Raw genomic sequence first — 56368 nt, forward strand, 5'->3', positions numbered from 1 at the left:
GGTGTTGGGTGTTTTTCTCGGCCCCAGTGGTTTCCCCCCCAGCACTCGTTTTTGCCGCCCCTGGGGGGGGGGGGGGGGGGACGCCCTCTCCCCCCCCCCCCCCCCCCCCCCCCCCCGCTCCCGCCGCCCCGCCGGCGACCGCCGCGACGAGCGCGGCGACCACCAGCAGGCGTCCTCTCCGCACCGCCGCCCGCGCGGGCCGCGAACCCTGCGCGGGCGGCGATGGCGCGGGGGACGGCGGTCCCGGTACGGGCGGCGGCTGCGCCGGAGGTGGGAGGGCGAGCATGGGCGGCGGCACCGCCCCGGGCACGGGAGGCGGCCCCTGGGCGGGGTCGCGGCGGGCACCGGGCGGCACCGTACGGAAATCCGGCCCGCTCGGCCGGCCCATGCCTCTCACGGCAGCCTCGAGAACCACATCATCGACGTCACCGCCGCGATCAGCCCGCAGATCAGTCCCGCCGCCACGAACCACTGCCATACCTCCTGCTGCTCGGTGCGGTAGCCGACCGACGTGCCGATGTCCTCGTAGACCGCCTGCAGTTCGCTGCCGCTGGCCGCCTCGTAGAACCCGCCTCCCGCCGCCTCGGCCAGCCCGCGCAGCGCGGGACCGTCCACCGGCACCGGGACCTCCTGGCCGGAGAGGCTGATGGTGCCGCCCGCGGTGCCGTAGGCGATGGTGGTGACCGGGACGCCCTTCGAGGACGCCTCGGCCGCCGCGTCGTTCAGCGTGCGGCCGGTCGTGTTGGAGCCGTCCGACAGCAGCACGATGTGCGCGGGCGGCGCTTCCTCCTCCGAGTCGAGCGAGGCGATGGCCTCCAGCGAGGAGTAGACAGCCTCGCCGATGGCGGTGCCCGACGCCGTGCTCAGCCGGCCGAGCGCGTTCAGCACCGCCTGCCGGTCCGTGGTCGGCGGCACCGCCACGGAAGCCGACGACGAGAACGACACCAGGCCCAGGTTGAACCGCTCGGGCAGCCCTTCCACGAACTGCCTGGCCGCCTGCCGGGCCGCGGAGAACCGGTCGGGGCTGACGTCGGTGGCGCTCATGGACGCCGACACGTCGAACGCCACCATGATCGTGGCCCGTTCCCTCGGCACCCGCACCTCGGCCGTCGGCCTGGCGAAGCCCACGACCACCAGCGCGAACATGAGCAGCAGCGCCGCCGCCGGCAGGTGCCTGCGCCACCCGGGGCTCCTCGGAGCCACCTTGTCGAGCAGGTCGAGGTTGGTGAACCGGACGGCGTACGCGCTGCGGCGCAGCGACACGAGCACGTAGGCGACGGCGAGCAGCGCCACGGGGACGAGCAGCAGCAACCAGACGGGCGAGATCAGGCTCACGCCACATCACCTCCTGTGCCAGGCGTGCCGCCACCCCGGACGGCTCCCCGGACGGGCAACATCGGGCTCGGGGCCAGGGCCGCCAGGCGGCGCTGCCGTACGACGTGCTGGACCAGGTCCCGCACCCAGTCCCGGTCCGTACGCAGCCGCAGGTGGGTCGCGCCGGCCCGGCGCAGCGCCCGCGTGATGGCGTCGCGCTGCCCGGCAGCCGCCTCCGCGTACCGGCGGCGCAGCCGGGCGTTGCCGGTGGCGACCTCCCGCCGCCGCCCCGTCTCCGGGTCGATCAGCGTGAGGAGCCCCACGTCCGGCAGCGTCAGCTCGCGCGGGTCGACCACCTCCACGGCCAGCACCTGGTGCCGGGCGGCCAGCCTGCGCAGCGGCGGCTCCCAGGTCTGCGGCTCGTCCAGGTAGTCGGACACGACCACGACGAGACCGCGCCGCCGTACGGCCCGGCTGAGCTGTTCGGCCGCCACGCCGAGCAACGGCTCGGCCACGCCGGGCGGGGTCCGCGGCAGCGCGAACGCCGCCTGCAGCAGCGCCATCAGGTGCGGCCTGCCCGTCCTGGCGGGCAGCGTCCTGACGCCGCCGCCGTGCAGCAGGTGGGCGCCGATCCGGTTGCCGGTCCGCTGCGTGAGGAAGCCGACCGCCGCCAGCGCGGCCAGGGCGAGCTCCCGCTTCTCCAGCGCGGCGGTCCCGAAGTCCATGCTCGCGGTGGCGTCGAGCAGGGCCCAGATCTCCAGCTCGCGGTCGGCGACCAGATCCCGCACGTGGGGCTCGTTCGTGCGGGCGGTGACGTTCCAGTCCATCCGCCGCACGTCGTCCCCCGGCTGGTACGGCCGCGACTCCGCGGGCTCGCTCCCGGGACCTGGCACCAGCCCGAGGTGTTCGCCCTGGAGCAGTCCATCCAGCCTCCTGGTGATCGTCAGCTCGAGCCTGCGCAGCGCGGGCTCCGCGATCAGGTACGGCTTCATGCCACCGCGTCCTGTCGCACCGTTTCCTGCTGCATCGCCTCCTGTTGGGGCGCGATGAGGGGCAGCGGCACGGCGGCCAGCACCCGGTCCACGATCTGCCGGGGCGCGACCCCGTCGGCCAGCGCGTCGAAGGAGAGCACCAGCCGGTGCGCCATCACGTCGTGCGCCAGGTCGCGTACGTCCTCCGGCAGCACGTAGTCGCGCCCGCGCAGGAGCGCCAGCGCCCGGGCGGCCGACAGCAGGCCGAGCGTGGCCCTGGGGCTGGCCCCGAACGCCAGCAGCCGCCGCACGTCCTGCACCCCGTACCGGTCGGGGTCGCGGGTGGCGTAGACGAGGCGGACGGCGTACTCGGCGACGGCGTGGTGCACGAAGACCTCCTCGGCCCGCCGCTGGAGCGCGAGGACCTGGGCCGGGTCGAGGACGGCGTGCGGCGCGGGCGGGTCCACGCTCATGCGGTAGGCGATCGCCAGCTCCTCCGATTCGCTGGGATAGCCCACGTCGATCTTCATGAGGAAGCGGTCGCGCTGCGCCTCGGGCAGGTGGTAGACGCCTTCGGACTCGATGGGGTTCTGGGTGGCCAGCACCAGGAACGGCCTGGGCACCTCGTGGGTGACGCCGCCGATGCTGACCTGCCGCTCGGCCATGATCTCCAGCAGGGCCGACTGCACCTTGGCGGGCGCCCGGTTGATCTCGTCGGCGAGCAGCAGGTTGACCATGACGGGACCGAGCTCGATGTCGAACGACTCGGTCGACGGCCGGTAGATCCGCGTGCCGATGATGTCGGACGGCACCAGGTCCGGCGTGAACTGGATGCGGGCGAACGTCCCCCCGACCACGCTCGCCGTGGTCTCGGCGGCCAGCGTCTTGGCGATGCCCGGCACGCCTTCGAGCAGGCAGTGCCCCTTGGCGACGACCGCCACGATCAACCGCTCGACCATGTGGTCCTGGCCGACGATCACCCGCTTGACCTCGAACAGCGCCCGTTCGAGCAGCGCCGGGTCGGTCATGGCTGCACGACCTTGTCGGGGCAGTCGTCCACGACCAGCCGCAGCTCCAGCGCGGTCGGCTCAGGTTCGGCGAACGCGGCGCTCCCCGTCATGAGCGCCGCGCCCGCGGCGAGCAGCACAAGAGCGAAACGTGATGTACGCATGATGACCCTCGTCCCTCGTATGGCCTTTATCGGCTTAGAGGGCATGTCATCAGGCAATCGCGAAAGCCCGCGTAACTCCCATCTTTATACGATTTTTCGGTCTCCAGTGTCTCCGCCCCGCCTCCTCGACGCGACACAGACACCGCGATCCAACCGAAGCCTCCAGGGACACTGCTGACACGGTTCAGGGATTTCGCGGACATGGTGATCGACCGGGACGTGCTGGAGATGCTGGAGTCGGTTTTCCTGGCACATCGGCTCGACTCCTACGGTCGCACCCTGAGCAGCAAAGCAGGCAGATCACCAAAGATTCACCTGGTTGACAGCGGGCTGGCCGCACATCTGCTCGGCATCAGCCAGCGCAAGTTGAACAGACGCGACCCGGCCACGCTGACCGGGTTCGGCAAGGTGGTGGAGACCTTCGTGGTCAACGAGTTGCTCAAGCAAGCGGGCTGGGCCGAGTCGGTGGTGGAGTTCAACCACTTCCGCACCCGTGACCAGCGAGAGGTGGACCTGGTCATCGAGTCAGGTGAAGGCGAGGTCATCGGTGTCGAAGTCAAGGCGAAATCTTCGGTCGAAGAAGCCGACTTCCGCGGTCTCCGCCTGCTCAGAGACCGGCTTGGCGCCACCTTCGTAGGAGGGGTCCTGATCAATCCCGGCCGGCAGTCCTTCAGACACGACGACAGGCTCTTCGTGATGCCCGCCGATCGGCTGTGGACCCCGTTGCCGACCTCGTGGTAGGCGCCCATCCAAAGATCAGCAAATGCCGCGCCCACCAACCGTTGGACCACTCGTGCGGGAACGCCGAGGGCCGCCCACCGGACGGCGGCGGGCGGCCCTGACGGAAGCGGCGAGATCAGTCGTTGAGGTGCTGGCGCAGGTAGGCGTCGACGCCGTCGATGGAGATGCGCTCCTGGGCCATGGAGTCACGCTCGCGGATCGTCACCGCGTTGTCCTCGAGGGTGTCGAAGTCGACGGTGATGCAGAACGGCGTGCCGATCTCGTCCTGGCGGCGGTAGCGGCGGCCGATCGCGCCCGCGTCGTCGAACTCGACGTTCCACCGGCGGCGCAGCTGCGCGGCCAGGTCGCGCGCCTTCGGCGACAGGTCGGCGTTGCGCGAGAGCGGCAGCACCGCGGCCTTGACCGGGGCGAGCCGGTGGTCGAGCCGCATGACCGTGCGCTTCTCCATGACGCCCTTGGCGTTGGGCGCTTCGTCCTCGGTGTAGGCGTCGATCAGGAACGTCAGCGTGGCGCGGTCGACACCGGCGGCCGGCTCGATGACGTAGGGGACGTAGCGCTCCCCGCTGTCCTGCTCGAAGAAGCTGAGGTCGGCGCCGGACGCCTTGCCGTGGGCGGTGAGGTCGAAGTCGGTGCGGTTGGCGATGCCCTCGAGCTCACCCCACTCGGAGCCGACGAAGTTGAAGCGGTATTCGACGTCGACGGTGCGCTTGGCGTAGTGGGACAACTTCTCCTGCGGGTGCTCGTAGAGGCGCAGGTTGTCCTTGTTGATGCCGAGGTCGGAATACCACCGGAAGCGCTCGTCGATCCAGTATTGGTGCCACTCCTCGTCGGTGCCGGGCTTGACGAAGAACTCCATCTCCATCTGCTCGAACTCGCGGGTGCGGAAGATGAAGTTGCCCGGCGTGATCTCGTTGCGGAACGACTTGCCGATCTGGCCGATGCCGAACGGGATCTTCTTGCGCGCCGACTGCTGCACGTTGAGGTAGTTGATGAAGATGCCCTGCGCGGTCTCGGGGCGCAGCCAGGCCAGGCCCGACTCGTCCTCGACCGGACCGAGGTAGGTCTTGAGCAGGCCGCTGAACTGCCGGGGCTCGGTGAAGGTGCCCTTGTTGCCGCAGTTGGGGCAGGTGATGTCGGCCAGACCGCCCTCGGGCGCCTTGCCGTTCTTCTCCTCATATGCCTCGACGAGGTGGTCGGCCCTGAAACGCTTGTGGCAGGACAGGCACTCCGTCAGCGGGTCGGTGAAGGTGTCGACGTGGCCGCTGGCCCGCCACACCTCGGGCGCCAGGATGACGCAGGAGTCGAGGCCCACCACGTCGTCGCGCGACTGGACCATCGACAGCCACCACTGCCGCTTGACGTTGTTCTTCAGCTCGACGCCCAGTGGACCGTAGTCCCACGACGCGCGCAGTCCGCCGTAGATCTCGCTCGACGGGTAGACGAGCCCGCGGCGCTTGGCGAGGCTGACGATGGTGTCCATGACGTCGGTGCGTCGTGCCATGTCGATGAATCTCTTTCCGGCTGGAGGTCGGCGAGTGAAATTGGTGAGATCCCAGCTTAGGGGACTCTCGAACGCTCTCGCGCGCGAGTATTGTTACGCACCGTCCCGGACGTGGACGTCCTCATATGCGCTGGGTTCGTTGACCATGAGAATCATCAGTGGATACATCGCCATCCGGGCGGCGGAGAGCGCTCTGCGGTAGAAACCGGCGCCCTCCCACTCGCTGACCAGGGCCCACAGGTTGGGCTCGTCGACCGAGCGGGCCAGCCGGCCGCGCTGATAGCCCGGCTGGGTGGCGAGCAGGTCGAGGATGGCGTGGCCCTGTTTGACGAAGTCTTGTGACTGGGACTCTGGAACGGAGTATCGGATCACGGCGAGCACGCGACCAGCCTAGAGGCCCCTTCAGGAACACCGCGCCCGCGCGACACGCGTAGGCTCTTCCCGTGGCCCCTGACAGCAAGCCCGGCGGCAGGCACGACAGCAAGCCCGGCAGCAAGCGCGGCGACCGGCGCAACGACCGGCCCGGCGACCGGCCCCGGGACCGGCGCAGCGGCAAGCGCCCGCTCCCGCAGGGCGAGCAGTTCTTCACGCCGGGCGCGACCGGCCTGCGCAAGTCCGTCGAGCAGCGCAGCGCCGTGCCGATGACGTTCCTGTTCACGCAGGTGCCCCGGTGGGTGGCGCCGGTGGTGCTGGTGGTCCTGCTGCTGGCCGGGTTCGCCGTGGCCAATCCGCTGGGCGGCGTCGCCGTCCTGCCCGTGATCGCGTTCATCGGGTGGCTGGCCTATCTGTCGTGGCCTTCTCTGGGGGCCGGCGGGAAGCTGCTGCGGGTCGCCATGCTGACGTTTCTCGTCCTGCTCGCGGCGACCCGCTTCGGCGCCTTCTGAGTGACCCGCTGAGGCGCCTGCTGGGTGGCCTTCGTGAGGGATCGCCTCAGGGCAGCAGCGTGTAGTGCGGGAAGTTGCCCGGCAGGCGTTCGTTGTCGGGGCCGCTCGTGGCGGCGCGCACCAGCAGGTCGCCGCCGACGAACGCGCCGCGCCACGACGCGCCGAGCCCGCCGAACAGCTCCTCGCGGTCGCCGCGCGAGCGCGGTTTGTTGTGGCCCACCTTGAACGCCCGCACCTCGGGGGCGAGGCGGTGGAAGGTCTCCTCGTCGTCGCAGGAAAGGGTGGCGACGAGCGCGCCGTTGCTGGCGTTCATGGCGGCCAGCAGCTCGGCCTCCGTGTCCACCAGGACGATCGTGTCGACGGGGCCGAACGGCTCGGCGTGGTGCAGGGGTGAGGAGGGGGGCGGGTTGAGGACCGCGGTCGGAGCAAAGTAGGCGGAAATATCCTGCCCCGGGAGGAAGTGTCCGGACTCGATGGCCGCACGATGGATCGGCACGCCGCCCCGCGCCACGGCCTCGTCCACCTGGTCGGCCAGCTCCTTGGCCTTCGAGGCGTTGATCAGCGGGCCGAAGGCCAGCTCCGGCAGCGGGTCGTCCGGCTCGGCGACCGCGAGCGGGTGGCCGAAGCGCAGCGACCCCACAGCGGACACGTAAGCGCCCAGGAACTCGTGGAACGCCGACCGCTGCACCACGAACCGCGGATAGGCCGTGCACCGCTGCTTGCCGTAGTCGAACGACGCCCGGATCTGCCTCGTGAGCAGGTCCCAGTCGCCGTACTCCCACACGCCCCAGCAGTTCAGCCCTTCTTGCTCCAGCACGTGCCGGCGCCCGAGGTCGGCCAGCGAGGTCGCCACCTTGGCGCCCGCGTCCCTGCCGCCCACGAACGACACGCAGCCCAGCGCGCGCCCCGCCACCAGCACGGGCGACAGCTCGGCCCCTCCCCCGCTGACCAGCGTGAACGGCAGCCCTTCCCGCACGGCCAGCGCGCAGGCCAGCGTGAGGCAGCACAGCCCGCCGTCCGTGGGCGTCTTGGCGATCACCGCGTTGCCGGCCAGCGCCTGCACGAGCATGGCGTGCATGAGCACGCTCAACGGATAGTTCCAGCTCGCGATGTTGCTGACCGGTCCCGGCAGCGGCGTGCGTCCCGCCACCATGCGGTCGATCTCGTCGAGATACCAGCGCACGCCGTCCAGACAGCGGTCCACGTCGGCGCAGGCCGTCTTCCACGGCTTGCCGATCTCCCAGACCAGCAGCAGGGCCAGCAGGTCGCGGTGGGCGGCCATGGACTCCACGGCCGCCGCGACCATCGCCTTGCGCTCGGCCATCGGCAGGTACCGCCACCGGTTGTGCTCCTCGACGGCGCCGGCCACCGCCCGCGCGGCCCCGGCCCGGTCGAGCCGGGGCAGCCCGGCGATGGCCGTGCCGTCCAGCGGCGAGAACCCCGGCACGGGGCGCCCGTCGCGGCGCCACATGCCACCCCAGTGGTTCAGCACGCGGTCGTCGTGGAAGGCCTCGGGAGCCGCCGTGTGGCATCGGTCGTAGGCGTCCCGCCAGGCCGTACCCGGTTTGAGCTGCATGAGCGCTCCTCTCAGTCGGACCAGTCGGCGGTGATGAGCTCGGGCAGCGGCTCGAACTCCTTGACCGCGTCGAGCGAGGGACCCATGGCGGCGTTGGCCTCGCGTTCGACCATCACCTCCACCAGCACCGGCAGCCGCTCGCGCGCCGACTCGGCCGACGCCCACGCCAGCGCGCCGGGCAGGTCACCCGGCAGCTCCACGCGGCGCGCCGGGCAGCCGAACGCCTCCATGGCCTTGACATGGTCGATACCGCCTTCCCCGTAGTGCAGGTCCACGGCGAAGTTCATGTCGTACGGGATCTCCGCCTGCCGGATGAGCCCGAGGTACTCGTTGTTGATCATCACGATGACGAACGGGATGCGGTACTGGGCGGCGACCGCGACCTCCTCCATCAGGAACTGGAAGGAGTAGTCGCCGACCACGGCCACCACCTGCCGCTCGGGATGCGCGCACTTGACGCCCATGGCCGCGGGCACCTCCCAGCCCAGCGGCCCCGCCTGCCCGCAGACCAGGTAGCGCCGCGGCAGGTAGGTCGTCTGGAACTGGCCCGACCAGATCTGGTAGAGCCCGATGGCGGTGACGAACGTGGTGTCCCTGCCGAAATACTCGTTGATCTCCTTGAACACCCTGGGCGGCTTGATCGGCACGTCGTCGAAGTCGTCGCGGCGGGTCATCGTACGGCGCAGGTCGGACACCTTGCGCACCCACTTGCCCGGCTCCTTCGGCCCGCTCCGCCCGCGCGCCTCTGCCAGCAGGTCGGCGAGCACCGGCTTGGCGTGGCCGACGATCCCCAGGTCGGGCTCGAAGACCCGGCCGATCTGCATGGGCTCGATGTCGACGTGCACGAACTTGCGTCCCCGGCGGTAGACGTCGAGGTCGCCGGTGTGCCGGTCGCCGAAGCGGGCGCCGACGGCCAGCACCAGGTCGCTGTCCAGGAACGCGGCGTTGCCCCACCGCGTCTGCGTCTGGATGCCCGGCATCCCGGCGAACAGCGGGTGGTCCTCGGGGAAGGCGCCCTTGCCCATGAGCGTCACCTGCACCGGCACCTGGAGGTGCTCGGCCAGCGCGCGCAGCTCGCCGCAGGCGTCGGCGATGATCACGCCGCCGCCGGCCAGGATGACGGGTCGCCTGGCCTCCGCCAGGAGGTCCATGGCCTTGCGCACGGCCTTCGGCAGCGGGCGCGGGGCCTCGACGGGCAGCGGCGCGTCCACGTCGCGGTCGTACAGGCAGGTGCCGCGCTGGACGTCGATCGGCAGGTCGATGAGCACCGGCCCCGGCCGGCCCGACCTGGCGATCCTGAACGCCTCGCGGAACACCCACGGCGCCTGTGCGGGCTCCTTGAGCTGCACCGCCCACTTGGTCACCGGACGGGCGATCTCCACGATGTCGACCGCCTGGAACGCCTCCTGGTGCAGCTTCGACGTGGCGGCCTGGCCGGTGACGCAGATCATCGGGATCGAGTCGGCCATCGCCGTGTAGAGACCGGTGATCATGTTGGTGCCGGCGGGGCCGGACGTGCCGATGCAGACGCCGGCGTTCCCCGTCACCCTGGCCCAGCCGTCGGCCGCGTGGGTGCCGCCCTCCTCGTGGCGTACCGTGATGTGCCGGATCGAGCTGTTCTGGAGCGCCGCGTAGAGCGGCAGGATGGCCGCGCCGGGGATGCCGAAGACGGTGTCCACGCCCTCCGACTCCAGCACCGCGACCACGGCCTCCATGCACGGAATTCGATTCATCCGTTCAGCCTTTCGATCACTTTGAGCAGGGCGGAGTGGTCGAGCGAGCCGTGGCCCTGCGCCCTGGCCGCCGCCATGAGCTGGGCGACCTGCCCGGTGAGCGGCAGGCTGACCCCGGCCTCGCGGGCCGCGGCGACGGCGATGCCCATGTCCTTGTGGTGCAGGTCGATGCGGAACCCCGGGGCGAACTCCCGCCTGACCATGGTGTGGCGCTTGAGCTCGAGGATCCTGGAGCCCGCCAGGCCGGCCGCGAGCACGTCCAGGCCGGCGGCCGGGTCGACGCCCGAGGCCTCCAGCAGCACGATGGCCTCCGACACGAGCCCGTACACGCCGCCGACGACGAGCTGGTTGGCCGCCTTGACGGTCTGGCCCGCGCCCGCGGGGCCGACGTGCACCACGGTCGTGCCGAGGCTGCCCAGCACCGGCCCGGCCGCCGCGACGTCCTCGGCGTCGCCGCCCACCATGATCGACAGGGTGCCGTCGATCGCGCCGCGCTCGCCGCCGCTGACCGGGGCGTCCAGCGCCCGTACCCCGGCGGCCGCCGCCTGGCGCGCCACCCGGCGGGAGGTCTCCGGCTTGATGGTGCTCATGTCGACGTAGAGCAGGTTCGGCTTGCCGTACTCGACGACCAGCGGCGCGACCTCCTCCACCTGCGGCGAGTCGGGCAGCATGGTGATCACGACGTCCGCGCCGGCGACCGCGTCGACCACGCCGGTGGCGCCCTTGCCGCCCAGCCCGGCGAGCTGCTCGACCCGCTCGGCGCTGATGTCGTACCCGCTCACGGCGTGCCCGGCCTTGACGAGGTTGGCGGCCATGGGGCTGCCCATGATCCCCAAGCCGATGAAGCCGATGTTCATGTGCGCCTCCAGTCGAATGCGCCCGGCCCTTCGTGCCGGTACTCCAGGCCGACGTGGCCGCGGTAGCCGGCGGCCTCCAGCCGCGCGAAGATCTCCCGGTACGGCATGCGCCCGCTGCCCGGACGTCCCCTTCCTGGGTCGTCGGCGATCTGCACGTGGCCGAAGCGTTCCGCGTGCCCGTCGATGAGCGCGAGCACGTCCTCGCCCATCCGGTGCAGGTGGTAGAGGTCGGCCAGGAAGGCCACGTTGTCCCTGCCGACCTCGTCGATCAGCTCGAACGCCGCCTGCGACGACGTGATCGGATAGTTCGGGTTCTCGTGGGAGTTGAGGGCTTCGACGACCACGGTCGCGCCGATGTCCGCCGCCGCGTCCGCGGCCCCCCTCAGGTTCGCCACGGCCAGGTCCCTGTCGGTGCCGGGGCCGTTGCCGTACAGGGCGTTGAGCACCCCGCAGCCCAGCTCGCCCGCCAGCCGGACCGTGACGTCGACGTTCGCCTGGAACCTCGCCGAGTCGCCGGGCCTGGCCAGCAGGCCGCGATCGCCCGCCGCCATGTTCCCGGCGTCGAAGTTGAGCCCCGTGAGGCGCACCCCCGCGTCCTCGACGGCCTGCCGCAGCGCCGCCAGTTCCGCGCCCGCGGGGTCGGGGCCGTCGAACGGCCACCACATCTCCACGGCGTCGAACCCCGCCTTGGCCGCCGCGGCCGGACGCTCCAGCAGCGGCAGGTCCGTGAACAGGATGGACAGGTTGACGGTGAATCTCACGAAGACCCTCCCTCGCGCGTGGCGCGGAAGAGGCGGGCCGTCTCCGAGGGGGTGCGGCCGACGCGGACGCCGACGGCCTCCAGGGCCTCCTTCTTGGCCTGGGCCGTGCCGGACGAGCCGGACACGATCGCGCCCGCGTGCCCCATGGTCTTGCCCTCCGGCGCGGTGAAGCCGGCGACGTAGGCGACCACGGGTTTGGTGACGTTCGCGGCGATGTAGGCGGCGGCCCGCTCCTCGGCGTCGCCGCCGATCTCGCCGATCATGACGATGGCGTCGGTGCCCGGGTCCTCCTCGAACGCCTGGAGGCAGTCGATGTGGGTGGTGCCGATGACCGGGTCGCCGCCGATGCCGACAGCGGTGGAGAAGCCGAGGTCGCGCAGCTCGTACATCAGCTGGTACGTCAGCGTGCCCGACTTGGAGACCAGCCCGATGCGCCCGGCGGAGGTGATGTCGGCGGGGATGATGCCGGCGGAGGACTGGCCGGGGCTGATCAGGCCGGGGCAGTTGGGCCCGATGATCCTGGTGCGGCCGCTCGCCAGCGCGCGGAAGCGTACGGCGTCGTGCACGGGGACGCCCTCGGTGATGACCACGCAGAGCGGGATGCCCGCCTCGACGGCCTCCTCCACGGCCGAGCGGGTGAACCGGGGCGGCACGAAGACGACGGAGACGTCGGCCCCCGTCTCGGCCATCGCCTCGCCCACGGAGCCGAACACGGGCACCGTCCGCTCGCCGAAGTCCACCGAGCGCCCGCCCTTGCCGGGTGTCACCCCGGCCACGATGTCGGTGCCCGCGGCGAGCATGCGGGCCGTGTGCCTGCTGCCCTCGGCGCCCGTCATGCCCTGCACGAGCACCCGGCTGTCCTTGGTCAGAAAGATCGCCATCATGCACCTGCCGCGAGTCTGGCCGCCGTCTCGGCGGCGCCGTCCATGGTCGAGACCTGGCGGACGGCCGGGTGCCTGGCGTCGCTCAGGATGCGCCGGCCCACCTCGGCGTTGTTGCCGTCCAGCCGTACGACGATGGGCCTGCCGTGGCCGCGTTCGCCGAGAAGTTCGAGTGCGGTGACGATGCCGTTCGCCACCGCGTCGCAGGCGGTGATGCCGCCGAAGACGTTGACCAGCACCGAGCGCACGCCGGGGTCGTCGAGGATGATCTCCAGCCCGTCGGCCATGACCTTGGCGGACGCGCCGCCGCCGATGTCCAGGAAGTTGGCGGGGGCGGCTCCCGCTCCGGCGACCACGTCGAGCGTGCTCATGACCAGGCCGGCGCCGTTGCCGATCACGCCGACCTCGCCGTCGAGCTTGACGTAGTTCAGTCCCTTGGCCCGGGCGCGGGCCTCCAGGCCGTCCGCGTGTTCCTCCTGCTCCCAGGAGTGCCGGAAGGCGGAGTTGTCGTCCAGGGTCACCTTGCCGTCGAGCGCCACGATCCGCTGGTCGGTGGTGCAGATCAGCGGGTTCACCTCGACCAGCAGGGCGTCCTCCGCGACCAGCACCCGCCACAGCTTCTCCAGCGTCTCGGCCGCCTGCTCGGGCAGGCCCGCCTTGGCGGCGAGCGCCCGCGCGGTCTCGGCGTCCACTCCGGACACCGGGTCGACGGGGAGCTTCACCAGCGCGTCGGGGTCGGTGGCGGCGAGCTCTTCGATTTCCATGCCGCCCTGGCTCGACACCATGGCCAGGAACCCGCCCTCGGCCCGGTCGACCAGGAAGGCCGCGTAGTACTCCTCGAACGGCACGGTCGCGGTCTCGACCAGCACGCTTCGCGCGACGTGCCCCTTGATGTCCATGCCGAGGACGCGGTCGGCCTCCACTTCCGCGGTGACCGGCCCCGCCGCGGTCCTGATGCCGCCCGCCTTGCCGCGTCCGCCGGTCTTGACCTGGGCCTTGATGACAACGGGCGCGTTCAGCTCGGCCGCGATCGCGCCGGCCTGCGCGGGGGTGGTGGCGACCCTGCCGGCGGGGACCGGGATCCCGTGACGCCCGAAGAGCTCCTTCGCCTGGTATTCGTACAGGTCCATTCGAGCCTCCTTTGTAGACGGTATACCGTATGGAATATCCCTCGTCTAGGGTCTCGACAGGGCTCCGTCGACTGGATATTCCATACAGTATGGAGAATGCAGTTCGAGACTGGCGTGGCCGCTCGTACCTTCCCGGGCCCGTCCCCGCCGACCGCAAGCGCATGTTCTGGCTGTCCTGGGCCGCCATGGCCGCGATCAGCCCGCTGCAGTACGGCTACGCCGCGCTGCTCGCCCAGAAGGAGCTGACCCTGCTGGCCGTCTGGATCGCCTGCCAGGCGGCGGGCGCGCTGCCCGCCCTTCACCTGGTGCGGCGCGGGCGCCTCAGCGTACGCGCGAGCCTGGCGCTCGGAGCCGCGCTGAGCGGGCTCGGCCTCGTCGCGGCGGCCCTCACGGTCGCGGCGCCGCCGGCCGAAGGCGCCGCCGCCGCGCTCGCGGGCGGCGCCCCGGGCTCCGTGACCCTGGCCGCTCTCACCGGCTACGGACTGCTCGGCGGGCTGGGCGCGGGCCTGGTCTACGGCGTCTGCGGCGAGGTCGTCTCCTCCTGGTTCCCGGAACGGCCCGCCGCCCGCGTCGGCCTGATCACCGGCGCCTTCGGGTACGGGGCCGTGCCCCTGCTGCTCTGGGCCGGCATCGCTCCCGGCGCCACGCAGGCCGCCTTCATCACCGCCGCGGCCGTCGCGGTGGCGGTCATCGGGGCGGCCGCCCGCCACCTGCGGCTCCCCCCGGCCCTGTGGTGGCCCGACGACGTCGACCCGCGCACGCACGCCCTCGACGCGGCACGGTTGCGCGTCACCCCGGAGGCGGCCAGGCAGTTCCTGCTCGCCCAGGCGCTGCGCACGCGGACGCTGCCCGCGCTCGCGCTGATCCTGACCTGCGCGGGCGCCGTGTCGGTCTTCGACGTGATCGTGGTCGCGGGCACGGGGACGTGGGGCGCCGTGGCCCTCATGGTGGCGCTGAACGGGGCCAGCAGGTCGGTGGCCATGCGCTGCTCGGAGCTGTTCGGCCGCAGGCGGGTGCTGGCCGCCGTGCTGGGCGCGCTCGCGGTCGGCCAGGTGCTGCTGGCCGCCGGCGGCGCGCACGTCGGCGGCTCGCCGGCGCAGGCGACCGTCAGCGCCAGCCTGCTCTGGCTCGGCGCGATCGCGGCCGGGCTGGGCGGTGGCGCCTTCTACCCGCTGCTCGCCAGCCTGGTGCGCGAGTTCTTCGGCACCGAGCGCGCCGGCGAGATCCACGCCGTCATCTACAGCGCCAAGGCGCTGGCGGGCGTCGGCGCCGTGGCCCTGGCCATGGCGGCACTGACCGCTCCGGGCGCCGCGCTCCTGACCGCCGCCACCCTGGCCGCGCTGCCCGCGCTGGCCGCGCCCCGCCTGCGCATCCCCGGCCTGCCCGCGACGATACCGCTGTGATGAGACTCACGACCATGGACAATCGTTGGCCGGTATGCTGTAGGCAGTCGACCAAAAACTTTTAGTTCAGCCCTGGAGACGTGCCCATGTTGCTGTCGGATCAGGCCGGTCAGACGGCGGCCGCGAAGATTCCCCGTCCCGCCACGCTCCGGGAGAGCGTGATAGAGGCTATCCAAGAGCTCATCGTCTCCGGCCAGCTCAAGCCCGGCCAGCACCTCGTCGAGAGCGAGCTGGCCGAGCTGCTCGGGGTCTCCCGGCAGCCGGTCCGCGAGGCGCTGCAGCAGCTCAGCGGCGAGGGCTGGGTCGACCTGCATCCCGGCCAGGGGGCGTTCGTGCACGTCCCGACGCTTGAGGAGGCCGACCAACTGCTGGCCGTCCGCACGCTGCTCGAGACCGAGTCGGCCCGGCTGGCCGCCGTGCACGCCGGCGAGGACGGCGTGAAACGGCTGCGCGCGCTGTGCTCCCGCGGCATCGCCGCGGTGCAGTCGGACGACGTCGACGCGGCCGTCGCCACCAACTCCGAGCTGCACGCCCTGGTGACCGATCTGTCGGGCAACAAGGTCCTCGCGGAGCTGGCCGCCCAGGTGGCCAGGCGCGTGCGATGGTATCACACGCCGGTGGCCCGCCAGCGCGGCATGGCCTCGTGGGACGAGCACACCTCGCTGATCGACGCCATCGAGGCGGGCGACGAGGACCGCGCCGCCAAGATCATGCGTGACCACACGGAGCACACCCGCGCCTCCTACATGGAGCAGCGGGAGAACGAGCCCGTGGAGCCCGCGCCCAAGCCGGTGCGGCGGCGGCGCCCGCGCACGCCGGCCGCGAGCTGACGGCGCGCGAAGATCCGCGCGGGGTGACCCGCGCGCAGGCCCGCGCGGGCTGACCGCGCGCCAGAACCCGCGCGGGTCCGACCCGCGCGGAGCGTCCAGAACGACCTGCTCGGACCCGCCGCGGGCTGACCTGCGGGGATGGCCCGCGGGGTGATCTGACGTTCACAGAAGACGACATGCTGCGTAACACCTCGGGCAGAGGATGCGTAGCAGAGATGGGAGGTGCATGACCGTGAAGGCGCTGATCCGCTTTCTCCTGGGTGATCCCGCGGGCCATTCCGCCGATGGCCGGGTGATCGGCCTCGGCCTCAGCACGGCGCTCAGGAAGCACTACTCCGCCGACGACGCGGAGCGCTACCTGCGCCAGTGGACCGCAGAGCACGACGTACGCAAGAGCCCTCGATGCTGAGTGCGTCGCCTGAACGTCAGTGAGTCGCCGGGGCGGTTGAGCTCCACACCCAGATCGGCGAAGTGACGCGCAGGCACCTTTCGCCGCGGACATGCCGCTGAGCCGGCAGGGCCGTCGCCCCCCGCGCGCTTTCGGCCTCAGGTCCGGGCTCCAGCAACGTAAGACGACCCGTCGGCGTCCTGCCACAGGGAACCCACGGGTCTCGGCTGTTCCGAAACCAGTCTCCCGCCGGACATAGCCGACGCCGGCCGCGCTAGTGGACGAGGGAGACGCGGCCGGCCAGAGCGCCCGGTCGCGCACCCTCGCCACCCAGCACCGTCTCCACCCGCTCCGGCTCGTCCAACCGGAGGGCGATCCCGCCGGGAACCTCGCCGACCAGAATCACGCGAAGGCCGCCATCATTGGCGACGCCACACCTGTGGCCAGATCAAGCCTGTGCGCCGTCCCCGTGAACACCACCCGGCAGCGGCCGACGGTGATGACGGAGCACGTTTCCCATGGCCAGGACCTTCCTGCCCGTGTCGAGCGTCGTCACTCGTGGCTGACATCACCCAGCTAACGGTCCGTTCGTTCCATTAAGACTGCTACAGTTGGTCTCACCTTAACGGAACAAATGAACCGTTAGCCTGTGATGGGATAATCATGACCTCCTTCAAGCGAAGTCCTCGTACCAGGCTGCTGGTCCCGCTGGCGGCGACAGCGGTGCTGTCGACCGGCGCGGGATGCGCAAGCGCACCACCCCCCGCATCGGCCGCCACCTCAGCTTGGGCCGCCGGCTGGATCGCCTCGCCGCAACGACCGAGTATCGGCTTCGAGCCGAACTGGTCCGAGGAAGGCTTCTCCAACCAGAGCGTTCGGCAGGTCGTCAGAACAACCGCCGGCGGCAGGAGCGTTCGCATCCGCCTGTCGAACCTCTACGGCACCTCACCACTGCGCGTCACCGGTGCCACCGTCGCACGAGCAGAAGAAGGCGCGTCCGTCAAGGCCGGCTCCGTACGGCATCTCAGGTTCGGGCGATCGACGTCGCTGACCATCCCGGCGCGCGGCCAGGCAGCCAGCGATCCGCTGCCTTTCGACGTCAGCGCCATGGATTCGCTGACCGTCACGTTGTACTTCGCGGGGACCACCGGTCCCGCCAGTTTCCACTCCCAGGCATATGCCACCAGTTACCGCGCCGCTGGCGACCACCGCACCGATCCGTCCGGGTCCGCGTTCACGCAGAGCACGCATTCGTGGTACTACCTCTCCGGACTCGACGTGACCGGCGGCGAGCAGGGACGCGGCTCCGTCGTCACATTCGGCGACTCCATCACCGATGGTTTCGGCTCCACCAACGACGCCAACAACCGCTTCTCGGACGAACTGGCCGAGGTCTTCGACGCCTCAGGCAAGCCGCGGCCCGTACTCAACGCAGGCATCGGCGGAAACCTGGTGCTCAACGACTCCTCCTGGTATGGAGAGAAATCGTCGGCTCGGTTCGATCGTGACGTGCTCGATCAGCCTGGGGTGGACACGGTCGTCATTCTGGAGGGCATCAACGACATCGGCTTCAGCGAGTCGGACACGCCTACCTACAAGCCGAACCCTGTCATTCCGGCACGCGAGCTGATCGCGGGACACCAGCGCCTCATCAAGAAGGCACACGCCAGGGGCATCAAGGTGATCGGCGCGACCCTGCTGCCCTTCAAGGGCTCGGATCACTGGGGAGATCACGCGGCGACCGCCAGCAACGAGCTCAACCGGTGGATCCGCACGTCCAGCGAGTACGACGCCGTGGTCGACCTCGACCGGACGATGGCCTCGCCGTCCGACCCGGATCTGCTCGATCCCGCCTACGACAGCGGTGACAAGCTGCATCCCAACGATGCCGGCTACCGTGCCATGGCTCAGGCAGTGGCCGCGGTGCTGCGGCCCTCGAAAGGCGCTGACGACCGGGGCTGACCGGCTGGCGGAACCCCGTCCCGCGACGGCGGGACGAACGGCGACCACCGCGGCCCACGGCCGAAGGCCAGGTCATGACGCGGGGCGGGACAGACGCTCGCGCGTGCTTTCCTTCAATATGACGAGGAAGGCGCTGACGAGCGCATCGGGGACGGTACGCGCGTAGGCGGTGAGCTCCCGGCGCACACCCGGTGACGGCCTGAGGGCGTAGCCCTCGTACCCGTCCGGCACGATGTTGGCCGGAACCAGAGCGGGCCCGAGGCCGGCGGCCGCGAGGATGGGCGCGGACGCGGTTTGTTCGGTCCGTACGGCGATGCTGGGCTGGAACGCGGCTCTCGCGCACGCCAGGTTCAGGACATCGGCAAGGCCGTTGTCGGGCGCGTAGTGCACCCAGCGGCGCTCACGTAGCTCCGCGAGATCCACCTCTGTGGCGTGACGGACGGCGAGGGGGTCGTCACGCGAGACCGCGATGACGAAATCTTCGATGCCCAGCGTGTGTATCGGCCCCGTCCAGTCTGGCGGACGAGGCCCGATGGCCAGGTCTGCCTGCCCTCCCGTCATGGCCTTCGTCAGCTCATCCGAATGCCGGTGCTCGTAGAGGCGGACATCGACGTCCGGGTGGCGCCGGCTCCACAGACGCAGGGCAGCAGGCAGCAGGCCGAGACTGATCGAATAGGTGGTCGCGAGTTTGAGCTCTCCGCCGGCCAGCCCCACCGATTGCCTGGCGGCGGAGAGAGCGTTGGCCGCGTCCGTGAGGACCGCCCGGGCGTGCGGCAGGAAAGCGCGTCCGGCCGGGGTGAGATGCGCACCACGTGATGCTCGTTCCAGCAGCGCGGCTCCGACGGACCGCTCAAGTGCCTGTATCTGATGGGACAGCGCGGGCTGTGTGACGTGCAGCAGCGCGGCTGCGCGCGTGAAGGAGCCCTCGTCCACGACGGTGACCAGGTATTCGATCTGACGCAGGCTTACCATGAACAGATTTTATCGGATCTATGAAAGATATGAGTTCGACTTATAGGCGTGGCTGCAACGAGACTCGTTCAACAGCCGACTCTCTCGGAAGGAGACCCACTGTGACATTCCTGGATAACCTCCCACTCGCGGGAGCCGTCGTGGGGACGGACTTCAGCGACTGGCCGGCGAGCCTCCGAGACGAGTTCCAGGCCAACGCTCACAACGGCCATGTCGGTGGACTGCTGCTTCACGAATCCGAGCGAGTGCGCGTCTGGCAGATCAGGCTCGCCCCCGGCGAGCGGCTGCCGGCGCACCGGCACGTGCTCGACTACTTCTGGACGGCGCTGACCGATGGACGCAGCCGCCAGCACACCCATGACGGCACCACGCGCGAAGTCTCCTACCGCCGCGGCGAAACCCGGGAGTACGTCTTCGGCGCCGGCGAGTACCTGCTGCACGACCTGGAGAACATCGGCGGCGACGACCTGGCCTTCATCACAGTAGAACAAGTCCGCAGCGCGAACCCCCCGCTCCCGCTCAGCTGACGACGGCACCACGGCAAAGGCACGGCCCATGGCAATCACCGACCCAGACGCGACCACCTACGTACGGCCACGCAATGCCCTGACGCCCCGCCAGGTCGGCTTCGCGGCCATGATCGGGAACGCGATAGAACTCTACGACTTCATCCTGTACTCCTTCATCGCGGCCAGTGTGTTCGGCCCGCTGTTCTTTCCCAGCTTCGAGCCGTGGCTCGGCACCCTGGCCGCGTTCTCGGGGCACGCTGTGGCCTTCCTCATCCGGCCGCTGGGCGCGACGGTGTTCGGCCGCATGGGCGACCGGCTCGGCCGCAGACCCGCGCTGCTGGCGTCACTGGCCATCATGGGCGTGGCGACGGTCGGCATCGGGATTCTCCCGACCTATGCCGCGATCGGCGTGGCTGCCCCCATCATCCTGGTAGCGCTCCGGATGCTCCAAGGACTGGCCGTGGGCGGCGAGTATCCCGGCGCGGTCGTCGTCGCCGTTGAGCACGCGCCTCCCAGGCTCGCCACGCTCTACGGCGCCTTCCCCCAGATCGGAAACATGATCGGCATACTCTCCGCCGGCGCATCGATGCTGATCGTCAACCTGGTGGTCGGACAGGCCACCTGGCAGGCCTGGGGCTGGCGAGTGCCGTTCCTGCTCAGCGGAGTCCTGGTCGTCTTCGGGCTTCTCCTGCGCAGCCGGCTTTCCGAGACACCGGAATTCGTCGAGGCGTCGAGCAAAGTGGCCACGCAACGCCGCGCCGCCTCCGGACAGTTCAGCACGCTCCTGCGCCGGGCACGGCGGCCGTTGCTGATCTGCGTGCTGATGTGGATCGGACCGGTCACCTTCGGCTACGCGTTCCTCACCAGCCTGCTGGCATACGTCGGAAAGTACCAACCGGAACTGTCCGCCGCGGACGTGCAGCTCGGACTGGTGCTGACCGGCTTGGCCCTGGTCGTTCTCGTGGCGATCAGCGGCAGATACGGCGACGCATGGGGCCGCGAGCGCATCGTGATCATCTCAGGCGTGCTGACGATGGCGTGGGCCATACCGTCCTACCTGCTGATCGGCACAGGCGACCGATACGCGCTGTGGCTGGCCATGATCGTCGGCGCCGTCTCATACGGGATCTTCGGTGGGGTGGTGCCGACCATGATGTCGCACCTGTTCCCGGTGGAGGTGCGCTACGTCGGCGTTGCGACCGTGATCGCGATCAGCGCGCTGGTAGGCGGCGGCTTGTTGCCGCTGCCCACCCTGGCCGCCGTAGGCGGTCTGGGCGGATCGCCCGTGCCGATGATGACGATGATGGGCCTGTCCGGTCTCGCCACCACGATCGGCGGCGTTCTGCTGCACCGCGATCGCGTCGCCCTTCGTGCGACGCGCTGAGCCCGTCGAGACACCATGCCTCTGGATCCGCAAGCTGCCGCTCTCCTGGACAGCACAACCAGGAACCGGGCCCCCACCGGCCGCATGACAGTCGCCGGCGCCCGCACCGGCATCTTGAAGTACCTCGAGTTGCAGGGCGAGCCGGAGCCCGTGGCCCACGTCCGAGACGTGACCATCCCCGGGCCGGCTTCCGCGCTGCCGGCCCGGGTCCACTATCCGCACGGCAAACCCCCGTACCCGTGCCTCGTCCACTTCCACGGGGGCGGCTGGGTCAGCGGCGACCCCGAGATATACGACCGGCCTTCGCGCAGGCTGGCGAACGCCACAGGCTGCGCCGTCATCACTGTCGGCTACCGCAAGGCTCCGGAGAACCGCTTTCCCGCGGCACTCGACGACTGCCACGCGGCCGTGTCGTGGATCGCCGAGAACGCCACCGACCTGCAGATCGACTCGAAGCGGATCGGTGTCTCCGGCGACAGCGCCGGCGGCAACCTGGCCACCGCGACATGCCTGCGCGTCCGCGACGCAGGCGGACCCGCCATCAGCCTGCAGATCCTCATCTATCCAGCCACCGACGCGGCCTGCGCGACCGCCTCCCACCAGACGTACGCGCAAGGCTACGGGCTGGAAAGCCGCACCATGCGATGGAACTGGGCCCAGTACCTGGGACCCCACGACCCGGCGGACCCCTACGCCTCACCGCTGCGGGCCCGCCTCGACGGGCTGCCGCCGGCACTCGTGATGACCGCCGAGTACGACCCGCTGCGCGACGAAGGCGAACTGTACGCCGCACGCCTGGCCACAGCCGGGACGACGGTCACGCACACCCGCTACGACGGAATGATCCACGCCTTCTACCTGGCCGGTCGTGCTGTCCAGCGCACCGACACCCTCTACACCCGGATCGGCGACGTGACGCGCAGGCACCTTCTGCCGTGACCAGCCATCACCATTGGAACAGGAGAACACCCGAATGAGCACCCAGCGCAAGGTCGCCCTCGTCGTCGGCGCCCAGGGCGTGATCGGCCGTAACCTGGTCGACCACCTGGCCACCTTCGACGACTGGGAGGTGATCGGCCTGTCCCGCCGTTCCGCGCCGGACAGCGACCGCCTCCGCAACATCTCCGTCGACCTGCTCGACCCGGAGGACTGCACCAAGAAGCTCTCCGGCCTGAACGAGGTCACCCACATCTTCTACACCGCCTACCAGGAACGGCCGACCTGGGCCGAACTCGTCCCGCCGAACCTCGCGATGCTCGTCAACGTCGTCGACGCCGTCGAGCCCTTCGCACACGACCTCGCTCACATCAGCCTGATGCAGGGCTACAAGGTGTACGGTGCTCACCTCGGACCGTTCAAGACGCCGGCCCGCGAATCGGACCCGCACCACATGCCGCCGGAGTTCAACGTCGACCAGCAGGAGTTCCTGGAGCGGCGGCAGCGGGGCAAGTCCTGGACATGGTCGGCGATCCGCCCGTCCGTCGTGTGCGGCTTCGCCCTCGGCAATCCCATGAATCTGGCCATGGTGATCGCCGTCTACGGCTCCATCGCCAAGGAGCTCGGCGTGCCCATGCGCTTCCCCGGCAAGCCGGGGGCCTACCACAGCCTCCTTGAGATGACCGACGCCGGGCTGCTCGCCAAGGCAACGGTCTGGGCAGCGACCGATCCCCGATGCGCGAACCAGGCGTTCAACATCAACAACGGCGATCTGTTCCGCTGGGACGACATGTGGCCGAAGATCGCCCAATTCTTCGATCTGGAAGTCGCCAGCCCGCTTCCCATGTCACTGGCGACCGTCATGGCCGACAAGGCGCCGCTCTGGGAGGAGATGACGCGCAAGTACGGCCTGGAGCCGCACACCTACGAAGAGCTGTCATCGTGGGGGTTCGGCGACTTCGTGTTCTCCTGGGACTACGACATGTTCGCCGACGGCACCAAGGCCCGGCGTTTCGGCTTCCACGACTTCGTCGACACCGAGGAGATGTTCCTCAACATCCTGTCCGGCATGCGCGAACGCCGCATCATCCCCTGAGCCGATGGAGCCGCTCCACCGAACTGTGCGTTCGGTGGAGCGAGACGGTGTTCAGGGCATGTCGCGGCGACACCAGCAAGTCACGTCCTTAACGGGTCATTGGTGCCGATAGCATCGGCGTGATGCAGGAGCCTCCATGAATCAGGATTCCCGCTCGGCAGGGACGGTGCGTCCTGGCGGTCGCACAGCCCGAGTGCGTGCCGCGGTGCTCGAGGCAACCCAGGACGAGCTGATGGAACGCGGCTTCCATGGATTGGTCATGGATCACGTGGCGTCACGAGCAGGCGTGGGCAAAACCACCTTGTACCGTCGCTGGGGAACAACCGCAGGTCTCGTGACTGATCTGATGAGGGAACTCGCCGAGCAGTCGGCTCCGCACGCCGACACGGGAACCATCGAAGGAGACCTTCGCGCTCATGCTGCCAATGTTCTCCACGGCATCACCGACGAGCGCCTGGGCCCGACACTCGAAGCCATGATCACAGCTGCCACCTGCGACGGAGGCGCGGCCGACGCTCTTCGAGCGTTCTATGTCCGTCGCATCCACGAGTGGGAAGAGTGCGTCGACCTGGCCATCGCGCGCGGCGAGCTTCCGCCGGGCACCGACGGCGAGGAGGTCATCCGGGCCGTCTCCGCGCCCATCTACTATCGCCTGCTGGTCACCCGGGAGGTCATCGATGCGGCTGTCGCCGAGCGGGCGGCTCTGCGCACTCTGGCCGCCGCCCGCGCGGGGGCGTTCGTCGGACCAAACACGTGAGATGGATGTCCCGAGCTGCCGGTACGGCCTGCGCGCACGCGCCCCGCCCCGCAGGCCCCAGTGCCCCGCAACCCAGCCCATCCCCTCGTCTCCGGCTTCCAAGGAGCCCGCCATGGACCTTCACCTCTCCGGCAAGGTCATTCTCGTCACCGGTGCGACCAGCGGCATCGGCCTGGCGACCGCCCATCTGCTCGCCGGGGAAGGAGCTCAGGTCGTGGCGATCGCCCGCGGCACCTTCCCTCAGCCCGCGCTGCCGTCTGCCACACAGCTCATCCGCGCCGACCTCACCGATCCGGCGGTCGCGACGCAGGTCGTCACACAGATCATGGACCGCCACGGCAAGCTCGACGGACTGGTCAACAACGCGGCCGCCCTGATCTCCCGCGACTCGTTCGCCGACATCGACGACGACCAGTGGCACGCCACCTTCGAGCTCAACCTGCATTCAGCTGTCCGGCTCACGCGAGCTGCGCTGCCGATCCTGACGCAGAACCCCGAGGGAGGCAGCATCGTCCACGTCGCCAGCGAGGCGGCCCGCATGCCCGACGCGTCCATCGCCGACTACGCCGCGTCCAAGGCGGCACTGCTGTCGGTGTCGAAATCCCTGGCCGCGGCCCTCGGCCCGGCCGGGGTGCGCTCCAACATCGTTTCTCCGGGCCCTACGCGCACCGCGCTCTTCGACGCTCCTGGCGGCTTCGCCGAGCAACTGGCCCAGCGTTTCGACCTGCCGCCGGCAGACGCCGTCGACCACTTCATCCGCGTCGAGCGGCGCCTGCCCACCGGGCGCATCGGCACCCCGGAGGAGGTGGCCGGCGTCATCGCCTACCTGCTGTCCCCCCGCGCCGCCCAGGTCACCGGCGCCGAATGGGCCATCGACGGAGGAGCCCTGCGCCAACTGTGAGACGGCAGCACGACGTGCACAAGAGTCCCCGTCCCTGGGCAGGCGCCCTTGGGCACGTCGTTGTGAGCATGCCGCCGAGCCGCGGCAGGGGCGGTGCCGCCCCCGCGCGCGGCCTCGGCCCCGGGTGCGAGGCGCGTCAGCGGTCGGCAGGCTCCGGCTCCACCTCCTTCGCCCTGGCGTCGCGGGACGACTTCATCAGGCTCAGCACCGTGGTCACCGCCAGGGTGCCGAGGATGACGCCGAGAGAGACCATGATCGGGATCTCCGGCGCCCACGACACGCCGTCGTGGTGCAGGGCCTCGAGGATCAGCTTCACCCCGATGAACGCCAGCACCACCGACAGCCCTTTGCTCAGGTAGACGAGCCGGTCCAGCAGCCCGCCGATGAGGAAGAAGAGCTGCCGCAGCCCCATGAGGGCGAAGGCGTTGGCGGTGAACACCAGATAGGGCTCCTTGGTGAGCCCGAAGATGGCCGGGATGGAGTCGAGTGCGAACAGCAGGTCGGTCGTCCCGATGGCGACCATCACGATCAGCATCGGGGTGACCATCCTGCGGCCCAGATGCACGGTGAGCCGGGCGCCGTGATAGGTGTCCGTGGTCGGGAGCACCCGGCGCACCGTGCGCAGGGCGAGGTTCTCGGAGAATTCCGCGTCGTCGTCCTCGTGGCCGATCAGCTTCCACGCGGTGTAGACGAGGAACGCGCCGAAGACGTAGAAGAGCCAGTCGAACCTGGAGACCGCCTCGGCGCCGGCCGCGATGAAGGCGCCGCGCATCATCAGCGCCAGGATGATGCCGATGAGCAGCACCTTCTGGCGATACTGACGCGGCACCTGGAATCGGCTCATGATCAGCAGGAAGACGAAGAGGTTGTCCACGCTGAGCGAATACTCGGTGATCCACCCGGCGAAGAACTCCCCGCCGTGCGCGGGGCCCGACAACAGGAGCAGGCCGGCGCCGAAGGCCACGGCCAGACCCACGTAGAACGACACCCACCCCACACATTCCCTGAAGGAGGGTTCGTGCGGGTTGCGGGCGACGAGGTAGAAGTCGAACGCGAGCACGATGCAGAATCCGCCGATCGTGGCCAGCCAGACCCAGACGGGCAGGTTCATCGACGCGACCCCTTCCTGGCCGCCTGCAGGGCCTGGGCGTGCTTGACGTACTCACCGAGCAGCGCCTTGGCCTCAGGGTTCGCGCCGGCCCTGCGCATGAGCCAGTGCGGCATGAGCCGCTCGTGCAGCCAGACGAAGCCGATCGCGAAGCCGAGCGCCACCATCGCCTGGTACGCCAGGAACGGCAGCACGCCGTCGGCCATGCCGACCCCGGCCACGCTCTCCTGCATGAGCCGGGACACGGGGAAGGCCGCCATCCAGAACAGTCCGACGGGCCCGAAGGTGCCGGGCCGGAACACGCCGTGGCCCAGGAGCACGCCGTACAGCCCGCCGAAGAGGCCGAGCGGCACGGCGAGCGCGAGGGCCGACAGCGCGGCCATCCCGGTGGGCTGCCCCGCGAGCAGGGTCAGCCCACCGGCCATGGCACCGGCGGCGGCTCCGATCGACGCCCCTGGCAGGGCGAGTTCGAGGCTGTGCCGTCCGATCATCAGCCCACGACCACGCCATAGGCGAACAGGCTGTAGAACAACATCCCCAGGTAGAACACCGCGCCGAACCCGATGATCACGTTGGTCCACCACTTGGGCCTGATCGGTTTGGGCAACATGCGGTTGTTCACCAGGAGCAGGGTCACGCAGTACGCGCCCATCGCGAACGTCGACAGGAACGCCAGCGTGTCCAGGATCCCGCTGGGTCCGTCGGCCGGGCCGAACAGCAGGATCAGGATGCCGAAGATGATCACACCCCAGAGGAAGATCGCGTACAGGTGCGACATGCGGACCTTCTTCGCGCCGGGCACGAAGTTGTACGTCATGTCGGCCTGGCCTCTGGAGAAGGAGTCGAACAACCCCAGCGTCGCGTTCAGGCCGATGAGCGCGATGAACCCGAGGAAAACCACCCCGAGTACCGAGCTGCCCGCGGAGGAGACCGCGTCCGCCATCGCGGTGAGCGCCACCTCCCGGTCATCGCCTGCGATCACGTCGCGCACGCCCGGGTTCTGCCGCACCGCCGACTGGGCGATCACCGTGAAGGAGATCGTGACCAGCATGGTGATGCCCCAGAACAGAAGGAGGGCGTCGAAGGTGACCCAGCGCCGCCAGCCCTTCCACTTGGCCATCTCAGCCGGGTCGTCGGTGTCGAACATGAACCCGCGCGAGGGCATCTCCTCCTGCTCGCCCGCGTGCCGCAGCCCGCGGACCTTCGGCATGTGCGCGCCCATGCCGGCGCCGGAGTCACGCAGGTGCAGCGTGTACCACATCTGCTGCATACCCGACGGGCCGGCGAACGCGCACGCCCCGACGATCACCGGGAACCAGGCCGCGGTCATGGCCTCCGGCGGCAGGTAGCCGAAGGAGAACATGCCGGTGATCGTGGTGACCACGTCGTTGAAGGTGCCGACCATGGCGGCGACCACGGCCGTGCCGAGCACGAGCGCGCCGATGAGCAGCGACAGCACGTTCTCCAGCACGTTGTAGATCACCTTCGCCAGGCTGAAGATCACGCCCACGAGGATCAACCCGGCGACCGCGGTCACCACCCAGGGTATTCCGGTGATCTCCTCGAACGCCGCCGCTCCCGCCGACAGGTGCCCCGGCCAGATGTAGACGGCGATGGCGACGATGAAGAAGAACCACATCAGCGGCTTGAACACCCTGGCCGCGCCGGAGAAGATGCTCTCCCCCGTGGCCATGGCGTACCGCGCCATCTCCAGCATCACCACGGCCTGCAAGGTGACGCCGATCAGGAACAGCCACCGGATCTCCGGCCCGAACAGCAGCACCAGCCGGGGCCACATGTACGACTCTCCCATGCCCACGCCCAGGGCGACGAGGAAGACCGTCGGCCCGAGAATGTGCACCGATGGAGGCGCGTCGGGGAGTTTCCTGATGGGCATCGGCTCGAGCCGGCCCGCTTTCCATACTCGTTCGTCCTCCACCGGTGGCGCGGCCTGCGCCGCCGGTGGTGTGTTCGATGTGTCCACCTACGGACCTCCTGGGGGGTTGTTGCCTTTCTGCGCTGCTGCCCCGAATGGCCCCCTCGCCTGGCTGCTGTGCGATCTATCGGCTCTGGCCCAGCAGCCCGGCCGCCCTGGCCCAGCGGTACTTCGCACCGAGGACCGCCACGGGCTTCTCAGTCGTGTACGGGTACGCGACCACGCCATGCTCGAACAGGTATTCGCTGGCCTCCTCAACTTCGGTGTCCCCGGCGAGCGACGCCACGACCGGCTTGACGTTGCCCTTCTGCCGCTCCTCGGCCACGACGCGGGCGATGAGCTCGGCGAAGACCATCGGCGGCGTCACGATCGTGTGCCAGTAGCCCAGGACGAGCGCGTGGATGCGCTCGTCGGCCAGGCCGAGGCGGACCGTGTTCTCGTACGTCGATGGCGGTTCGCCGCCGGTGATGTCGATGGGATTGCCCGCCGCCCCGAAGGGCGGGATGTAGGCGCGGAAGGCCTCGTCCAGGTCGGGCGGGATGTCCATGAGCGTCAGCCCGGCGTCGACGATGGCGTCGGAGAGCAGCACGCCCGAGCCGCCCGCCCCGGTGATGATGACGACGTTCTCGCCCTTGGGCGCGGGCAGGATCGGCAGCGCGCGGGCGTACTCCAGCATGTCGTTGAGGCCCGGCGCGCGCACCACCCCGGCCTGCCGGAGGATGTCGTCGTAGACCTTGTCGTCGCCGGCCAGGGCCCCGGTGTGCGAGCCGGCCGCCCGCGCGCCCATCGCGGTGCGTCCCGCCTTGAGCACGATGACCGGCTTCTCCTTGACCACGCGGCGGGCGGCGTCGACGAAGCCGCGCCCGTCCTTGAGGTCCTCCAGGTGCATGGCCACGGCCTTGGTGTTGTCGTCCTGCTCGAAGAAGGTGAGCAGGTCGTCCTCGTCAACGTCGGCCTTGTTGCCGACGCCGACGATGGCGGAGACGCCCATCTTGGTGGTGCGGCTGAAGCCCAGGATGGCCATGCCGATGCCGCCGCTCTGCGAGGTCAGCGCCACGCTGCCCTTGACGTCGTACGGCGTGCAGAACGTCGCGCAGAGGTTCTCCGGCGTGTAGTAGTAGCCGTAGATGTTGGGGCCCAGCATGCGCACGCCGTGCCTGCGCGCGATCTCGACGATCTCCTGCTGGCCCTCGACGTTGCCCGTCTCGGCGAACCCCGACGGGATCATGACGGCGCCCGCCACGCCCTTCTTCCCGGTCTCCTCCAGCGCCGCCGCGACGAACTTGGCGGGGATGGCGAACACGGCCACGTCCACGTCGCCGGGGACGTCGGAGATGTTCTTGTACGCGGGCAGCCCCATGATCTCGTCGGCCTTGGGGTTGATCGGCAGGATCTGCCCCTGGTAGCCGCCGTTGATGAGGTTGCGCATGACGGAGTTGCCGATCTTGCCGTTCTCCGCGGAGGCGCCGATCACCGCGACCGAGCGCGGCTTGAAGATCCGCGTCATCTGCCGGAGGATCTCCTCGCGCGGCAGCCGGGTGACCTCCGCGGGCTTGTCCCCGATGAGGATGCGCACGTCGGCGGCGACCGCGCCGTTCGCGTCGGCGAAGACGGGGTTGAGGTCGACCTCGATGATCTCGGGGAAGTCGGTGACCAGCCGGCCGACCCGCTCGATCAGGCCCGCGAGCGCCTCCCGGTTGGCGGGTTCGGCGCCGCGAGCACCACGGAGGACTTCTGCCGCCCTGATGTTGTCCAGCATCCCAAAGGCATCTTCGCCCGAAAGCGGGGCAAGCCTAAAGGTAACGTCCTGCAAAACTTCGACCAGGACACCACCAAGTCCGAACGCGACGACCTTGCCGAACGTGGGGTCGGTGACGGCGCCGACGATGACCTCGTGGCCGCCGCCGACCAGCTGCTGCACCTGGATGCCGTCGATCTTCGCGTCGGGGTTGTAGGCGCGGGCGTTGGCCAGGATCGTGTCGTAGCCCTCCCGTACCTCGTCGGCGCTCTTCAGGCCGACCAGCACGCCGCCGGCGTCCGTCTTGTGCAGGATGTCGGGCGAGACGATCTTGAGGACGACCGGGAGCCCGATCTTCTCGGCGATCTCCGCCGCCTCCGCGGCCGACGTGGCCAGCCCCTCGCCCGGGGTCGCGATGCCGTACTCCTCGCACAGCCTGCGTCCTTCGGGTGCTGTCAGGGCGGTGCGCCCTTCGGCGAGCGCCTTGTCGATGACTTCCCTGACCACTTAGATGACTCCGTTCGTCTTGAGTTCGGCAAGCTCGTCCGCGCTGACGCCGAGCTCGCCGTAGATGTCCTGGTTGTGCTCGCCGAGCAGGGGCGGGGTGACGACGTCCACCGGAGAGTCCGACAGCTGCAGCGGGCTGCCGACCGTCACGAACTCACCGCGCTCCGGGTGGTCGACCTTGACGACGATGCCCTCCTCGCGCAGGCTCTCGTCCTCCACCAGCTCCTTGGTGGACAGGATCGGCCCGCAAGGGACGTTGGCGCCGTTGAGCCGGTCGAGCACCGTCCACTTGTCGTGGCGGATCGTCCACTCCTCGATGAGCTGGAACATCTTGTCCAGCTTGGTCAGCCGCGCCTCCGGCGTCGCCCACTCGGGGTCGTCCGCCAGCTCGGGACGGCCGATGATGTTCGCGATCGGCTCCCAGCCGACCGGCTGCACGATCACGTAGATGTAGTCGTTGGGGCCTCCGGGAGCGCAGCGCACCGCCCAGCCCGGCTGGCCGCCGCCGCTGGCGTTGCCCGAGCGCGGCACCTCGTCGCCGAACGTCTTGTTGGGATACTCGCGAAGCGGGCCGTGCGCCAGCCGCTGCTGGTCGCGCAGCTTGACCCGGCACAGGTTCAGCACGGCGTGCTGCATGGCCACCTGTACGCGCTGGCCGCGCTGGGTCTGCTCGCGCTGGTAGAGGGCCGCCAGGATGCCGGCGACCGCGTGGATGCCGGTGCCCGAGTCGCCGATCTGCGCCCCGGTGGCCAGCGGCGGGCCCTCCTCGAAGCCCGTGGTGCTCATCGAGCCGCCCATCGCCTGCGCGATCACCTCGTACGCCTTGAACTTGGCGTACCGGCCGGAGCCGAAGCCCTTGATCGAGGCGTAGATGAGGCGGGGGTTGAGCTCCTGGAGGCGTTCCCAGGTGAAGCCCATGCGGTCGACCGCGCCCGGCCCGAAGTTCTCCACCAGGACGTCCGCGTTCTTCACGAGCTCGGTGAAGAGCTCCTTGCCGCGCTCGCTCTTCATGTTGAGGGTGATGCTGCGCTTGTTGCAGTTGAGCATCGTGAAATAGAGGCTGTCGACGTCTGGCACGTCACGGAGCTGCTGCCGGGTGATGTCGCCTTTGGGTGCTTCCAGCTTGACCACGTCCGCGCCCAGCCACGCGAGCATCTGGGTGGCGGACGGGCCGGACTGGACATGGGTCATGTCGAGGACGCGGACACCTTCGAGAGCCTTCATGTCGCTTTTCCCCTACTTGTACATGGTCTGGTTCATCGTTCCGGGGGCGTAGACCTCCGGATCGACCCATACGTTGATCAGTGACGGCTTGCCCGACTCCCTGGCCCGCTCCAGCGCGGGACGGATGTCGGCCGGGTCCCGGACCTCCTCGCCGTGGCCGCCGAGGAGCTTGGCGAACTCGCCGTAGCGGATGTCGCCGAGGGTGTTGCCGACGCGCGCGCGGTCCTCGCCGTACTTGGCGGCCTGGCCGTACCTGATCTGGTTCATCGAGGAGTTGTTGCCGATGACCCCGATGAACGGCAGGTCGAAGCGGACCATCGTCTCGAAGTCCCAGCCGGTCAGGCTGAAGGCGCCGTCGCCGAACAGGCACAGCACCTCCTTGTCGCGCCGCGCCTGCTTGGCCGCCATCGCGAAGGCGGTGCCGACGCCGAGCGTGCCGAGCGGCCCCGGGTCCATCCAGTGGCCGGGCGACTTCGGCTGCACGACCTGGCCGGAGAAGGTGACGATGTCGCCGCCGTCGCCGATGTAGATGGTGTCCTCGGTGAGGAACTCGTTGATCTCGTGGACGAGGCGGTAGGGGTCGATGGGCTGGGCGTCGGAGTGCTGGCGGGGCAGGCGCTTCTCGTACGCCTGGGTCTCGACCGTGCGCAGCTCCTCGAGCCACGCCTTGCGCTTGGCGGCGGCGTCCCCGATGCGGCCGCTCGCCGCCTGGGCCGCGGCGGAGAGGATGAGGCCGGCGTCGCCGACGATGCCGAGGTCGATGTCCCGGTTCTTGCCGACGGTGCGGTAGTCGAGGTCGATCTGGACGACGGTCGCGGTCGGCGACAGGCGCTTGCCGTACCCCATCCTGAAGTCGAACGGGGTGCCGACGATGATGATCAGGTCGGCCTCGGTGAAGGCGTACCTGCGGCTGAGCTGGAAGTGGTGCGGGTCGCCCGGCGCGAGCGTGCCGCGGCCCGAGCCGTTCATGTACGCGGGCACGTTGAGCGCCCTGACGAAGTCGATCGCCGCGTCGGTCGCCCGGCACGTCCAGACCTGGCTCCCGAGCAGGATGGCCGGCTTCTCGGCGTGCGCCAGCAGGTCGGCGAGCCGCTCGATCGCCTCGGGGTCGCCTGCCTGGCGGGTGGAGGCCCGGTAGCGCCCGGTCTCCGGGATCCGCGCCTTCTCGAGCGGGACCTTCGCGTCGAGCACGTCGCGCGGGATCTCCAGGAACGACGGGCCGGGAGCGCCGTGGTAGCACTCGCGGAAGGCCATGGACACGATGTCGGCCACCCGTTCCGTGCTCGGCACCGTGGCCGCGAACTTGGTGATGGGGGCCATCATGTCCACGTGCGGCAGGTCCTGGAGCGAGCCCATCTTGTGCTGGCTCAGAGCCCCCTGGCCGCCGATGAGCAACATGGGGCTCTCGGCGCGGAAGGCGTTGGCCACGCCGGTGACCGCGTCGGTCGTGCCCGGTCCGGCGGTGACCACCGCGCAGCCGGGCTTGCCGGTGATGCGCGCGTATCCGTCCGCGGCGTGCGCGGCTACCTGTTCGTGGCGTACGTCTATGACCTCGATGCCCTCATCGACGCAGCCGTCATAGATATCGATGATGTGGCCGCCGCAGAGCGTGTAGATCACTTCTACGCCCTCGGCCTTGAGCGCCTTGGCTACGAGATGACCGCCAGAGATCGTTTCCGACATCCTTCAACCCTTTCCGGGGGACGGAGCGCTGTCTTCCGCATACTGCATACCGTATGAACGCAATGGTTACTCCCTCCTGAACGGCCTGTCTAGCCCCCCGGGGGCAACTCGATCAGCTCGACCTGCTCACCGGACCACCCCGCAGGCACCACGGCCAGGGCATCCGCGAGCGCGGCGCCCCACAACGAACCGGGCCGGTCATGTCCCACAGGCACGGCCCCGCGGCCGGACCTCCTGACCGGCACCAGCCGCGTGTCCCTCGGATGCGCCCTGACCGGGCCGGCGAGCGCGCTCGTCTCCCTGCCGATTGATGTGCCGATTGATGTGCCGATTGATGTGCCGATTGATGTGCCGATTGATGTGCCGGCCGATGCGCCGGCCGATGCGCCGGCTGATGCGCCGGCTGATGCGCCCGCCGCCTCGCGCACGATCGGGGCCAGCAGGGTGAGCGCCGCGGCGAGGGCCGCGAACGGGTTGCCCGGCAGCCCCACGACGAGCCCGCCGCCCGGCAGCCGGGCCAGCATCTGCGGGTGCCCCGGGCGCACGGCCACGCCGTCGACGAGAAGCTCCGCCCCGAGCCCGGCCAGCACCCCCCGGAGGTGGTCGGCCGGCCCTTTCGACGACGCCCCGCACACGACGGCCACGTCGCCGCCCTTCCCCGTCGTGAAGGGCGGCCCGGCGAGGGCTTCGCGGAGGGCGCCGGGACCGTCGGGCAGGCGGGTCGTGCCGACGACGCGGCCGCCCGCCCACTCCACGAGGCCGGGCAGGAACGGCCCGATGGCGTCGCGGACCCGGCCTGGCGCGGGGAGTCCTTCGTGCACCACCTCGTCGCCGGTGACCAGGACCGTCACCCGGATCCGGGGCCGCACCCGCAGGGTGTCGTGGCCGAGCGAGGCGGCCAGCCCGAGCACGGCGGGAGTGACCGTGGAGCCCGCCCCGAGCACGACCGCGCCCTCGGCGACGTCCTCGCCCCGCCGCCGGATGTGCCGCCCGGCCTCGACCGCGCCGCCCACCCACAGGGGATCCGCCACCGGACGTCGCTGCGGCCCCGGGACCGCGCGGGCGTCCGGACGTCCGGGAGGCGGTGCCGCGATCGCGTGCTCGTAGGGCAGCACCGCCTCCGCCCCCGCCGGGGCGGGTGCGCCGGTGGCGATCTCCACCGCCTCACCCGCCCGCAGCACTCCCCCGTACGGCGCTCCCCCGGCCAGGACGCCGCCCACGACCAGCCACGGCCCGGGGCCCGCCACGGCGTAGCCGTCCATCGCCGCGACGTCCACCCCTGGCACCGGCACCAGGGCCGTCACGGGGGCGGCCAGGCGGCGGCCCAGCGCCTCCTGGAGCGGGACCCGCGCCGGCTCCAACCGCCCCACCGACCGTGCCGCGAGGGCCCGCGCGGCGGCCCATGACATCGCTTCCACCACTGGTTCATGCCGAACAACGGTCACAGGTACGCTCCTTGACCCGACTTTTTCCATACTGTATACCGAATGCACGGTGGGTCTCGTCCAGCGATCCACCGCAGGCGGCGGAGAATTCGCGCCTACAGTTCCCCGCGTCCAGCGAGCTACTGCAGGCAGCGGAGATCCGCGCCTCCGGTGGGGTCGCGACGGCGGCCCACCGCTGTACGGGGGCCGTACAGACAGTCCGACGCGAGAACGGAGCGGATGATGAAGGTCGCTGTTCTTGGCGCCGGCGCCATCGGCGCATACGTGGGGGCCGCCCTCCACAGAGCGGGAGTCGAGGTGCACCTCATCGCCAGAGGCGAGCACCTGCAGGCGATACGCGCCGCCGGTGTGCGGGTGCTCACCCCCAGGGGCGATTTCGTCGCCCATCCCCATGCCACCGACGACCCCACCGAGGTCGGCCCGGTGGACCACATCTTCCTGGGCCTCAAGGCGAACAGTTACGCCTCCGCAGGCCCCATGATCCGGCCGCTTCTGCACGAGGCCACGAGCGTCATCGCCGCGCAGAACGGCATCCCGTGGTGGTATTTCCACGGACTCAAGGGCCCGTACGAGGGCTACCGCATCGAGAGCGTCGACCCGGGCGGCGCGGTGACCGCCGCGCTGCCGCTGCACCGGGCGATCGGCTGCGTGGTCTACGCCGCCACCGAGATCGAGGCTCCGGGCGTGATCCGCCACCTCGAGGGCACCAGGTTCTCCATCGGCGAGCCGAACGGCGAGCTGACCGAGCGGTGCGCCGCCTTCAGCCAGGCAGCGGTGGAGGGCGGGCTGAAGTGCCCGGTGGAGCGTGATCTCCGCCGGGATGTCTGGATCAAACTCATGGGCAACATCGCCTTCAACCCGATCAGCGCGCTCGCCAGGGCGACGATGGCCGGGATCTGCCGCCACGACGGCACCAGGGAACTGGTCGTGGCGATGATGCGGGAGACGGTCGAGGTGGCGCAGCGGGTGGGCTGCGATCCCGGCATCTCGATCGAGCGCCGGCTGCGGGGGGCCGAGAAGGCCGGCGAGCACAAGACGTCCACGCTCCAGGATCTGGAGAAGGGTAAACCGCTGGAGCTCGACGTGCTGCTGGCGGCGGTGGTCGAGCTGGCCGACCTCACCGGAGCGGAGGTGCCGACCCTGCGCGCGATCCACGCTGTGAGCGATCTGCTGAACGCGAACCTTGTCCGCGCGGTCTAGCTGGGAATACCGTGATTGTATACAGAATGGAGGGATCATGAGCTATGACCGCCTGACCCATCCACTGGTGCGCGAGAACGGCGTGCTGCGCAGGGCGAGCTGGGAGGAAGCGCTGGAGCGCGCGGCGGAGGGATTCCGCCGCAACGTCGCCAAGCACGGCCCCAACTGCTTCGCCATGCTGTCGTGCGCCCGTTCCACCAACGAGATGAACTACGTCGGGCAGAAATTCACCCGCGTGGTAATAGGCACCAACAACGTGGACTCCTGCAACCGCACGTGCCACGCGCCGAGCGTGGCCGGTTTGTCGGCGGTGTTCGGCAGTGGCGGCGGCACCTCCTCCTACCAGGAGGTCGAGGACACCGACGTGATCGTCATGTGGGGTTCGGCGGCCAGGAACGCCCACCCCATCTTCTTCCAGCACGTCCTCAAGGGCATCCGCAAGGGCGCGCGGATGTTCGCGGTCGACCCCCGCCGCACCGGCACAGCCCAGTGGGCCGACCTGTGGCTGGGGCTCAACGTCGGCACGGACATCCCGCTCGCCCACGCGGTGGCCCGCGAGATCATCCACTCCGGCCTGCACAACGAGGCGTTCATCGAGCGGGCCACGATCGGCTTCGAGGAGTTCAAGGAGTCGGTCGAGCCGTGGACGCTCAGCGCGGCCGAGCAGGTCACCGGCGTGCCCGCGGCCGCCATCCGCGAGTTGGCCCACGCCTACGCCCGCGCCGACCGCGCCCAGCTGTGCTGGACGCTCGGCATCACCGAGCACCACAACGCCACCGACAACGTACGGGCACTCATCAACCTGTCCCTGCTGACCGGCCACGTCGGCCGCTACGGGTCGGGCCTGTCGCCGCTGCGCGGGCAGAACAACGTGCAGGGCGGCGGCGACATGGGCGCCATCCCCAACCGCCTGCCCGGCTTCCAGGACATCCTCGACCCGGACATCAGGGCCAGGTTCGAGAGCGCGTGGGGCCGGCCGATCCAGCCTTCGTACGGGCACAACCTCACCGAGATGCTCGAGGCGATGGCCGAGGGCGAGGTCACCACCTGCTATCTGATCGGTGAGAATCCCGTGCAGTCGGAGGCCGACTCGCTGGCCTGCGTCAAGCGCCTGTCCATGCTCGACCACCTCGTCGTGCAGGACATCTTCCTCACCAAGACCGCCCAGATGGCCGACGTCGTGCTGCCGGCCAGCGCCGCCTGGTGCGAGGCGGACGGCACGTTCACCAACAGCGAGCGCCGCGTCCAGCGGGTGCGCAAGGCCCTGGAGCCGCCGGGCGAGGCCCGCGACGACATCTGGATCATGTGCGAGATCGCCCGCAGGCTGGGCCACGACTGGCACTACGACGGAGCGGAGGAGGTCTGGAACGAGCTGCGCGCCCTGTCCCCGCAGCACACGGGCATGACCTACCAGCGGCTGGCCGACCTGCAGGGCATCCAGTGGCCCTGCCCGTCGGAGGACGAGCTGGAGCCCCCGTACCTGCACGGCAGGCTCTGGGAGAACGACCCGTCGAAGCGGGGCACGCCGGCGCCGTTCGCGGTGTTGCGGCACTCGCCGCCGGTGGACCTGCTGGACGACGAGTATCCGCTGCGGCTGACCACGGGCCGCCGGCTCGACTCCTACAACACCGGCGTGCAGTCGTCCGGTTTCGCCTCGCCGCTGCGCCGCGGGGAGACCATCGAGCTCTGCCCCGAGGACGCCGAGCGGCTCGGGCTGACCGAGGGCGAGGAGGTGCGGATCACCTCGCGGCGCGGCTCGGTGACCGCCCCGGTGTACATCGACCCCGCCCTGCGGCCGGGGCTCGTGTTCATGACGTTCCACTTCCCCGACGAGGTGGACACCAACTCCTTGACCATCGAGGCCACCGACCCGATCTCGGGCACGGCCGAGTTCAAGGCCGCCGCCGTACGCGTCGAGAAGCTCGTCAAGGCTGGGTGATCAGATGGATCTGAGATTTCGTGGTGCGGAGCCGTCCGAGGAGGAGCGCGCGGCGGTCGACGCCCTGCTCGGGCCGCCCGCCTCCGCCTGGGACGGCGGCTCGCGGACCGCGGCCGACCTGCGCTTCGCCGCCCGCGCCGAGGCCGCCCGCGACCAGCTGCTGCCGGCGCTGCACGCGGTCAACGACCGGGTCGGGTGGATCAGTGAGGGGGCGCTGGAGTACATCTGCCGCCGCCTGACGATCCCGCCGGCCGAGGCGTACGGCGTGGCGACGTTCTACGCGCTGTTCTCCGTGAAGCCCAGGTCGACGCGGATGTTGCACGTCTGCACCGACCTGGCCTGCCAGGCGAAGGGCGCGGAGTCCGTACGCCGGCGCGTCGAGGACCACTTCGGCCCGGCGGGCACGTCGTGGCAGGAGAGCCCCTGTCTGGGGATGTGCGAGCGGGCCCCGGCCGCGCTCGCCCTTGAGGCGGGCACGCCGCCCGTGGCGCAGGTGTACGCCCCCGCCACCCCCGACACGATCACCACCATGGCCGAGGCGCCGCCGAGCTCCAACGGGAGCACGCCGAGCGTCAAGGTCACCGGTGAGACCCCAGAACGGGCGGCGGTGCCGCAGGCCGGGCAGGACGGGTTGCTCCTGCTCAGGAGAATCGGCGCCGTCGACCCGGCCAGCCTGGACGACTACCGGGCGGCCGGCGGCTACACCGCGCTCAGGCGGGCGTTCGACCTCGGCCCCGCGGGAGTGATCCGCGAAGTGCTGGAGTCGGGCCTGGTCGGCAGGGGTGGCGCGGCGTTCCCGACGGGACGCAAATGGGACGCCACGGCCCGCCAGCCGGACCACCCCCACTACCTGGTCTGCAACGCCGACGAGAGCGAGCCGGGCACGTTCAAGGACCGGGTCATCATGGAGGGCGACCCGTACGCGCTGGTCGAGGCCATGACGATCGCCGCCTACGCCACCGGCTGCGCCAAGGGATACCTCTACATCAGGGGCGAATATCCCCGGGCGGTCGCGCGGCTCCAGCACGCGATCGCGACCGCCCGCGCGCGGGGCCTGCTCGGCGACGACATCCTCGGCAAGGGCCTGTCCTTCGACATCGAGCTGAGAAGGGGCGCGGGCGCCTACATCTGCGGCGAGGAGACCGCGATCTTCAACTCGATCGAGGGGCAGCGGGGCGAGCCGCGCAGCAAACCGCCGTTTCCGGTGGAGAAGGGGCTGTTCGGCAAGCCGACCGTGGTCAACAACGTCGAGACGCTGGTCAACGTGCTGCCGATCCTGGAGAACGGGGCGCAGGCGTACGCGGCGGCCGAGCCGAAGCTGTTCTGCGTCTCGGGCGCGGTGGAACGCCCCGGCGTGTACGAGCTGACGTTCGGCGCCACGCTGCGCGAGCTGCTCGACCTGTCCGGCACCACCGGGACGACCAGGGCGGTGCTGCTCGGCGGCGCGGCCGGCGCGTTCGTCACCGACCTGGACATCCCGCTCACCTTCGAGGGCACCAGGGCCGCCGGCGCGACGCTCGGCTCCGGCGTGGTGCTCGTCATCGACGACGGCGTCGACCTCAAGAGCCTGCTGCTGCGCATCGCGGAGTTCTTCCGCGACGAGTCGTGCGGCCAGTGCGTGCCCTGCCGGGTGGGTACGGTACGCCAGGAGGAGGCTCTGCACCGGCTGTCGAGCCGGGTGGACGACGACGATCTCGTGCTGCTGCGCGAGGTCGGCCAGACCATGCGTGACGCCTCCATCTGCGGCCTCGGACAGACCGCCTGGAACGCCGTCGAATCAGCAATCGACCGCCTGGGAGTTTTCAGATGATCCCGCTCCAGCCGCCCCGCCGGCTCATCGACGTCGAGATCGACGGCGAGCCCGTACGGGTGCCAGAGGGCTCGACGATCCTCGACGCGTGCGCCGCGGCGGGCAAGGACATCCCGACGCTCTGCTACGGCGACACGCTCACCCCGAAGAACGCCTGCCGGGTCTGCGTCGTGGAGGTGGAGGGCGCGCGGACGCTGGCGCCCGCCTGCTCCAGGAAGGCCGAGAAGGGCATGAAGGTCGGCACCGACACCGAGCGCGCCCGGCAGAGCCGCAAGGTCGTGCTGGAGCTGCTCGGCTCCTCGGTGGACATGTCGACCACCCCGAGGGCGGCCGAGTGGACGGAGGAATATGCCGCCGACCCGGCCAGGTTCGGCGACGACGCCGCCACCGTCGAGCAGCCCGCCAAGGTCGACAACGAGCTCTACGTACGCGACTACAGCAAGTGCATCATGTGCTACAAGTGCGTGGACGCCTGCGGCGACCAGTGGCAGAACACCTTCGCCATCGGCGTCGCGGGCCGGGGCTTCGACACGACGATCTCCACGGAGTTCGACGCCCCGCTCACCGACTCGGCCTGCGTCTACTGCGGCAACTGCGTCGAGGTGTGCCCCACGGGCGCGCTGTCGTTCAAGACCGAGTTCGACATGCGGGCCGAGGGCACCTGGGACGAGACGAAGCAGACGGAGACGACGACGATCTGCAGCTACTGCGGGGTCGGGTGCAACCTGACCCTGCACGTGCAGGACAACAAGATCGTCAAGGTGACCTCGCCGCACGACAACCCGGTCACCAAGGGCAACCTCTGCGTCAAGGGCCGTTTCGGGTACGGCTATGTCTAGGGTCTCCGTCAAACGCCGCATCCTGCGGGTGAAGGACACCGCCCGCACGCGCAAGATCGACTCGCTGGCCGCCGAGGAGCCGCTGGAGATCCGGCTCAACGGCACGCCGCTGACGGTCACCATGCGCACGCCCGGCGACGACTTCGACCTGGCCGCCGGCTTCCTCGTCAGCGAGGGGGCCGTGGGCTCGCCGGACGACATCGCCACGATCCGCTACTGCGCGGGCGCGACGGTGGACGGCGGGAACACGTACAACGTGCTCGACGTGCGGCTCGCACCAGGCGTCCCGGCGCCGGAGCCGCGCAACTTCTACACCACCTCCTCCTGCGGCGTCTGCGGCAAGGCGTCGCTGGAGGCGGTGCGCACCGTGGCCCGCTGGAGCGCCGGCGACGACCCCGTCGAGCTGACGCAGCCGGTGATCACGTCCCTGCCGCTGCGGCTGCGGGCGGCCCAGCGGGTCTTCGACAGGACCGGAGGGCTGCACGCGGCCGGCCTGTTCACGGCCGGCGGCGAGGCGCTGTGCGTGCGCGAGGACGTGGGCCGCCACAACGCCGTCGACAAGCTGCTCGGCTGGGCGCTCAGGAACGGGCGGCTGCCGCTGCGCGGCACCGTCCTGATGGTGTCGGGCAGGGCGTCGTTCGAGCTGGTGCAGAAGGCGGTCATGGGGGGCGTCCCCGCGCTCGCCGCGGTGTCCGCGCCCTCCTCGCTCGCGGTCGAGCTGGCCGCGGAGGAGGGGCTGACGCTCATCGGTTTCCTCCGCGGCGACTCGATGAACGTCTACGCGGGCGAGCACCGGCTGGCCGAGGAGGCCCTGCTCCCCGACTGAACCCCGTTTCCGCGAGGCGCCGGGCGAACGCGCGCCTCGCGGAACGGGGCCGCGAACGTCGCTCAGGGCGCCGGCAACGGCTCTGCCGGCGCACGACCACTGGGGCGACCGCGGGATGCCGAGCGGCGTGCCTGGGCCCCCAGCCGCCGTCCGGCATCCTGTGTTCATGGCCCTGTTCATGGCCTCCACTCCGTGGAGGCGGGCTCGGTCGCCAGACGCCGCCACCTGCCCCCGCTCTGGTCGCCCTGCTCAGGGCCTCACTCCTTGAGGCGGGCTCCCTCGCAGCTCCCGACGCTCCTCCAGGTGACGGCACTCCCTCGCGGACTTGCGCCCTCCGGGGCGCTGGGTCGCAGATTTTGACAATCATTTTCATTCTGCCGCATACTGGATGCATGATTTCAGGATTTTCCCGGTCTTGTGCTGCGCGTTTGCTGGCGGGAGCCGCGTTGATCACCACCGCCGCGTGCGGCGCCGGCTCGGCCACCACCGCGGCGGAGGGCGGCAAGCCCGAGGTGGTCGCCGCCATCTACCCGCTCCAGTGGCTGGCCGAGCAGGTCGGGGGATCCGACGTCCAGGTGACGAGCCTGACCGCGCCCGGCGTCGAGCCGCACGACCTCGAGCTGGGCATCCAGCAGGTCACGGCGATCAGGAACGCCGCGCTCACCGTCTATGTCAAGGGCGTCCAACCGGCCGTGGACGACGCCGTGGAGCCCGACACGAGCTTCGACGCCGCCACCGCCGTCAAGACGATCCCTTCCGGCGAGCACGCCGAGGAGCACGCCGAGGAGGGCGCCGAGGAGCACGCCGAGGAGCACGGCCACGAGGTCGCCTACGACCCGCACCTCTGGCTCGACCCGTCCCGCCTGGCCACCGTCGCCACGACGCTGGGCGAGCGGCTGGCCGCCGCCGACGCCCCGCACGCCGAGGCGTACCAGGACCGCGCCGCCAAAACGGCCGCCGCGCTGGGCACTCTCGACCAGGAGCTCGCCGAGGGCCTGCGCACGTGCGAGACCAGGACGCTGGTCACCGCGCACTCGGCGTTCGGCTACCTCGCGGACCGCTACAAGCTCAAGCAGGTCGGCATCACGCTCGACCCCGAGACCGAGCCGTCGCCCACCCGCATCTCCGAGGTGGCCAAGCTCGCCAAGGCCGAAGGCGTGCGCACGATCTTCACCGAGACCCTGGTCAGCCCGAAGGTCGCCGAGGTGCTCGCGAGCCAGGTCGGCGCGGAGACGGCCGTGCTCGACCCGCTGGAGAGCAAGCCCTCGGGCGACTACCTGTCCGCCATGCGCGATAACCTCAAAACCCTACAAACAGCACTGGGGTGTACGGCATGAGCGAAACGGCCTTCGCGATGACCGGCGGCCGGGTCTCCTTCGAGGGCAAGCCCGTCCTGCGGGGGATCGACCTGACCGTCCGTCCCGGGGAGGTCGTCGCCCTTCTGGGCGCCAACGGCTCGGGCAAGTCCACGCTGGTCCGCGCGCTGCTCGGCCTCACGCCGCTGTCCGGCGGCTCGACCCTGGTGTACGGTTCGCCACCGGCCAGGTTCCGCGACTGGTGGCGCATCGGCTACGTGCCGCAGCGGCTGCACGTCGGAGGCGGCGTGCCCGCCAGCGTACGCGAGGTCGTGGCCTCGGGCCGGATCGCCAGGCAGAGCCGGTTCCGCAGGACGAGCGCGGCCGACAGGGCCGCCGTGGCGAGCGCGCTGGAGGCCGTCAGGCTGGCCGACCGCGAAGGTGACCCCGTCCAGTCGTTGTCCGGCGGCCAGCAACAGCGGGTGCTCATCGCCCGCGCGCTGGCCGGGGAGCCGGACACGTACGTGATGGACGAGCCGACCGCGGGCGTGGACGCCGAGACCCAGAAACTGCTCGCCGACACGCTTTCCGCGCTGGTGCTGGAGGGCAGGACGGTGGTGCTGGTCGCGCACGAGCTCGGCCCGCTGGAGCCGATCATCACGCGCGGCGTCGTGATCCGCGAGGGCCGGATCGCTCACGACGGCAGGCCGCCGCGGCCCGAGGGCGACTGCGCGCGGCCGGGGCACGAGCACCAGCACCCGCACGCGGCCGTCGAGCCGGGCGCGGGGCCGCTCACGGGGTGGCAGGGGGACCCACGATGATCATTGAGCTGCTTCAGGAGGAGCTCTTCCAGCTCGCGCTCGTCGCGGCGCTGCTGGTGGGGCTCTGCGCGCCCGCGGTCGGCACGTTCATCGTGCAGCGCCGGCTGTCGCTGCTCGGCGACGGCATCGGCCACGTGGCCCTGACGGGCGTGGCGCTGGGGTTCCTGACCGGCACCGCTCCGGTGCTGACCGCGGTGATCGTGTCCGTGCTCGGCGCCGTGGCCATCGAACTGGTCAGGGCACGCGGCCGCACCAGCGGCGACGTGGCGCTGGCGCTGCTGTTCTACGGCGGGATCGCGGGCGGTGTCATGCTCATGGGCATCGCGCCGGGCGGCAGCACCACCAAGCTCAACTCCTACCTGTTCGGCGCCATCGCCAGCGTCACGCCCGAGGACATCTGGATCATCGCCGCGCTGGCCGCCGCCGTGATCGCGGTCGTGGTGATCTTCGGCAGGGAGCTGTTCGTGCTCTGCCAGGACGAGGAGATGGCCAGGGCCAGCGGCCTGCCCGTGCGCTTCCTCAGCCTGCTGATCGCCGTCACGGCGGCGCTCACCGTCGTCATCGCCATGCGCGTGGTCGGCCTGCTGCTGGTCAGCGCGCTGATGGTGATCCCGGTGGCGACCAGCCAGCAGTTGACGCGGGGATTCCGCACGACGATGCTGCTGGCCATGCTGTTCGGGGTGCTCGCCTCCGTGGGCGGCCTGCTCGCCTCCACCTACTCGGCCAAGGTCCCTCCAGGAGCCGCGATCGTGCTTCTTGCGCTCGCCGGCTTCGTCCTGGCCCTCGGTGTCGGTAGATTCGTACGGCGAGGCCGGACCCAGGAGTCACCATTGAGCGAGCGACCGAAGTTGCGCGTCGAGGAGGTCGCATGACGACGAGACGCGATGCCGTCCACGACACCCTCCGCAGGAGCGAGGGGTTCCGCAGCGCGCAGGACGTCTATGCCGAGATGCGCCTCCACGGCGCCAAGATCGGCCTGACCACGGTCTACCGCGCGCTGCAGGCGCTGGCCGACGGCGGTCAGGTCGACGTGCTGCGCACCGACGACGGCGAGTCGGTCTACCGCGCCTGCGCGAGCGACACCCATCACCACCACCTGGTGTGCCGCCGCTGCGGCCGCACCGTGGAGGTCGACGGCCCCGCGGTCGAGCGCTGGGCCGAGATGGTCGGCTCGGAGCACGGCTTCACCGACATCACTCACACGGTCGAGGTCTTCGGCACCTGCTCGTCCTGCTCCACCTCGGTCAGGACGGGCTGAGCGCGGCGAGAGCCGTAGAGGACCCCGAGCACGATCACCGCGCAGCCCGTGAGCTGCATGACCGACGGGCGCTCCCCCAGCGCCAGCGCGGAGATCCCCACGGTCGTCATGGGCTGGATCAGCAGCAGCAGCGCCGTGAGCGCGGCGGGCTGGCGCGGCAGCGAGAACGTGATCAGCGACCACCCGAGCACCTGCGGCCCGAGCGCGAGCAGCAGCAGCCATCCGTGCGCGGGCCAGTCCGGCGTGAAGTCAGCGCCCCCGAACACCGGGCTGAGCAGCGCGATCGTCGCGGCGGTCACCACGGTCGCGTGCGCCAGCGGGCCCGCGCCACGATCCGGCCCGGCCTTCATCAGCAGCAGGAACACCGCGTACGACAGCGACGTGGCCACCCCCGCGAGCACCCCCATCATGGGGTCGCTGCCGTAGGCCGCGCTGTCGAACACCCCGGAGATCAGCACCACGCCGCCGAACACCACCGGCGTCCCGACCATCAGCCGGGGGGACGGCCGCTCCCCGAACACCGCCCAGGCGGCGAACGCCACGATGAACACCTGCAGGTTGCCCAGCACGGTCGCCAGCCCCGCGCCCACGTACTCGATCGCGTGGTGCCAGAACAGCAGGTCGAGCGCGAACACAGCCCCCGCGGAATAGGCCAGCAGGAGCGCCTTGCGCGGCATCGGCCCCAGCCTGCGCCGCTCCAGCCAGGCCAGCACGAGCATCGGCGGCACGGCGTACGCGCAGCGGAAGAACGCGGAGGTCGCGGGTGACACGTCCGCCATGCGGACCATGGGACCGGAGGTGGAGATGATGAGCGCTCCGGCGATCGCGACCATGACGATACGCCGATGTGCACTCACGGAAACCCCCGGGACCCCGAGCAAGAGATACGCTGCGACAACGCTAGATCCCGGCGCGTACAGGAGTCAACATGCCGTTTGGCCATGACATGGTGCATTCGCTGGCCACCGTTGTCGAGCTGGTCAACACCTCGCCCTCCACCGGCGGCGAGGAGGGCCTGGCCGGCCTGGCCGAACTGCAGGCGTTCGTGGAGTCCCGCCAGATCAGCGGCGTGAGCCGGCTCACGGCCCGCGACCTCGGCCAGGTGCGGATGGTGCGGGAGGCGTTCCACCGCGTCTTCACCGCCACCGACCAGCCGACCGCGGTCCGCACGTTGAACGCGCTGCTGTCGGAGACGCGCATCACGCCCAGGCTCACGGAGCACGACGGGCACCCGCTGCACGTGCACTATTTCGCCGCCGACGCGGCGCTGGCCGAGCACGTGGCGGCCGACTGCGGGGTGGCGCTGGCCCACCTGCTGGTCGAGGGCGAGGCCGAACGCCTGCGCACGTGCGCGGCACCCGACTGCGACCGGGTGTTCGTCGACGAGTCCCGCAACCGCTCGCGCGTCTACTGCGACAGCCGCACGTGCGGCAACCGTATGCACGTCGCCGCCTATCGCGCCCGCCGCCGCGCCTGAGCCGCTAGACCTGGTTGGGCAGCGCCCCGCCGTAGCGGCGGTCGCGCTTGGCGTAGATCTCGCACGCCTCCCACAGGTCCCTGCGGTCGAAGTCGGGCCAGAGCCGGTCGAGGAACACCATCTCGGCGTAGGCCGACTGCCACAGCAGGAAGTTGGAGAACCGCTGCTCGCCCGACGACCGTACGAACAGGTCGACCTCGGGGATCTCCGGCTCGTCGAGATAGCGGGCGAAGACCTTCTCGTTGACCTTGGACGGCTTCACCCGCCCGGCCGCGATGTCCTCGGCCATCCGGACCGCCGCATCGACGATCTCGGCCTGACCGCCGTAGTTGACGCAGAACTGCAGTGTCAGCGTACGGTTGGCGACGGTCATCTCCTCAGCCGTCTGCAGCTCGGAGATGACGCTCTTCCACAGCCGCCCGGGCCGGCCGGCCCAGCGCACGCGCACGCCCATGGCGTTGAGCTCGTCGCGACGGCGCCGGATGACGTCGCGGTTGAAGCCCATGAGGAAACGCACCTCGTCGGGCGAGCGCTTCCAGTTCTCCGTCGAGAACGCGTACGCGCTCAGATAGGGGATGCCCAGCTCGAGAGCTCCCTCGATGACATCGAACAGCGAGGATTCGCCTGCTTTGTGCCCCTCGGTGCGCGGCAACCCCCGCGCCTTGGCCCAGCGGCCGTTGCCGTCCATGACGATCGCGACGTGCCGGGGCACCAGCTCCCGCGGGATCGGCGGCGGTGTCGCGCCTGACGGATGGGGGGACGGTGGTCGGACGTTCACGCGGGCTCCCTTTCGACGTGTCGGAGAGAGCGTATGCCGTGTTCGAGGTGCCACTGCAGATAGGCGGCGACAAGACCGCTGCACTCGCTGCGATGGCGCGACTCGGAGGCGTCGGCCAGGGCCCAGTCACCGCGCAGCAGCGCGGCCATGAGCCCGATCGTCTCTCCGGCGGGCACGACGGACCCGGACGGCTTGCACGCCCCGCACACCACGCCGCCGGCGACGATGGCGAACGCCCTGATCGCCGGGGCCCGGCACCGGGCGCACGCGTCGAGCACGGGGGCGTAGCCGGCCACGGCCAGGGAACGCAGGAAATAGGCGTCCAGCACCAGTCTGGCCTCGTGATCCCGGTCGGCGAGCGTGCGCAGCCCGCCCACCAGGAGCAGGAACTGCCGCAGCGCCGGCTCCTTCTCCCCGTGCGTCAGCCGGTCGGCGGTCTCCAGCATCGCGGTGCCCGCGGTGTAGCGCGGGTAGTCGGCGGCCAGCGCCTCTCCGTAGGGCCTCAGCGTCTCCGCCTGGGTGACGACGTCGAGGGTGCGCCCGGTGTGCAGCTGCAGGTCGACATGGGTGAATGGCTCGAGTCTCGCCCCGAAACGCGACGTCGTGCGGCGCACGCCCTTGGCCACCGCGCGGATTTTGCCGGTGCGCTTGGCCAGAATGGTGACGATGCGGTCGGCCTCACCGAGTTTCTGTGTACGCAGGACCACGCCTTCGTCACGGTAGAGACTCACTCGGACATCTTACGGCCACTCTCGGTACCGACGGGCGAACGTTACGGGCATGCTCTGTTGACGCGACTTTGCGTAACCCTCACTAGACTTTGACGCCTGTCCCCGCATCACCCGTTGTTCAACCCCCCGCAATCGCCTCGAAAGGGAGACATGACCCGCGTGGTCCTGCTGGGCGCCTCGCCCGGCCCCGAAACCTCTCCGACCGGCCTGAGGCTGGCCGCGCTTACCGGCAACCCCACCGTGGCCGAACGACTACGCAGCCAGGTCACCTCCATGGATCCGCGGCCCGCCACCATCGAGTCAGGCGATGTGGCCGCCGCCCTGCGAGCCCTGGCCGATGTCGCCGCATCAGCAACGGAAAACCTCTTCATCATCCCGACCAACTCCGTCGTCCACGACGAGCTGATCTACCAGATCACCAAGTCCAAGCGCGGGGCGCTGGCGCTCGTCGCGAAGGAGCCGCGCTACGGGATCACCGAGGAGGCGCAGGAGGACACCGGTCAGGAGGACAACGGCCAGGAAGACAGCGACGACGAGCCCGCTACGGAGGGGCGCGTCCCGATCGCGGAGGCGGAGCCGGAGATCGGCTACGAACGCCTCGAAGGCCTGCCCGTGCGCGCCCGCATCGGCAAGTCCAACCGCATCGTCTCGGTGGGCACCGCCCACCACGCTGTCACCAGGCCCAACGCGGCGCTGCTCGGCCCGCTGCACGTGAGCGCGCGCAACGCGCCCGTGCTGGCCGAGACCTGCCGCGAGCTGGCCGAGATCGCCCACCGCTTCGGCGATGACGACGACCTGGTGCAGCTCATCGTGTTCGGCCTGGTGCGCAACGGCGTGTCGGTCGGCATCCGCGGCCGCCGCGATCTGTTCTACCGCCGGGTCACCACCCAGGAGGAGGTCAACGAGGCGGGCGCCGAGATGACCGGCATGGACGAAGACCGCTCCAGGCTCAACAACGCGGTCAAGGGCGCCGACGGCTTCTTCACCACCTACTTCGTCTCCACCTACTCCCGCTTCATCGCCCGCTGGGCGGCCAGGCGCGGGCTGACGCCCAACCAGGTCACGCTGATCTCGATCGCGCTCGGCGTGGCCGCGGCCGCGTGCTTCGCCACGGGCGATCGCCCGTGGATGGTGGCGGGCGGGATCCTGATCTACTTCGCGTTCGTCTTCGACTGCGTCGACGGGCAGGTGGCCCGCTACGCCCGCAAGTTCGGCGTGCTCGGTGCATGGCTGGACGCCACGTTCGACCGGTTCAAGGAATACGTGGTCTTCGCCGGGCTGGCCATCGGCTGGGTGGTCTCCGGCAACAGCGAGGACATCTGGATCCTGGCGCTGGCCGCCCTCGGCCTGCAGTCGGTGCGCCACCTGCTCGACTTCTCCTTCGGCATCTCCAACCGCCGCAAGCCACCGGCCAAGCTGCCCACCCTGGCGCTCGACGCGCCCGACGACCGCGATCTGCGCGAGGCGCTGACGCGTCGCAAGGTCGAGCGCAACCAGGGCGTGCGGGGCGTGCTCAAGCTGTGGAGCAAGGCGGGCAAGAACCGCGCCGTCCACTGGGCGCGTAAGATGATCGTCTTCCCCATCGGCGAGCGGTTCGCGGCCATCGCGATCACCGCCGCCCTCTTCGACGCCCGGATCACCTTCCTCACCTTGGTGATCTGGGGCTCCGTCGCCGCCATCTACACCCTCACCGGACGCCTCATGAGGTCGCTCGTATGATCACCCAACCGCAGGCCATGGCCACCCCCACGCCGGACCCCGACGAGGAACGCCGCCGCATCCAGACCGCCCGTCTGCTCGCCTACCGCGACGACGGCCCGCTCGCCCACGCGCTGGCCGGCAAGATCGGCAGGGGCCTGCCGCCCGTGCCCGCCACGCTCGTCGCCCTGCTGGCGATCGTCGGCCTCGTCGTCGCCGGCGTGCTGGAGGCGGGCCCGATCCTGCTCCTGCCCGTGGCGATCATGCTGCTGCTGGTGCTGCCCACCGCGCCGCGCGACCACCTGGGCCGCTTCGACTGGCTGACCCCGCCGCTGCTGCGGGGCACCGAGTTCCTCACCATGATCGCCATCGGTCTCGCGGCCGACGCGCCGAGGTGGCTGCTGTTCGTGCTGGTGTACGTCGTGGGCTACCACACCTACGACACCGTCTACCGCACCCGCCAGAGCATCTGGCCGCCCGCCTGGGTGTTCCACGCGGGACTCGGATGGGAGCTGCGCCTGATCATCATCGGCGCCGGAGCCGCGCTAGGAGCGCTGACCCCGGTGCTGGCGGTGCTGACGGCCTACCTGTTCGTCCTGTTCGCGGTGGAGAGCGTGACGAGCTGGGTCCGCCTCGACAAGTCCACCGCCCAGTCCGCCGACGCCGAGCAGGACCTTGAGGCCTCCCCGGAAGAGGCGATGGAGCAGGCACAGGCCAACGGCGAGACCGCCAAGGGCTGACCCGGTGAGATCCGCGGCACCGCCGTGCGCGCGGTGCCGCGGATCTCACCGGCGCGACCGCCGTGGACCTGCTGCACGGCGTACGGCACGAGTCGCAACGAGAGCGCTCTCTAGAAGCTCTCCGGTCGGCGCCTACCCGAGGGTGGGGTGCCCGTGCCCTGATCGTTGACAGTTCTCAGGTGCTGTGTTCACATCGTTGAGAGAGCGCTCTCTCGCATCCAACCCCCCTACGGAGCGATGATGACAACAGCAAACAGGCACCGGCGCCGCCTGGCGGCCGTGGCCGTGGTGCTCACCGCACTCACCGGGCTGCTCGTCCAGATGACCGCCGGCGCCTCGGCCTCCGTGCCGTCCACGCCGTCCGGCTGGTCACTGGTCTGGTCGGACGACTTCGACGGCCCCGCCAACACCCTGCCCTCATCGAACAACTGGATCATCGACACGGGGCACGCGTACCCCGGCGGCCCGGCCAACTGGGGCACCGGCGAGATCCAGAACTACACCTCCAGCACCTCCAACCTCAGCCTCGACGGCTCGGGCAACCTGCGCATCACCCCGCTCCGCAGCGGCTCCGGCGAGTGGACCTCGGCCCGCATCGAGACCAGGCGATCCGACTTCAAGCCCGCCGACGGGCGCATCCTGCGCATCGAGGGCCGCATCCAGATGCCGAACGTGACCGGCAACGCCGCCCTCGGCTATTGGCCGGCGTTCTGGGCGCTCGGGTCGCCGTACCGGGGGAACTACTGGAACTGGCCGGGGATCGGCGAGTTCGACATCATGGAGAACGTCAACGGCCTCAACTCCGTCTGGGCCGTGCTCCACTGCGGCGTCGCCCCCGGCGGGCCGTGCGAGGAGAACAACGGCCTCGGCGCCAGCCGCGCCTGCCCCGGCTCGTCGTGCCAGTCGGGCTACCACACCTACCGCTTCGAGTGGGACCGCAGCGTCAGCCCCAACCAACTGCGCTGGTACGTGGACGGCCAGCTGTTCCACAGCCTCAGCCAGTCCCGGTTCGACGCCACGACCTGGAACAACATGACCGGTCACGCCGGCTACTTCCTGCTGCTCAACGTGGCGATGGGCGGTGCGTTCCCCAACGGCGTGGCCGGCTTCGGGACCCCCACGGGTGACACCGTGCCCGGCAGGCCGATGATGGTGGACTACGTCGCGGTCTGGCAGAGCGGCACGGGCGGCGGCGACCCCGACCCCGACCCGACCGACCCGCCCGGCGACGTCGACGCCCGCTCCACCATCCAGGCCGAACGCTACAACGCCCAGTCGGGCACCATGGTCGAGACGACCACCGACTCGGGCGGCGGCCAGAACGTCGGCGGCATCTCCAACGGCGACTGGCTCCGCTTCGACGGGGTGCGGTTCGGCTCGCAGGCCGCCCGCCAGTTCAAGGCCAGGGTGGCGTCCGGGGCGGGCGCCGGGGTCAGCGGGCTGGTGCAGGTGCGGCTCGACAGCCCCACGGCCACGCCCATCGGTGACTTCGCCGTGGGGAACACCGGCGGATGGCAGAGCTGGCGCACCATCCCGGCCAACATCTCCGGGGTGACCGGGACGCACACGGTCTACCTCACCTTCAGCAGCGGCCAGCCGGCCGACTTCGTCAACGTCAACTGGTTCACCTTCTCCACCTCCTGACCGCCCTGCGGGCCCGTACGCGGGTGAACCCCGTGCGTACGGGCCCGCCCCGGCCGGCAGGCCCACCGCTTCGACGTACGGCGATATGGGCGCGGCACGCGCCCGAAGAGGGCAGGCGTCAGGTGGAGTCCCTGACCACGAGCCGGGCCGGGAGCACGACGGACGTGACGTGGCGGCCCTCCAGGCGCGACAGCAGGAGCCGGGCGAGCGCGAGGGCCTGGTCGGCGACGGGGACGCGCACGGTGGTGAGCGGCGGGGTGGTGGCCGAGGCGGCGTCGACGTCGTCGAAGCCCGCGATCGCCAGGTCGTCCGGCACCCGCCGCCCGGTCTCCCGCGCCGCCCGCAACGCCCCGATGGCGAGCTGGTCGCCGGCCGCGAAGATCGCGTCCAGTGACGGGTTGTCGCCGATGAGCCGGCGCGCGGCCGCCGCGCCGGACGCGCGGGTGAGGTCGCCGGCCGGGGCCAGGATCGGACTCATGCCGGCGCGGTGGAGAGCCGCCCGGTGACCGGCGAGGCGGTCCTGGACGGAGGTCAGGTCCATGGGGCCGCAGATCATGCCGATGTGGCGGCGCCCGCGCGCGATGAGGTGCTCGGTGGCGGCCGCCGCTCCCCCGGCGTTGTCGACGTCCACGTACGGCACCAGCGACGTGACCGCGGGTTTCCCGAGCAGCACGATCGGCACACCGGTCCGCGAGAGCCGCTCGGCCAGGGTGTCGGCCCGGTCGGGCGGCAGGAGCACGACGCCGTCCGCCAGCCGCGCCTCCACGTGGGAGGCGATGCGGCGGTGGCTCTCGGCGGTGTCGGCCAGCATGAGCGTGATCTGCTTGCCCGCGCCCTCCAGCATGCTGGTGACGTACTGGACGACGGCCGCGGTCAGCGGATCGCCGCCCTGCCTGGGCACCGACAGGACGAGGGCAACCGTGTTGGTGCGCCTGGTGACCAGGCTGCGGGCGGCGGCGTTGGGCACGTAGCCGAGCTCTCTGACGACCCGCATCACCGTCGCGCGCACCTCGGAGCTCACCGAGCTCTCTCCGTTGACGACGCGCGAGACCGTGGCTCTGGAGACGCGGGCACGGGCGGCCACGGTCTCCAGGGTGGGCCGCCTGGGGCGGGTCTCGGTCAGGCCGTTGCGCGCGATGACGTCCTTATACCACCGGGCGCTGTCCTTCGGACGGCGTTTCTGGGTGGCGAAGTCCACGTGCACGAGGCCGAACTTGCGCTGGTAACCGTCGGCCCATTCGAGGTTGTCGAGCAGCGTCCAGACGAAGTATCCGCGGACCCTGGCGCCGTTCTCGATCGCGGATCTCAGGGCGCGCAGGTGCTCCTCGATGAAGCTGATCCTGTCGACGTCGTGAATGCCGTCGCCGGTCACCACGTCGACGAAGTCGGCGCCGTTCTCGGTGATCATCAGGTCGGTTTCCGGATATTCCCGCGAAAGGCGGCCGAGCAGCTGGGAGAGGCAACCGGGCACGATGGGCCAGCCCATGGCGGTGACCGCCGTGGGCACCGTGCAGAAGAGCACGCCCTCGCTTCCCGGGAAAGCCGGATCGGCGGGTTCGCTGGGCTGCGCCTGCACCACCAGCGGCGCGTAGTAATTGACGCCGATCAGATCGATGGGCCGGGCGATGACGTCGAGGTCGCCGTCGCGGACGTGGCCGAGCCCCGCGTGGCGCTCGATGAGCGGGATCAGGTCGGCGGGGTAGGCGCCGCGCAGCATCGGGTCGAGGAACTGCCGGTTCGCCAGGGCGTCGATCCTGGCCACGGCCTCGGCGTCCTCCTCGCTCAACTCCCTGCCGGCGTCGCTCACCTGGGCGGGCGTCAGCACGGGTGAGATGTTGACGACGGCGCCCACCTTGGCGGCTCCGGCGGCGCGCAGCGCCTGAACGGCCAGCCCGTGGGCGAGCAGCAGATGGTGGGCGCTGCGGAAGGCGTCGGCCGCCGACGTCCTGCCGGGCGCGTGAACGCCGGAGCCATATCCGAGAAAGGCCGCCACCCACGGTTCGTTCACCGTGAACCACGTGTCGACCCGGTCACCGAGCCGCTCGTGAACGGCCGCGGCGTAATCCGCGAAATGGCGGGCGGTGTCGCGGACCGGCCAGCCGCCCTGGTCCTCCAGCACCTGCGGCAGGTCCCAGTGATAAAGGGTCGCATAGGGCGTGATGCCCGCGGCGAGCAACTCGTCGAGCAGTCGATCGTAGAAGTCGAGCCCGGCCGTGTTCACCTTTCCGCAGCCGTCGGGAATCACCCTCGCCCAGCTCACCGAGAAACGGTAGGCGGCTATTCCGAGGTCTTTCATCAACCGCACGTCCTCGGTATGGCGGTGGTAATGGTCGCACGCCTCGGCACGGTCGGCGGAGAAGCCGTCCCAGATGGACGGGCCGCGGCCGCCGGCGGTCGTGGCCCCCTCGATCTGGAAAGCGGAGGTCGACACTCCCCAGACGAAACCCTCGGGGAAACTCGCTGCGCTCATCGTGGTGAAACCCTCCGGACACGGTTCGGGCGCCCAGTGTCCCGCGCGCCGCACGTCGCGCGCCAGCCTGGCCAGGCTGTATACAGAGCGCGTGGAACTGGACCGGCTTGATCGTGACATCATCGCGGCGCTCGTCGACGACGCCCGTGCGACGTACGCGGACATCGGTGATCACGTGGGGCTGAGCGCGTCGGCGGTCAAGCGCCGGGTCGACCGGCTGCGCGCTACGGGGGCGATCACCGGGTTCAGCGCGCGGGTGGCGCCCCAGGCGCTGGGCTGGACGACCGAGGCCTACGTGGAGCTGTTCTGCCAGGGCAAGACCAAGCCGTCGGACATCGCGCTGGCCGTGGCCAAGTTCCCCGAGGTGGTGGGCGCCGCCACGATCACCGGCGAGGCCGACGCGCTGCTGCACATCCGGGCGACGGACGTCCGCCACGTGGAGCGGGTGATCGAGCGCATCGCGGCGGAGACGTTCGTGGTGCGGACCAAGAGCGTCATCGTGCTCTCCAGGCTGGTCGACGCACCGCCTGGCACCACCGTGCCCCAACCGCGCAACGGACCGTCCACCGACGCCTGAAAGACGCAACAGACCTGCGCATATACGCAATGTCGACCTCTTGGCCGCCATGACGGGCGGTTCCTAGGCTGGCTGCGTCCCTCCAGAGCGGGATTTTCCCTGGTCAACGATGATGGAGCGCTGCATGCCCAAACACTTCCTCATGTGCCGCCCTGAGTTCTTCGCCGTCGAATACAGCATCAATCCGTGGATGCGCCCCGAAGCCGGCGCGTCCCGCGACATCGCGGTTCGGCAGTGGGAAGGCCTCAAAGCCGCATACGAGGAACTCGGCCATCGCGTCAGCCTGATCGACCCGATCGACGGGCTGCCCGACATGGTGTTCGCCGCCAACGGCGCGCTGGTCGTCGACGGGCGCGTCTACGGCGCCAGGTTCGCCTACCCGCAGCGCGGTCCCGAGGGCCCGGCCTATCTGCGCTGGTTCGCCGACCGCGGATATCCGGCGCACGAGCCGCAACACGTCAACGAGGGCGAGGGCGACTTCCTCGCGCTCGACGAGATCATCCTCGCCGGCACGGGCTTCCGCACGGACGTGCGCGCCCACCAGGAGGCACAGGAGATCCTGGGCCGGCCGGTGATCTCGCTGACCCTGGTCGACCCGCGCTTCTACCACCTGGACACGGCGCTGTTCCCGCTGGACGGCCGGAACGTCGCCTACTACCCGCAGGCCTTCTCGCGGGGAAGCCGGGAGGTGCTGCGCCACCTGTTCCCCGACGCCGTCCTGGCGACCGCCCTGGACGCCGAGGTGCTCGGCCTGAACGCGGTCAGCGACGGCACCCACGTGGTGATCAACGCCGAGGCCTCCAACCTGCAGTTGGAGCTCAAGCGCCGAGGGTATGAGGTGCTCCCGGTCGACCTGTCGGAGCTGCGTAAGGCGGGTGGGGGCCCCAAGTGCTGCACACTGGAGATCAGGGGGGAGAACTGACCATGACCACCAGCGCAGAGCTGATCGAGATCAGCGAAAGCCGTAGTGCGCACAACTACCACCCACTGCCCGTGGTGATCCACGAGGCGCACGGAGCGTGGGTCACCGACGTCGAGGGCAAACGTTATCTGGACTGCCTGTCCGGCTATTCCTCGCTCAACTTCGGCCACGGCCACCCGAAGATCGTCGAGGCGGCGAGGGACCAGCTCGAACGGCTGACCCTGACCAGCCGCGCCTTCTACCACGACCAGTTCGCGCACTTCTGCGCCGGACTGGGCGACCTCACGGGCAAGGACATGGTCCTGCCCATGAACACCGGCGCCGAGGCCGTCGAGACCGCCATCAAGGTGGCGCGCAAGTGGGGCTACGAGGTCAAGGGCGTCGAGCCCGACCAGGCCAACATCATCGTGATGGAGAACAACTTCCACGGCCGCACCACCACGATCATCAGCTTCTCGACCGACGCCGACGCGCACGACGACTTCGGCCCCTACACGCCGGGCTTCAGGATCGTGCCCTACGGCTCGGCCGAGGCGATCAGGCAGGCCGTCGACGCCAACACGGTCGCCGTGCTCGTCGAGCCCATCCAGGGCGAGGCCGGGGTGCTGGTCCCGCCGGACGGCTACCTGACCGAGGTCAGGGAGTTGTGCTCGGCCGGCGGGATCCTGATGATCGCCGACGAGATCCAGTCAGGGCTGGGCCGCACCGGGCGGACGTTCGCGTGCGACGTCGAAGGGGTCGTGCCCGACATCTACGTCCTGGGCAAGGCCCTCGGCGGCGGCGTCGTACCGGTGTCGGCCATCGCGGCCGACCGCGACGTGCTCGGCGTCATCCACCCCGGCCAGCACGGGTCCACGTTCGGCGGCAACCCGCTGGCGTGCGCGGTGGGCATCGCCGTCATCGAGCTGTTGAACACCGGCGAGTTCCAGGCCAGGGCCACCAAGCTCGGCGAAACTCTGCACGCCCGGCTGCGCGGCCTGCTCGGCAAGGGTGTCTCCGAGATCCGCGGGCGTGGGCTGTGGGCGGGTGTGGACATCGAGCCGT

General features: G+C 70.3%; 53 protein-coding genes (1 of these 53 running past the window's edge). 28 read left to right on the top strand and 25 right to left on the bottom strand.

What is annotated here, in order from left to right:
- Window positions 1-393: 393 nt before the first annotated feature.
- From ACZ6SA_RS02525 to ACZ6SA_RS02540, 4 genes are read right to left on the bottom strand one after another with little or no spacing between them, the layout of a single operon-like run.
- On the bottom strand, window positions 394-1335 hold the full coding sequence (locus ACZ6SA_RS02525) for a VWA domain-containing protein (protein ID WP_465826233.1): 942 nt from the start codon (window positions 1333-1335) through the stop codon (window positions 394-396).
- The gene (locus ACZ6SA_RS02530; protein ID WP_347641791.1) at window positions 1332-2306 is read right to left on the bottom strand and encodes a DUF58 domain-containing protein; all 975 of its coding nucleotides are present in this window, start codon (window positions 2304-2306) and stop codon (window positions 1332-1334) included. Before ACZ6SA_RS02530 ends, ACZ6SA_RS02525 begins: the two co-directional genes overlap by 4 nt.
- Complete coding sequence (locus ACZ6SA_RS02535; RefSeq protein ID WP_465826235.1) at window positions 2303-3313, bottom strand: AAA family ATPase; 1011 nt, start codon at window positions 3311-3313, stop codon at window positions 2303-2305. The genes ACZ6SA_RS02530 and ACZ6SA_RS02535 overlap by 4 nt, the downstream gene beginning before the upstream one ends.
- Entirely contained in the window at window positions 3310-3456 is a 147-nt protein-coding gene (locus tag ACZ6SA_RS02540) for a hypothetical protein (RefSeq protein ID WP_347641789.1), read from the bottom strand. The genes ACZ6SA_RS02535 and ACZ6SA_RS02540 overlap by 4 nt, the downstream gene beginning before the upstream one ends.
- A gap of 201 nt (window positions 3457-3657) precedes the next feature.
- Between ACZ6SA_RS02540 and ACZ6SA_RS02545 the strand changes: the two genes are divergently transcribed.
- Window positions 3658-4197, top strand: coding sequence for a DUF4143 domain-containing protein (locus ACZ6SA_RS02545; protein WP_465826237.1), 540 nt, complete (start codon window positions 3658-3660; stop codon window positions 4195-4197).
- A gap of 115 nt (window positions 4198-4312) precedes the next feature.
- On the opposite strand, the gene ACZ6SA_RS02550 is transcribed toward ACZ6SA_RS02545, so the two are convergent.
- A complete protein-coding gene (locus ACZ6SA_RS02550; protein WP_465826239.1) occupies window positions 4313-5698 on the bottom strand; it encodes a glycine--tRNA ligase in 1386 nt (461 codons plus the stop codon).
- 93 nt (window positions 5699-5791) lie between these two features.
- A complete protein-coding gene (locus ACZ6SA_RS02555; RefSeq protein WP_347620091.1) occupies window positions 5792-6079 on the bottom strand; it encodes an antibiotic biosynthesis monooxygenase family protein in 288 nt (95 codons plus the stop codon).
- Between the two features lie 62 nt (window positions 6080-6141).
- On the opposite strand from ACZ6SA_RS02555, the gene ACZ6SA_RS02560 reads away from it, so the two are divergent.
- On the top strand, window positions 6142-6582 hold the full coding sequence (locus ACZ6SA_RS02560; RefSeq protein WP_347641787.1) for a DUF6703 family protein: 441 nt from the start codon (window positions 6142-6144) through the stop codon (window positions 6580-6582).
- A gap of 46 nt (window positions 6583-6628) precedes the next feature.
- Here ACZ6SA_RS02560 and ACZ6SA_RS02565 read toward each other — a convergent pair whose 3' ends face one another.
- From ACZ6SA_RS02565 to sucC, 6 genes are read right to left on the bottom strand one after another with little or no spacing between them, the layout of a single operon-like run.
- On the bottom strand, window positions 6629-8158 hold the full coding sequence (locus ACZ6SA_RS02565; RefSeq protein ID WP_465826242.1) for an aldehyde dehydrogenase family protein: 1530 nt from the start codon (window positions 8156-8158) through the stop codon (window positions 6629-6631).
- An 11-nt stretch (window positions 8159-8169) separates the two neighbouring features.
- Window positions 8170-9891 carry a glyoxylate carboligase gene (gcl, locus tag ACZ6SA_RS02570; protein WP_443150350.1) on the bottom strand — a complete coding sequence of 574 codons (1722 nt, stop codon included), beginning with the start codon at window positions 9889-9891 and terminating at the stop codon, window positions 8170-8172.
- Window positions 9888-10748, bottom strand: coding sequence for an NAD(P)-dependent oxidoreductase (locus ACZ6SA_RS02575; RefSeq protein WP_465826244.1), 861 nt, complete (start codon window positions 10746-10748; stop codon window positions 9888-9890). Before ACZ6SA_RS02575 ends, gcl begins: the two co-directional genes overlap by 4 nt.
- Window positions 10745-11509: a hydroxypyruvate isomerase family protein gene (locus ACZ6SA_RS02580; RefSeq protein ID WP_465826246.1), complete on the bottom strand. Its 765-nt coding sequence runs from the start codon at window positions 11507-11509 to the stop codon at window positions 10745-10747. Before ACZ6SA_RS02580 ends, ACZ6SA_RS02575 begins: the two co-directional genes overlap by 4 nt.
- The gene (gene sucD, locus ACZ6SA_RS02585; RefSeq protein WP_465826248.1) at window positions 11506-12390 is read right to left on the bottom strand and encodes a succinate--CoA ligase subunit alpha; all 885 of its coding nucleotides are present in this window, start codon (window positions 12388-12390) and stop codon (window positions 11506-11508) included. Before sucD ends, ACZ6SA_RS02580 begins: the two co-directional genes overlap by 4 nt.
- Window positions 12390-13520: an ADP-forming succinate--CoA ligase subunit beta gene (gene sucC, locus ACZ6SA_RS02590; protein WP_347641781.1), complete on the bottom strand. Its 1131-nt coding sequence runs from the start codon at window positions 13518-13520 to the stop codon at window positions 12390-12392. The genes sucD and sucC overlap by 1 nt, the downstream gene beginning before the upstream one ends.
- Before the next feature lie 89 nt (window positions 13521-13609).
- On the opposite strand from sucC, the gene ACZ6SA_RS02595 reads away from it, so the two are divergent.
- The 3 genes from ACZ6SA_RS02595 (at window position 13610) to ACZ6SA_RS02605 (ending at window position 16162) form a co-directional block, all read left to right on the top strand.
- Window positions 13610-14923, top strand: a complete 1314-nt coding sequence (locus ACZ6SA_RS02595; protein ID WP_465826250.1) for an MFS transporter — start codon at window positions 13610-13612, stop codon at window positions 14921-14923.
- Window positions 14924-15009: 86 nt separating this feature from the next.
- Complete coding sequence (locus ACZ6SA_RS02600; protein WP_347641779.1) at window positions 15010-15753, top strand: GntR family transcriptional regulator; 744 nt, start codon at window positions 15010-15012, stop codon at window positions 15751-15753.
- A 226-nt stretch (window positions 15754-15979) separates the two neighbouring features.
- Window positions 15980-16162: a hypothetical protein gene (locus ACZ6SA_RS02605; protein WP_443150346.1), complete on the top strand. Its 183-nt coding sequence runs from the start codon at window positions 15980-15982 to the stop codon at window positions 16160-16162.
- Between the two features lie 253 nt (window positions 16163-16415).
- Here ACZ6SA_RS02605 and ACZ6SA_RS02610 read toward each other — a convergent pair whose 3' ends face one another.
- On the bottom strand, window positions 16416-16547 hold the full coding sequence (locus tag ACZ6SA_RS02610; protein WP_465826252.1) for a hypothetical protein: 132 nt from the start codon (window positions 16545-16547) through the stop codon (window positions 16416-16418).
- A gap of 257 nt (window positions 16548-16804) precedes the next feature.
- On the opposite strand from ACZ6SA_RS02610, the gene ACZ6SA_RS02615 reads away from it, so the two are divergent.
- Window positions 16805-18103, top strand: coding sequence for an SGNH/GDSL hydrolase family protein (locus ACZ6SA_RS02615; protein WP_465826253.1), 1299 nt, complete (start codon window positions 16805-16807; stop codon window positions 18101-18103).
- 72 nt (window positions 18104-18175) lie between these two features.
- Here ACZ6SA_RS02615 and ACZ6SA_RS02620 read toward each other — a convergent pair whose 3' ends face one another.
- Complete coding sequence (locus ACZ6SA_RS02620; protein ID WP_465826255.1) at window positions 18176-19075, bottom strand: LysR family transcriptional regulator; 900 nt, start codon at window positions 19073-19075, stop codon at window positions 18176-18178.
- 101 nt (window positions 19076-19176) lie between these two features.
- Here ACZ6SA_RS02620 and ACZ6SA_RS02625 point away from each other — a divergent pair, with 101 nt between their 5' ends.
- From ACZ6SA_RS02625 to ACZ6SA_RS02650, 6 genes are all read left to right on the top strand, one after another.
- Entirely contained in the window at window positions 19177-19602 is a 426-nt protein-coding gene (locus ACZ6SA_RS02625; protein ID WP_465826257.1) for a cupin domain-containing protein, read from the top strand.
- 169 nt (window positions 19603-19771) lie between these two features.
- Complete coding sequence (locus tag ACZ6SA_RS02630; RefSeq protein WP_465826258.1) at window positions 19772-20968, top strand: MFS transporter; 1197 nt, start codon at window positions 19772-19774, stop codon at window positions 20966-20968.
- An 84-nt stretch (window positions 20969-21052) separates the two neighbouring features.
- Entirely contained in the window at window positions 21053-21907 is an 855-nt protein-coding gene (locus ACZ6SA_RS02635; RefSeq protein ID WP_465826259.1) for an alpha/beta hydrolase, read from the top strand.
- Window positions 21908-21941: 34 nt separating this feature from the next.
- Window positions 21942-23000, top strand: a complete 1059-nt coding sequence (locus tag ACZ6SA_RS02640) for an SDR family oxidoreductase (protein WP_443150339.1) — start codon at window positions 21942-21944, stop codon at window positions 22998-23000.
- A 136-nt stretch (window positions 23001-23136) separates the two neighbouring features.
- Window positions 23137-23757, top strand: coding sequence for a TetR/AcrR family transcriptional regulator (locus ACZ6SA_RS02645; RefSeq protein WP_347641771.1), 621 nt, complete (start codon window positions 23137-23139; stop codon window positions 23755-23757).
- A 112-nt stretch (window positions 23758-23869) separates the two neighbouring features.
- On the top strand, window positions 23870-24658 hold the full coding sequence (locus tag ACZ6SA_RS02650) for an SDR family NAD(P)-dependent oxidoreductase (protein WP_465826261.1): 789 nt from the start codon (window positions 23870-23872) through the stop codon (window positions 24656-24658).
- A gap of 136 nt (window positions 24659-24794) precedes the next feature.
- Here the strand turns inward: ACZ6SA_RS02650 and ACZ6SA_RS02655 are convergent, their stop codons facing one another.
- From ACZ6SA_RS02655 to ACZ6SA_RS02685, 7 genes are all read right to left on the bottom strand, one after another.
- On the bottom strand, window positions 24795-25769 hold the full coding sequence (locus tag ACZ6SA_RS02655; RefSeq protein WP_347641769.1) for a TerC family protein: 975 nt from the start codon (window positions 25767-25769) through the stop codon (window positions 24795-24797).
- Window positions 25766-26257 carry a hypothetical protein gene (locus ACZ6SA_RS02660; RefSeq protein WP_443150338.1) on the bottom strand — a complete coding sequence of 164 codons (492 nt, stop codon included), beginning with the start codon at window positions 26255-26257 and terminating at the stop codon, window positions 25766-25768. The genes ACZ6SA_RS02655 and ACZ6SA_RS02660 overlap by 4 nt, the downstream gene beginning before the upstream one ends.
- The gene (locus tag ACZ6SA_RS02665; protein WP_465826264.1) at window positions 26257-27750 is read right to left on the bottom strand and encodes an Nramp family divalent metal transporter; all 1494 of its coding nucleotides are present in this window, start codon (window positions 27748-27750) and stop codon (window positions 26257-26259) included. The genes ACZ6SA_RS02660 and ACZ6SA_RS02665 overlap by 1 nt, the downstream gene beginning before the upstream one ends.
- Window positions 27751-27826: 76 nt before the next feature.
- Window positions 27827-29947, bottom strand: a complete 2121-nt coding sequence (locus tag ACZ6SA_RS02670) for an acetate--CoA ligase family protein (protein WP_465826266.1) — start codon at window positions 29945-29947, stop codon at window positions 27827-27829.
- Window positions 29948-31171, bottom strand: coding sequence for a formyl-CoA transferase (frc, locus tag ACZ6SA_RS02675; RefSeq protein ID WP_347641766.1), 1224 nt, complete (start codon window positions 31169-31171; stop codon window positions 29948-29950).
- Between the two features lie 12 nt (window positions 31172-31183).
- A complete protein-coding gene (locus ACZ6SA_RS02680; RefSeq protein ID WP_347641765.1) occupies window positions 31184-32854 on the bottom strand; it encodes a thiamine pyrophosphate-binding protein in 1671 nt (556 codons plus the stop codon).
- An 89-nt stretch (window positions 32855-32943) separates the two neighbouring features.
- A complete protein-coding gene (locus ACZ6SA_RS02685; RefSeq protein ID WP_465826268.1) occupies window positions 32944-34263 on the bottom strand; it encodes a molybdopterin-binding protein in 1320 nt (439 codons plus the stop codon).
- A 258-nt stretch (window positions 34264-34521) separates the two neighbouring features.
- Between ACZ6SA_RS02685 and ACZ6SA_RS02690 the strand changes: the two genes are divergently transcribed.
- From ACZ6SA_RS02690 to ACZ6SA_RS02730, 9 genes are all read left to right on the top strand, one after another.
- Window positions 34522-35499, top strand: a complete 978-nt coding sequence (locus ACZ6SA_RS02690; RefSeq protein ID WP_347641763.1) for a 2-dehydropantoate 2-reductase — start codon at window positions 34522-34524, stop codon at window positions 35497-35499.
- A 37-nt stretch (window positions 35500-35536) separates the two neighbouring features.
- The gene (locus ACZ6SA_RS02695; protein WP_347641762.1) at window positions 35537-37438 is read left to right on the top strand and encodes a molybdopterin oxidoreductase family protein; all 1902 of its coding nucleotides are present in this window, start codon (window positions 35537-35539) and stop codon (window positions 37436-37438) included.
- Between the two features lie 4 nt (window positions 37439-37442).
- The gene (locus ACZ6SA_RS02700) at window positions 37443-39248 is read left to right on the top strand and encodes an NAD(P)H-dependent oxidoreductase subunit E (RefSeq protein WP_347641761.1); all 1806 of its coding nucleotides are present in this window, start codon (window positions 37443-37445) and stop codon (window positions 39246-39248) included.
- Window positions 39245-40087: a 2Fe-2S iron-sulfur cluster-binding protein gene (locus tag ACZ6SA_RS02705; RefSeq protein WP_347641760.1), complete on the top strand. Its 843-nt coding sequence runs from the start codon at window positions 39245-39247 to the stop codon at window positions 40085-40087. Before ACZ6SA_RS02700 ends, ACZ6SA_RS02705 begins: the two co-directional genes overlap by 4 nt.
- Window positions 40080-40913: a formate dehydrogenase accessory sulfurtransferase FdhD gene (gene fdhD / locus ACZ6SA_RS02710; protein ID WP_347641759.1), complete on the top strand. Its 834-nt coding sequence runs from the start codon at window positions 40080-40082 to the stop codon at window positions 40911-40913. The genes ACZ6SA_RS02705 and fdhD overlap by 8 nt, the downstream gene beginning before the upstream one ends.
- 446 nt (window positions 40914-41359) lie before the next feature.
- Window positions 41360-42250 carry a metal ABC transporter substrate-binding protein gene (locus ACZ6SA_RS02715; RefSeq protein ID WP_347641758.1) on the top strand — a complete coding sequence of 297 codons (891 nt, stop codon included), beginning with the start codon at window positions 41360-41362 and terminating at the stop codon, window positions 42248-42250.
- Complete coding sequence (locus ACZ6SA_RS02720; protein WP_465826271.1) at window positions 42247-43029, top strand: metal ABC transporter ATP-binding protein; 783 nt, start codon at window positions 42247-42249, stop codon at window positions 43027-43029. The genes ACZ6SA_RS02715 and ACZ6SA_RS02720 overlap by 4 nt, the downstream gene beginning before the upstream one ends.
- A complete protein-coding gene (locus ACZ6SA_RS02725; RefSeq protein WP_443150329.1) occupies window positions 43026-43901 on the top strand; it encodes a metal ABC transporter permease in 876 nt (291 codons plus the stop codon). The genes ACZ6SA_RS02720 and ACZ6SA_RS02725 overlap by 4 nt, the downstream gene beginning before the upstream one ends.
- Entirely contained in the window at window positions 43898-44287 is a 390-nt protein-coding gene (locus ACZ6SA_RS02730; RefSeq protein WP_347641756.1) for a Fur family transcriptional regulator, read from the top strand. The genes ACZ6SA_RS02725 and ACZ6SA_RS02730 overlap by 4 nt, the downstream gene beginning before the upstream one ends.
- Here the strand turns inward: ACZ6SA_RS02730 and ACZ6SA_RS02735 are convergent.
- Window positions 44227-45144: a DMT family transporter gene (locus ACZ6SA_RS02735; RefSeq protein ID WP_347641755.1), complete on the bottom strand. Its 918-nt coding sequence runs from the start codon at window positions 45142-45144 to the stop codon at window positions 44227-44229. The two genes, ACZ6SA_RS02730 and ACZ6SA_RS02735, sit on opposite strands and share 61 nt — an antisense overlap.
- Before the next feature lie 71 nt (window positions 45145-45215).
- Between ACZ6SA_RS02735 and ACZ6SA_RS02740 the strand changes: the two genes are divergently transcribed.
- Window positions 45216-45764, top strand: a complete 549-nt coding sequence (locus ACZ6SA_RS02740) for a CGNR zinc finger domain-containing protein (RefSeq protein ID WP_347641754.1) — start codon at window positions 45216-45218, stop codon at window positions 45762-45764.
- Window positions 45765-45768: 4 nt separating this feature from the next.
- Here ACZ6SA_RS02740 and ACZ6SA_RS02745 read toward each other — a convergent pair whose 3' ends face one another.
- Together ACZ6SA_RS02745 and recO are read right to left on the bottom strand one after the other, a co-directional pair.
- Window positions 45769-46542: an isoprenyl transferase gene (locus ACZ6SA_RS02745; protein ID WP_347620120.1), complete on the bottom strand. Its 774-nt coding sequence runs from the start codon at window positions 46540-46542 to the stop codon at window positions 45769-45771.
- Complete coding sequence (gene recO, locus ACZ6SA_RS02750) at window positions 46539-47273, bottom strand: DNA repair protein RecO (RefSeq protein ID WP_347769542.1); 735 nt, start codon at window positions 47271-47273, stop codon at window positions 46539-46541. Before recO ends, ACZ6SA_RS02745 begins: the two co-directional genes overlap by 4 nt.
- Before the next feature lie 150 nt (window positions 47274-47423).
- On the opposite strand from recO, the gene ACZ6SA_RS02755 reads away from it, so the two are divergent.
- From ACZ6SA_RS02755 to ACZ6SA_RS02765, 3 genes are all read left to right on the top strand, one after another.
- Entirely contained in the window at window positions 47424-48992 is a 1569-nt protein-coding gene (locus ACZ6SA_RS02755; protein WP_347641752.1) for a CDP-alcohol phosphatidyltransferase family protein, read from the top strand.
- Window positions 48989-49711 carry a DUF5941 domain-containing protein gene (locus ACZ6SA_RS02760; RefSeq protein WP_347641751.1) on the top strand — a complete coding sequence of 241 codons (723 nt, stop codon included), beginning with the start codon at window positions 48989-48991 and terminating at the stop codon, window positions 49709-49711. The genes ACZ6SA_RS02755 and ACZ6SA_RS02760 overlap by 4 nt, the downstream gene beginning before the upstream one ends.
- A gap of 240 nt (window positions 49712-49951) precedes the next feature.
- Entirely contained in the window at window positions 49952-51355 is a 1404-nt protein-coding gene (locus tag ACZ6SA_RS02765; RefSeq protein ID WP_347641750.1) for a glycoside hydrolase family 16 protein, read from the top strand.
- 118 nt (window positions 51356-51473) lie between these two features.
- On the opposite strand, the gene ACZ6SA_RS02770 is transcribed toward ACZ6SA_RS02765, so the two are convergent.
- A complete protein-coding gene (locus ACZ6SA_RS02770) occupies window positions 51474-53825 on the bottom strand; it encodes a GH1 family beta-glucosidase (RefSeq protein ID WP_465826274.1) in 2352 nt (783 codons plus the stop codon).
- A 91-nt stretch (window positions 53826-53916) separates the two neighbouring features.
- Here ACZ6SA_RS02770 and ACZ6SA_RS02775 point away from each other — a divergent pair, with 91 nt between their 5' ends.
- From ACZ6SA_RS02775 to rocD, 3 genes are all read left to right on the top strand, one after another.
- Window positions 53917-54402 (top strand): Lrp/AsnC family transcriptional regulator, encoded by a 486-nt coding sequence (locus ACZ6SA_RS02775; RefSeq protein WP_347641748.1) that lies wholly within the window; start codon window positions 53917-53919, stop codon window positions 54400-54402.
- A 124-nt stretch (window positions 54403-54526) separates the two neighbouring features.
- Entirely contained in the window at window positions 54527-55324 is a 798-nt protein-coding gene (gene ddaH, locus ACZ6SA_RS02780; RefSeq protein WP_465826275.1) for a dimethylargininase, read from the top strand.
- 2 nt (window positions 55325-55326) lie between these two features.
- Window positions 55327-56368, top strand: the 5' portion of a protein-coding gene (rocD, locus tag ACZ6SA_RS02785) for an ornithine--oxo-acid transaminase (protein ID WP_465826276.1). 173 nt of this gene lie beyond the right edge of the window; the window shows 1042 of its 1215 coding nt (coding positions 1-1042); it begins with the start codon at window positions 55327-55329; its stop codon lies off the right edge, out of view.

The organism is Nonomuraea sp. NPDC049378 (assembly GCF_055586745.1).

What these genes read in the sequence shown, in the direction of transcription:
- ACZ6SA_RS02530 (WP_347641791.1), bottom strand. Translation starts at nt 2,306, where the DNA reads ATGAAGCCGTACCTGATCGCGGAGCCCGCGCTGCGCAGGCTCGAGCTG.
- ACZ6SA_RS02535 (WP_465826235.1), bottom strand. Translation starts at nt 3,313, where the DNA reads ATGACCGACCCGGCGCTGCTCGAACGGGCGCTGTTCGAGGTCAAGCGG.
- ACZ6SA_RS02540 (WP_347641789.1), bottom strand. Translation starts at nt 3,456, where the DNA reads ATGCGTACATCACGTTTCGCTCTTGTGCTGCTCGCCGCGGGCGCGGCG.
- ACZ6SA_RS02545 (WP_465826237.1), top strand. Translation starts at nt 3,658, where the DNA reads ATGGTGATCGACCGGGACGTGCTGGAGATGCTGGAGTCGGTTTTCCTG.
- ACZ6SA_RS02550 (WP_465826239.1), bottom strand. Translation starts at nt 5,698, where the DNA reads ATGGCACGACGCACCGACGTCATGGACACCATCGTCAGCCTCGCCAAG.
- ACZ6SA_RS02565 (WP_465826242.1), bottom strand. Translation starts at nt 8,158, where the DNA reads ATGCAGCTCAAACCGGGTACGGCCTGGCGGGACGCCTACGACCGATGC.
- gcl (WP_443150350.1), bottom strand. Translation starts at nt 9,891, where the DNA reads ATGAATCGAATTCCGTGCATGGAGGCCGTGGTCGCGGTGCTGGAGTCG.
- ACZ6SA_RS02575 (WP_465826244.1), bottom strand. Translation starts at nt 10,748, where the DNA reads ATGAACATCGGCTTCATCGGCTTGGGGATCATGGGCAGCCCCATGGCC.
- sucD (WP_465826248.1), bottom strand. Translation starts at nt 12,390, where the DNA reads ATGGCGATCTTTCTGACCAAGGACAGCCGGGTGCTCGTGCAGGGCATG.
- sucC (WP_347641781.1), bottom strand. Translation starts at nt 13,520, where the DNA reads ATGGACCTGTACGAATACCAGGCGAAGGAGCTCTTCGGGCGTCACGGG.
- ACZ6SA_RS02595 (WP_465826250.1), top strand. Translation starts at nt 13,610, where the DNA reads ATGGAGAATGCAGTTCGAGACTGGCGTGGCCGCTCGTACCTTCCCGGG.
- ACZ6SA_RS02600 (WP_347641779.1), top strand. Translation starts at nt 15,010, where the DNA reads ATGTTGCTGTCGGATCAGGCCGGTCAGACGGCGGCCGCGAAGATTCCC.
- ACZ6SA_RS02605 (WP_443150346.1), top strand. Translation starts at nt 15,980, where the DNA reads ATGACCGTGAAGGCGCTGATCCGCTTTCTCCTGGGTGATCCCGCGGGC.
- ACZ6SA_RS02615 (WP_465826253.1), top strand. Translation starts at nt 16,805, where the DNA reads ATGACCTCCTTCAAGCGAAGTCCTCGTACCAGGCTGCTGGTCCCGCTG.
- ACZ6SA_RS02620 (WP_465826255.1), bottom strand. Translation starts at nt 19,075, where the DNA reads ATGGTAAGCCTGCGTCAGATCGAATACCTGGTCACCGTCGTGGACGAG.
- ACZ6SA_RS02635 (WP_465826259.1), top strand. Translation starts at nt 21,053, where the DNA reads ATGACAGTCGCCGGCGCCCGCACCGGCATCTTGAAGTACCTCGAGTTG.
- ACZ6SA_RS02640 (WP_443150339.1), top strand. Translation starts at nt 21,942, where the DNA reads ATGAGCACCCAGCGCAAGGTCGCCCTCGTCGTCGGCGCCCAGGGCGTG.
- ACZ6SA_RS02645 (WP_347641771.1), top strand. Translation starts at nt 23,137, where the DNA reads ATGAATCAGGATTCCCGCTCGGCAGGGACGGTGCGTCCTGGCGGTCGC.
- ACZ6SA_RS02650 (WP_465826261.1), top strand. Translation starts at nt 23,870, where the DNA reads ATGGACCTTCACCTCTCCGGCAAGGTCATTCTCGTCACCGGTGCGACC.
- ACZ6SA_RS02655 (WP_347641769.1), bottom strand. Translation starts at nt 25,769, where the DNA reads ATGAACCTGCCCGTCTGGGTCTGGCTGGCCACGATCGGCGGATTCTGC.
- ACZ6SA_RS02660 (WP_443150338.1), bottom strand. Translation starts at nt 26,257, where the DNA reads ATGATCGGACGGCACAGCCTCGAACTCGCCCTGCCAGGGGCGTCGATC.
- frc (WP_347641766.1), bottom strand. Translation starts at nt 31,171, where the DNA reads ATGAAGGCTCTCGAAGGTGTCCGCGTCCTCGACATGACCCATGTCCAG.
- ACZ6SA_RS02680 (WP_347641765.1), bottom strand. Translation starts at nt 32,854, where the DNA reads ATGTCGGAAACGATCTCTGGCGGTCATCTCGTAGCCAAGGCGCTCAAG.
- ACZ6SA_RS02685 (WP_465826268.1), bottom strand. Translation starts at nt 34,263, where the DNA reads ATGTCATGGGCCGCCGCGCGGGCCCTCGCGGCACGGTCGGTGGGGCGG.
- ACZ6SA_RS02690 (WP_347641763.1), top strand. Translation starts at nt 34,522, where the DNA reads ATGAAGGTCGCTGTTCTTGGCGCCGGCGCCATCGGCGCATACGTGGGG.
- ACZ6SA_RS02695 (WP_347641762.1), top strand. Translation starts at nt 35,537, where the DNA reads ATGAGCTATGACCGCCTGACCCATCCACTGGTGCGCGAGAACGGCGTG.
- ACZ6SA_RS02700 (WP_347641761.1), top strand. Translation starts at nt 37,443, where the DNA reads ATGGATCTGAGATTTCGTGGTGCGGAGCCGTCCGAGGAGGAGCGCGCG.
- ACZ6SA_RS02705 (WP_347641760.1), top strand. Translation starts at nt 39,245, where the DNA reads ATGATCCCGCTCCAGCCGCCCCGCCGGCTCATCGACGTCGAGATCGAC.
- fdhD (WP_347641759.1), top strand. Translation starts at nt 40,080, where the DNA reads ATGTCTAGGGTCTCCGTCAAACGCCGCATCCTGCGGGTGAAGGACACC.
- ACZ6SA_RS02720 (WP_465826271.1), top strand. Translation starts at nt 42,247, where the DNA reads ATGAGCGAAACGGCCTTCGCGATGACCGGCGGCCGGGTCTCCTTCGAG.
- ACZ6SA_RS02725 (WP_443150329.1), top strand. Translation starts at nt 43,026, where the DNA reads ATGATCATTGAGCTGCTTCAGGAGGAGCTCTTCCAGCTCGCGCTCGTC.
- ACZ6SA_RS02730 (WP_347641756.1), top strand. Translation starts at nt 43,898, where the DNA reads ATGACGACGAGACGCGATGCCGTCCACGACACCCTCCGCAGGAGCGAG.
- ACZ6SA_RS02740 (WP_347641754.1), top strand. Translation starts at nt 45,216, where the DNA reads ATGCCGTTTGGCCATGACATGGTGCATTCGCTGGCCACCGTTGTCGAG.
- ACZ6SA_RS02755 (WP_347641752.1), top strand. Translation starts at nt 47,424, where the DNA reads ATGACCCGCGTGGTCCTGCTGGGCGCCTCGCCCGGCCCCGAAACCTCT.
- ACZ6SA_RS02760 (WP_347641751.1), top strand. Translation starts at nt 48,989, where the DNA reads ATGATCACCCAACCGCAGGCCATGGCCACCCCCACGCCGGACCCCGAC.
- ACZ6SA_RS02765 (WP_347641750.1), top strand. Translation starts at nt 49,952, where the DNA reads ATGACAACAGCAAACAGGCACCGGCGCCGCCTGGCGGCCGTGGCCGTG.
- ACZ6SA_RS02770 (WP_465826274.1), bottom strand. Translation starts at nt 53,825, where the DNA reads ATGAGCGCAGCGAGTTTCCCCGAGGGTTTCGTCTGGGGAGTGTCGACC.
- ddaH (WP_465826275.1), top strand. Translation starts at nt 54,527, where the DNA reads ATGCCCAAACACTTCCTCATGTGCCGCCCTGAGTTCTTCGCCGTCGAA.